Below are 57,357 nucleotides of genomic sequence, written 5' to 3' on the forward strand. Positions count from 1 at the left end.
TGAAGATCCGGCCGATTTATCTCGACCATCTCTGGAGGCAGGTTTTCCAGCCTAACCACTTGACACCCCAGAGTCAAGCCCTGGATCAAGATCGGTTGCGCATGGCGTCAGGCGCTCATCGTCCTACCTCGTTTCCCTGGCCCCTGGGGCCCGGGTCGGAGTCCGTGTCGCTCTGACCTGGAATAAGTTACGTGGTGGATAACGCAACGTCAAATCCCCAAGACAGCGAGCGTTTGCGCAGGTCAGAGCGGCGGCTTTGCGGGCCGTGCCGACCTGAGTCACACGATTGTGACTCAGGTCATGCCGACGGTCAACGGACAGCCCGGCGAACTCCGGCGAAACTCTTCTTGCCGCGACGCAGCACCAACCACTGTCCGTGCAGGTAGTCGGTTGTGGCGGGCGTCCACTCCGGGTCACTGATGCGGGTGTTGTTCACCGAGACGCCGTTGTCGTTGACCGCGCGCCGCGCGGCCCCCCGGCTCTCGGACAGGCCCGAATCCACGAGCAGATCCACGATCGTGGCCCCGTCGGCCACGTCGGCGACAGGGTTCTCCCCCGCGGCCTCGGTCAGGGCCGCGGACAACGTCGAGGAATCCAGTTCGGCCAGGTCACCGCGGCCGAACAGTGCCTGGCTGGCGAGCTGGACCGCGGCGGTATTCGCCGCACCGTGCACCAGGGTGGTCATCTCCGCGGCGAGGCGGCGCTGCGCCTCGCGGGCGTGCGGGCGCTCCTGGGTGGCGAGTTCGAGTTCGGCCAGCTCCTCGCGATCGAGGAAGGTGAACCAGCGCAGGTACCGGATGACGTCGGCGTCGCCGGTGTTCACGAAGTACTGGTACCAGGCGTACGGGCTGGTCATCTCCGGATCGAGCCACAGACTGCCGCCACCGGTGGACTTGCCGAACTTCTTACCGTCCGCAGAGGTCACCAGCGGTGTGGTCATCGCATGCACCTGCGCGCCGTCGACGCGTCGATTCAGCTCGACGCCCGCGATGATGTTGCCCCACTGGTCGGATCCGCCGACCTGGAGCGTGCAGCCGTAGTTGCGGCGCAACTGCAGAAAGTCGTTGGCCTGCAACAACATGTAGCTGAACTCGGTGTAGGACATGCCGTCGCCGTCGAGGCGGCGCTTGACCGTCTCGCGGGCCAGCATGACGTTCACCGAGAAGTGCTTGCCGACGTCGCGCAGGAAGTCCACGGTCGACAGCGGCCCGGTCCACTCCATGTTGTTCGCGACGACCGCGCCCGTCGGCGAGTCGTCCAGGTCCACGAACCGCTCGAGCTGACCGCGAATCCGATCGGCCCATTCCGCGACGGTGTCGGTCGAGTTCATCACTCGCTCGCCGACATCGCGCGGGTCGCCGATCAGGCCGGTCGCGCCGCCGGCCAGCACCACCGGCCGATTCCCGGCCCGTTGGAAACGGGCGAGTGTCAGCAGCGGGACCAGGTGGCCTGCGTGCAGACTGGCCGCGGTCGGGTCGAAACCCGCATAGAGAGTGATGGGGCCCTTCGCGATCTCCGCCCGCAGGGCATCCAGATCGGTGGACTGTGCGATCAGTCCACGCCAGGTCAGTTCATCGATAATGTCGACGCTCACGCCTCCACCTCGCTGGCGCTCGGCTCCGGCGTGCGCGTCGCGCGCTGTGTCAATGGTTCACTCGCAAGCTCGCTCACGCCATCCCATCTTTCCGCACGTCCACGGCTCGCCCGCAGACAGGTCGCCACCGAGTGTGCGCCCGGGGCCGGGCCGCGGTCGAACGAAATACGAGACGACTGCCCCGGACGTCGCCGGGTTGATCGCCGTCGACTGGTCCGCAATTGTCGGAGGATGGACGCACTCGCCGATCTGCTCGACGGTCCGCGCGCACGCGGCGCCTTCGTCATGCGTTCGCTGCTGGATCCGCCGTGGTCGCTGCGGATCGCCGATCGCGCGCCGCTCACGGTGGTCGTGGTGACGCGCGGTTCGGCGTGGCTCGTTCCCGACGATGCCGAGCCCACTCGGCTCGACGCCGGGGCGGTGGCGATTCTGCGTGGCCCCGATGCCTACACCGTGGCCGACGACCCGAACACCACGCCCCAGGCGATCGTGCATCCCGGGCAGACGACCACCACACCCGATGGTGAATTGCTGTGCGAGACATGGGATCTGGGCGTTCGAAGCTGGGGCACCAACCCCGACGGCGCGACCGCGCTGCTCACCGGCACCTACGAGGTCGCCGGGACCGTCAGCGAGCGGCTGTTGCGTGCCCTGCCGCCGCTGGCCGTGCTCGACGGTCACGAGGTCGATCCGCGCCTGCTCGGTCTGCTCGTCGACGAGTCCGGACGTGACGCACCCGGTCAGTCGGCGCTGCTCGACCGGCTGCTGGATCTGCTCACGATCGCCGCACTGCGCGCCTGGTTCGCGCGCGAACGCGCGCCGCGCTGGTATCACGCCTATGCCGACCCCATGGTCGGGCAGGCGCTGCGACTGCTCGAGCACAATCCCGCGACCGACTGGACGGTCGCCGACCTGGCCGCGGCCGTGGGCGTCTCGCGGGCCGCACTCGCCCGCCGGTTCACCGATCTCGTGGGCGAGCCGCCCATCGCCTACCTCACCGAATGGCGGCTCGCCCGCGCCGCGGACCTGCTGCGCGGCACCGACGCGACCGTGGAATCCATTGCTCGCCAAGTCGGTTACGGCACCGCGTTCAGCCTCGGTGCGGCTTTCAAACGCCGCTACGGGATCAGTCCCGGCGCGCACAGACGGGGTGCGAGTCCGATCAACGGCAGTGAACAGCCGATTGCCGAGGCCGACGTGGACACCGCCGGGTGAGGCGAACCCGGCCGACAGAACACAGGTCAGCTCGCCGGAGCAGTACGGACATGATCGGCGGGCAATCCACGAAGTCCGCCGCCGATGCAGGTCATCGGCGGCGGGCTCGGTGATCGGGTCAACGGCGCTGGGTGACGATCCAGCCGAAGATGACGGCCAGGACCAACGGGAAGATCGCGGTGGCGGGCGCGTGCATGAGGAATATCTGGGTGGCGGCGGCGCAGATCATGGTGATGGTCAGGCCCGCTGCGGCGGCGCGGGTCAGGCGCGGGATCATCAGGCCGAGGCCGCCGGAGACCTCCACCGCACCGGTGAGGTAGCGGAACCACTGGCCCCAGCCGATCTGCTGGAACACGTGCACGGCCGTGGCCTCGCCGAGCAGTTTGGGCAGGCCGGAGGCGATGATGAAGAAGAGACCGAGCACGATCTGCAGGGTCCACAGGATGCGGTTGCGAACCTTGCCGGGGGCGGCGGTCGGGGCGGGCTGGGAGATGGCGGTCATGCGATGTCCTTCGGGTTGCCGGGTGTGCTGTCGAGCGCGCTTGCTCGATAGGACGGGGCGTTCCCGGGAAATTCATCGGCCGCCGGAATACCTTATGCGAAGGCATCCTTCAGGGAGGTGAGGTGGACCCGGCTCGCGGTGGCGGCAGCGGCGGTGTCGCGCGAGCGGATGGCCTCGAGCAGGATCTCGTGCGCGTGGTGATCGGCCTGCTCGTCTTCCAGCGGGCGGATACGCAACATATCGATCATGGCGTGCCGCAGTCGCGGGACGAAGGCGTCGAACATTCCGGTGAGCACGTCGTTGTGCGCGGCCAGCACGACGGTGCGGTGGAAGGCCGTATCGGCGTCGACCAGATCCGGAACCGACTCGCCCCGCTCGGCCCGCGCGGCCAGGGCCCGCCACATGGCGCGCAGGTCGGCGGGGGTGCGACGGCGCGCGGCCAGGGCGGCTCCCTCGGCCTCGATGGCGATGCGCGCCTCGATGACGGTGACGATGTCGGTGCGGCGCAGAACGGTGTCCCACTCCTCGGTGACATCCAGCGCCGTGACGAAAACGCCCGCACCCTGCCGACTTTCGAGCACCCCCTTGCCCGCCAGCTCGCGGATCGCCTCGCGCAGGGTCGACCGGCCGACGCCCAACTGGGCGGCCAGGGTCGTCTCCCCCGGAAGTTTGTGGCCCAGGCGCCATTCACCGGCACGGATCCGGTCCAGGAGTAGGTCCGCCGCCTGCGCGGCCAGCGGATGCCGCTGCACGTGCACCAAGATCCGTTCACCTCTCTACTTGTCTGAGGAGTCATTCCCCTCTAGTGTATGCCACATGGGATACCGGAGCCTGCTTCTCCTCCTTCGCCGCGGCGGGGTCTGATCGACCGGCACCCTGCCCGCGGGTTGTTGGGCTGCGCCGGTCGTCCTCCGACGCGAAAGCTTCCGAACTCATGTCTCCCCACTGGAATCGCCAGTGCACCTCCGTCATGCCCTCACATCGCTATCGTGATGTGTACGAACGGGTTTCGGTACCACTCACCGATCGGTGGTGGCCGTCAGCGCGGATCACCGAGGCCCCGCTGTGGGTGCCGGTCGACCTGCGCGACGGCAATCAGGCCCTCGCCGAGCCGATGGATCCCGAACGCAAACGCGCATTCTTCGAACTCATGGTCAGCATGGGGTACAAGGAGATCGAGGTCGGCTATCCGAGCGCCTCGCAGACCGATTTCGATTTCGTGCGCTTGATCCGTGATGCGGATCTCGCGCCCGAGGACGTCACCCTCGTCGTATTCACCCCCGCTCGCCGCGATCTCATCGAACGCACCGTCGAGTCGGTCGAGGGCATCGCCAACGACGTGGTGATCCACATGTACACCGCGACCGCGCCGGTCTGGCGGGAACAGGTGCTGGGCCGAACTCGCGCCGAATTGGCGGAGCTGATCACCGCGGGCGGACGGGACATTCTCGAGCTGGCCGGGGACCGGGAGAACATCCGATTCGAGTTCTCCCCCGAGGTCTTCATCCTCACCGAGCCGGATTTCGTTCTGCAGGTGTGCGATTCGATGACGACGCTGTGGGATGCCACGCCGCAGCGGCCGGTGATCCTGAATCTGCCCGCCACCGTGGAGGTCGCCACGCCGAACGTGTACGCGGATCAGATCGAGTACATGCACCGCAATCTGGCCCGGCGGGACGGGGTGATCCTGTCGGTGCATCCGCACAACGATCGCGGCACCGGCATCGCCTGCGCGGAACTGGCCGTGCTGGCGGGGGCGCAACGGGTCGAGGGCTGCATATTCGGCAACGGCGAGCGCACCGGCAACGTCGACATCGCCACGCTCGCACTGAATCTGCACGCCCAGGGCATCGATCCGATGATCGACTTCTCCGATATCGACCGGATTCGGCGCACGGTGGAGTACTGCACCCGAATGCCTGTGCCCGAACGGCATCCCTATGTCGGTGATCTGGTGTACACCGCGTTCTCGGGAACCCATCAGGACGCCATCAAGAAGGGGTTCGCCGCGCATCGCGAGCGGGCCGCGAAGGCGGGCCGTTCCGAGCGCGAGATCCCTTGGGAGGTACCGTATCTGCCGATCGATCCGGCGGATGTCGGCCGCTCCTACGATGCGGTGATCCGGGTGAATTCGCAGTCCGGCAAGGGTGGTATCGCCTATCTGCTGGACACCGGATACGGCATCGAGCTGCCTCGTCGACTGCAGATCGACTTCGCCAAGCACGTTCAACGGCTCACCGACGAGACCGGGGACGAGGTGACCGCGGCGATGTTGCGCGAGTTGCTGACCGCCGTGTACGCGCCGGAGCCCGAGCGAATTCGGTTGTCGCAGTTCGTCATCGAGGACAGCGCCGTACGCCTGAAGATCGAGGTGGACGGCCGGGTCGTCGAGCGCACGGCCGAGGACCCGGCCGATCTGCTCGCGACAGTGGCCACGCAGGCGGGCCTGCCGATGGAGGTGCTCTCGCTGACGCATCAGACTGCCGACCGAATCGGGCAGGATGCGCGCATCGCCTATCTCGAATACCGATCCGAGGCAATCACCCAGTGGTCCCTCGGCATCGGCGATTCTCCCGCCGAGGCTTCCTGCCGCGCGGCACTCGCGGCAGCCCAGCGGATCTCTGCTGGTGAAGCCCGTGCGGCCGACCGGATGCCGACCGCATAGGCACGATCTCGACGACTGCCTCAGGCGGAGGTCTCCTCCTGGGGCGCGCGGGGGCTGCGGCGGTAGACGGACACCGCGGGTGAGTCGGTCAGCCAGAACCGCCACGGCCGGTCGGCCTCCAGGCGGACGCCGACCCGGGGGCCGGCACTGATCGCGACCGGTTCGACCGGCGGTGCGATCAGCTCCAGCCGGATGTGCGAGTCCGGCGCGAACAGCGGAGTTCCGTAGTCGTCCAGGGTGATTCCGAGGGCGCTGCCGAAATTGCCCGGCCCCCTGGCCAGACCGACGTCGGTGCGGGCGGCGGGTCGCCGGGCACGCGCGGTCTCGTGCCCGGCGATCACCTCACCCGCGCGCAGCAGCACGGCGCTGGCGGCGCCGTCGGGCCCGCAGGTCACGTTCACGCAGGTGTGCATGCCGTAACTGAAGTAGACGTACAGCACCCCGGGCGGACCGAACATCACCGAACTGCGCGGGGTCCGCCCGCGCCCGGAATGCGCCGCCGGATCCGGCCAGGGTCCCGCCGGATCACCGCCGTACGCCTCCACCTCCACGATCCGCACGCCGACCGTGCCGGACCACAGCGTCGAGCCCAGCAGCCTTCGCGCAGCCGCCACCGGATGGACAGCAAGTTCCTCCGCACACACAACACCCGATTGTCCAGATCACCGTCACCGGCGGGTACGCGCCCCCGACCTGCTCTCGCGGAATCGGGGTAGCGCAGTCGCCCGCATACGCCACCGCCACATGCGCGGCAGTGCCGCTGTCATGTTCTCGACACAGCTGCACCGACCGTCACCGACGTGGACGGCGCAACCTCGGATCCGTGCACGAGATGTACGCGAGACCGGGTCGATTCGGTCGGCGATCGAGTGCTGGCGCTGTGGCCGAACGGATGTTCCCTCGCAGTTCGATCACAGCCAGCGGGCGACGCCGCCGTGGCCGGAGCAGGTGCCTCTGCGGTGCTGGCTGAAGCTGTATTCGCCGTCGCGGCACTGCGCGGTCGCGCCGTCGGGGATACCGGTGGAGTTGGCCTCCGGGCGGGGCACGCAGTTGCCGTCGACGTTCTGATAGTCCTGGACGGGGCAGGAGACGAAGGCCGGGGCTGCGGCGGCAATGGGTGTACCCACCAGGGATCCGCCACCGACGATGACGGTGAATATCCAGGGCGCCAGAAGGATTCGACGGGCGAATGATCGGCGGACTCCGGAACCACGCGTCATACGGCTCGATCCAGTCTTCATTTGTGTGCTCCTACAGCAATGCGATTCCCGACCCGCCCTCCGGACGGAGGAGATCGAAATTAACCCGCACGCACCCCTCACATAAGCTTCGGCCGCCGATCGAGGACTTTCGTCCCCGGATCGGTGACAGTGGTAACACGTCGCGAAATCCGTTGCGGCTGCTACTGTCCCGTCCCGGGGAGCAAGCCGATCAGCTTGTCCGGGTTCACCTGGAAACGCACGTTCAGGATTCGGCCGTCGAGAATGTCGTAGGTGAGCGCGCCCACCGGCATCTCGCCGAACAGGACGAGCAGACCGAGCTCGCCGTTGATCGTCGCCGGCGCCAGATGCGTACCCGCGGCTACCGGTTTGGCCATCACCCCCAGCAGCCAGCGCGCGACATGGTCGGGTCCGTACAGCGGGCGACGCGCCGCGGTGATCTTGCCGCCGCCGTCGTTCCAGAGTGTCACCTCGGGCGCGAGCAGTTCCATCAGCGCGTTGACGTCGCCGCCGTGGGAGGCGGCCAGGAACTTCTCGGTGATCTCCCGCCGCTCCGCGGCATCGCTGTCACAGCGCGGACGACGAGCCTGCACATGCGCGCGGGCGCGATGCGCGAGCTGCCGGACGGTCGCCTCCGGCCGTTCGATGAATCCGGCGATCTCGGCGTGGGAGAAGCCGAATACCTCGCGCAAGACGAAGACCGCACGTTCGACCGGAGTCAGCGTTTCCAGCACGACCAGCATCGCGGTCGAGACGTTGTCGGCCATCTCGGCCTCCTCGGCGGCACTCGGTTCGGTGAGCACGGGCTCGGGAAGCCAAGGGCCCACGTAGGTTTCGCGGGTCGCGCGTGCGGAGGTGAGGCGATTGAGCGCCAGGTTGACCACCGTTCGCACGAGATATGCCCTGGGGTTGCGGACCGACGAGCGGTCCGCGCCGTGCCAGGTGATCCAGGTGTCCTGCAGGACGTCCTCGGCGTCGGTGACGGTGCCGAGCATCCGATAGGCGGTGGCGAACAGCAGCCGTCGATGTTCGACGAACGGGTCGGATTCGGATTCCGGGGGTGTGTGATCCCGCATGGGAGTCATGCCTACCGGATCGCGCGCGGCGAACGACGGATTTCGGGGGCGCGTGGTCATACCTGCTCCCGGGTGCGGCGACCGCCGCGGGAGAACTGCACGGGCACGGTCATCCGCCGGCTCATGCCGAACACCGGCCACGGGCTGGCGCTGACGGATTCCTTGTAGCGCACCGCGATCCGGCCCTTCAGATACCAGCGCTTGGGGGTGTCGTCGGCGTTGGTGAACTGGATGACCGCGTCGCGCCGCCCCAGACTCACCGGCTGATGCACGTACCCGAACCGGAACGGCCGGACCTTGCGACCGCGCAGCCGGCGCGAGATCGTATCGGCGACATAGGCGGCGGTCGGCATGCCGCTCTGGCAGGTGCCGTGCAGCCGTCCGAACGGCTGCCGCACGCTCGCGGCATCGCCGACCGCGTAGACCTCCGGATGCGACACCGAACGCAACGTCGCATCGGTGATCACCGAACCTGTTGCTTCCGTGGCGATTCCGGCCTCGGTGGCCAGTCCCGGCACCCGCACGCCCGCGGTCCACAGGGTCACGTCGGAGCCGATCATCTCGCCGGTGCTCAACCGGATCGCCTCGGGCAACACCTTGTCCACCTGCACTCCGGTCCGCCGGATGATGCCCAGGCGTTCGAAGGCGCGGTCCAGATGGGCGCGGGCGCGCGGACCCATCATCGAGCCGGGTTCGGCGGCGGCGACCAGCGTGACCGTCAGCTCCGGGTGGCTCTCGGCGATCTCGGTCGCGGCCTCGACTCCGGTCAGCCCGCCACCGACCACCGTGACCGCGCCGCGAGCCTGGGCCAGTGCGGTGAGACGGTCCGAGAAGTGGTGTGCCCGCACCGGATCGTTCAAGGTCCAGGCGTGATCCCCGACGCCCGGCACCTGTGTGGTGTCGGTGGCGCTGCCGAGTGCGTAGACCAGGGTGTCGTAGTGCAGGGTCGCCCCGTCGGACAGGGTGACCCGCCGGGCGGCGGGATCGATACCGGTCGCCGCCGCGCGGTGGAGATGCGCACCGGTGCCGTCGAGCAGTTCGGTGATGCGTCGATCGGCCAGCTGCTGACCGGCGGCGACCTGATGCATGCGGAGCCGTTCGACGAATCGGTCCGAGGGGTTGACCAGGGTGATCCGCACCTTCGCGCGGCGGGTCCGGTGGGCGAGCCGGACGGTGGCGAGCAGGCCGGTGTAGCCGGCGCCCAGCACGACGATCTCGTGATTCGCGGTGGCGTTCATGATGTCCTCCGAGGGGTGCGATTCGCTGTCGTTTATGGGACAGATCAGCGCACTCACTCGTGACACCACCGATGGTGACGCCCGTCACAGTCGCCGGAAGTCCGCCGAACGCCCTGCGCGGCACTCGACGGGAGTACCGCGCAGGGCCGAACTCACGGCGTGACGATCGGGAACCAGAACGGGAAGGTATCGAACAGTTCGAACAGACCGGACAGTGCGGCGGTATCGCCGTCCACCCGCACCGAGCCCGAGGCGATGGCCTGATCGAGCGTCGTCGTGCCCAGGATGATGTTCTGGAACGCCTCGCGGTCCCAGTACACGGTGGCGTCCGGATCGGGCAGGGTCTTCTCGGCGGTGTAGATCAGCGTGCCGTTGCTGAGCCGGACCGCGAAATGCTTGTCCACGTCGTCGAAATCGGCGAACGTCCAGTTGAACGCGGCATGGCGCAGCCAGGCGGCCGGGCCGTCGAGGCGGATGCCCAGATAGTCCAGCAGCATGTCCAGAGTCATCGCCGCGAGCACATCGGGCCCCGCCAGCTGAATCGAGCCGAGATCGTGCACGCCCTCGCGCAATTCCTTTGCGCCCATCAGGTATTCGTTGCGCCACGTGCCGTTCTCGGCCTGATAGCCGAGCTGCTCGAGCGCGTCGGCCTGGAGGTCGCGGGCCTTGGTGTTGCGCGGATCGGCGAATACCACGTGCGTGAGAACCTCTGCCACCCAACGATATTCACCCGCCTCGTAGGCGGCGCGTGCCCGCTCCAGGACCGCCTGCGCACCACCCATGTACTCGACGTACTTCGGTGCCGAGGCATCGGGCGGCAGCGGATCCAGATGCGCGGGATGGCTGTCGTACCAACCCAGATACCGCTGGTAGACGGCCTTGGAATTGTGCTTGGCCGAGCCGTAGTAACCGCGGCAGTGCCACTGCCCGGCCAGTCCCGGCGGCAGTTCGATCCGCTCGGCGATCTCGGACATGGTGAAGCCCTGATTGGCCAGTCGCAGCGACTGGTCGTGCAGGTATTTGTAGAGGTCACGCTGCTGTTCGAGGAATTCCAGGACGTCGGCGTTGCCCCAGCGCGGCCACTGGTGCTGCGCGATCACCACATCGGTGTCCGCGCCGAACATCTCGATCGTCTCGTCGAGCACCTTCCACCAGGTCGCCGCATCGCGGACCTGCGCGCCGCGCAGGGTGTAGAGGTTGTGCATCGTGTGGGTGGCGTCCTCGGCCGCGCACATCAGGCGTTTGGCCGGGAAGTGGATGAGGAATTCCGCGGGCGCTTCGGTGCCGGGGGCCATCTGGAAGACCATCTCGACGCCGTCGACGGTGCGGCTGTCGCCGGTGGTGGTAACGGTGTCGGTCGGGGCGATCAGCGAGGCGGTCCCACCGTGCGCGAGTCCGTTGGCGAGTCCGGCGTTGAGCTGCCCCTGCGGACCGCGGGACAGCACCGAGCCGTACATGTAGATGGCCCGGCGGGACATCGCGTTACCGGCATAGACGTTCTCGGCGACCGCTTCGCGCAGAAATCCCGCCGGTGCGATCACCTGCGTCCGGCCGGCTCGCACGTCGGCTTCGTCGACGACGGACTTGACGCCGCCGTAGTGGTCGGCGTGGCTGTGCGTGTAGATCACGGCCTTGACGGGGCGGGCCGGACGATGCCGGAAGTACAGTTCGAGACCGGCCTTCGCGGTCTCCATGTACGTCAACGGGTCGATGACGATGATCCCGGTGTCCCCCTCGATGATGGTCATATTGGATACGTCCAGGCCACGCAGCTGATACACCCCCTCCATCACCTCGAACAGGCCGTGCGGCTTGTTGACCAGCGCGTGCCGCCACAGGCTGGGATTCACGCTGGGCGGCGCGGAGGCGTCGGTGACGAAGTCGTAGCCGGTCAGATCGAACAGCGTGCTGCCGTCGGGTCGCTTGATCAGCGGCGGATCGAGCGTTCCGACGAACCCGTGCGAGGAATCGTCGAGGTCGCGAACGTCGTCGAACGGCAGCCCGGCGATGAAGTCGAGCTGGGCGGCGCGGGTGGCGTCGCTGGGTTCCTTGACGGCGAGTGCGGGATCGGGGTGTACCTGGGTCATGACGGGACTCCCTTTCTGCCACAGAAGGTTTCGACCGAACAGATCACCGCTCGGGTAGTCGAACCGCCATCAGGCAGGAACATCCTCGTGTGCGAGCGTAACCAACCTCCGACGTCCCGGATACGCTTCGGCGGAATCTCCACACACCACTGACACGCGCGTTACCAGCGTGAACGGGGAGACGCCCGGATGATTCCGCTGCGCACCTGCCCGCGCCCGGTCAAGGCCGTCTGCGGGCGACGCGCAGTACCGCACCGGCCGGGGTCAGATATGCACTGGTCGCGCCGCTGCGCAGGCTCAGGAAATCGTCGGTCATCACGAATCCGAACGCCACCACCAGCAGGACCGCCAGTTGACCCCACGCCACCCACACGACCCCGAGTGGCGCGGTCGCGAGTACCACGGGCGCGGCGATCAACCGGCTCCACGGCCACGGCAGGCCGAGCACCAGGCGGAAACAGAACTGGCCGAAGAAATACAGCGCCACCCCACCGGACAACGCCAGCGCCGCCGGCCAGGACACCGCCCGATCGCCGTGCACGATGCACAGCCGGATGCCCGCCGCGGCCACGATGATGCCGATCAACAGCGGGAACAGCGAGTAGCCGTAGGCCAGCAGGGCGTATCGGGCCCGTCGCGGGCCCGGCACCGCACCCAGCGCGGCCTCGCCGCGCTCGTCGTCCAGGCCGAAGTACGCCCACCACAGCACGTAGGCCAGGGCCAGTCCGAGTGCGACCGTCAGGATCAGTCCGACGGTGATGTCCGCACCGGCCAGCGCCGCCCCGATCGCGACGATCGATTCACCGATCGCGACGATGACCACCAGCCCGTGCCGTTCCGCGAAATGCGCCGAACGCACCACGAATCCCCCGGTGTCGCTCAGATACGGCGTCACGATCTGCACGGCCAGCGCCGCGCACCACAGCAGATATCGCGGCCAGCCGTGCACGAAACCGCCGGCCAGGACCAGTCCGGCGGAGGTCAGATTCAGCGGGGCCAGGTGGATGACCGCGCGGGTCACGGTGCTGCCGCCGTTGGCGTAGAACAGCGCGGTGTGCACCGAGTTCACCAGGAAGTATCCGGCGCCGAAGGCGACGCCGGTGCCGCCGAACGCGGACGGAATCGCCAGGGCCACGACGAAGAAGCCGAACATGCCGACCAGCAGCCAGGTGCGTCGCATGGTGCTGCTCGGCGCGACCTCGTTGGTCAGGAAGACGTATCCGCTGTACATCCACCAGATCACGCCGAACATCAACGCCACCCGGCCCAGCGCCGGCCAGCCAGGGTGTTCCCCGAACACATGGGTCAGCTGGGTGATCGTGAAGACGAAGACGAGGTCGAAGAACAGTTCCAGGGTCGAGGCGCGCATCTGACCGCCCTGCACCTCGTCCTGCGCCGTCACATCGGGGGTTTCGCTGGTCACGTGCAGAGGGTATGCGGCGACACGCCGGGACGCGGCGCAGTGGGGGTTGCGTCACACGCGAAACGAGCGCAGAATTCAACACACAATGAATTCAACACTCGGTGAAATAAGAGGATGACCCATGACGGCATCTGATCCATCCCCCGCGATCGAGGTGGAGCACCTGCGAGTGCGTCGCGGAGATCGCGAAGTGCTGCACGATATTTCGCTGGCCGTGCCGCGCGGCTGCATCACCGGCCTGCTAGGACCGTCCGGCTGCGGGAAGACCACGCTCATGCGCAGCGTCGTCGGCACCCAACTGGTCGAGGCGGGGAGCGTGCGCGTGCTCGGCGAACCGGCCGGGACGCCGGGGCTGCGAGCGCGCGTGGGATATGTGACACAGGCTCCGAGCATCTACGACGATCTGACCGTCCTGGACAACGTCGGATACTTCGCCGCGCTGTACGGCCGTTCCCGCAACGACGTCACCGAAGCCATCGCCGCGGTCGGACTCACCGAAAACGCCCGCCAACGCGGCAGTCAGCTCTCCGGCGGCCAGGCCACCCGCGCCTCGCTGGCCTGCGCGCTGGTCGCCGATCCCGAACTGCTGGTGCTGGACGAGCCGACCGTCGGCCTGGATCCGGTACTGCGCGTGGATCTGTGGAAGCAGTTCCACACCCTCGCCGATCAGGGCCGCACGCTACTGGTGTCCAGCCACGTGATGGACGAGGCCGAACACTGCGATCGGCTGCTGCTGATGCGCGAGGGGCATCTGCTGGCCCAGCTCAGCCCCGCCGAGCTGCGCGCGGAAACCGGCGAAACCAGCTTGGAGAGTGCATTTCTCACCCTGATCCGAATGGGAGAGCCGTCATGACAACGCCTTTGATCTGCTACACCGCGACGACCGGGCGGATCCTGCGGCAGTTGCGCGCGGATCGGCGGACGGTGGCCATGCTGGTCCTGGTGCCGACGCTGCTGCTGGCGCTGCTGTATTTCGTGTACCGCGACATGCCCTCGATGCCGGGCATGCCCACGCTGTTCGACCGGGTCGGGATCAGCATGCTCGGCATCCTGCCGTTCATCGTGATGTTCCTGATCACCGCGATCGCCATGCAGCGCGAAAGAACCTCCGGCACACTCGAACGCCTGATGACCACTCCGCTGTCGAAGCTGGATCTGCTGGCGGGCTACGGGTCGGCGTTCTCCCTGGCGGCCACGGTGCAGGCCGCGGTCGCCTGTCTGGTGGCGTTCTGGCTGCTGGGCATGCATGCGGCGGGCAGTGTCTGGCTGGTACTGCTGATCGCGGTGGTCGACGCCGTACTGGGTGTGGCGCTCGGACTGCTGGCGAGTGCGTTCGCGCGCACCGAATTTCAGGCCGTGCAGTTCATGCCGCTCATCGTGGGACCGCAGTTCTTCCTGTGCGGATTGCTGGTGCCGCGTGGTCAGCTGCCGCGCTGGCTCGAGGTGATCAGCGACGTGCTGCCGCTGAGCTACGCGGTCGACGCGCTGCAACAGGTGTCCCGGTATACCGGGGCGACCGCGCTGATGTGGCGCGACCTGGGTATCGTGGCCGTATTCGCCCTTGTCGCACTGACTTTGGGGGCTGCGACGCTACGCAGGCGCACGGCATGAGCGCAGCCACGCGGGGGCCCGCTCGGGCCGGAGAGGATGCTGGGTGAGCGTATCCGCGCACGATCCCGACGACACTGCCGCGTCCGGCCGCAGCGGGCGGCGTCCCGGACAGTCCGGAACTCGCGAGGCCATCCTCGACGCCGCCCGCACGCGGTTCGCGGAGGTCGGATTCGACAAGGCGTCCATCCGGTCCATCGCGAGCACCGCGGGAGTCGATCCCGCACTGGTGCATCACTATTTCGGCACCAAGCAGGAATTGCTCTCGGCCGTGGTGAATCTGCCGGTCGATACGGACGTCATCCGGGCACGCATCGCGGCCGCGCCGGTCGACGGGCTCGGGGAAACGATCGTGCGCACGGTGATCGGCGTGTGGGACTCACCCATCGGGGCCTCCGCGATCGCCGCGTTCCGCGCCATCCTCGGTGGTGGTGACGCCGCGCTGGTTCGCAGCTTCGTCCTCGAGGTCATTCTGCGAGACGTTCGCGACCGGGTGGATTCACCACCCGGTTCCGGGTATGCGCGGGTGGCACTGGCGGTGGCGCAGATGGGCGGGGTGCTCATGGCCCGCAAGATCATCGGCATCGAGCCGATCGTCTCGATGACCGCCGACGAACTCGCGCGCCTGGTCGGGCCTTCGCTGCAGCGCTACCTCACCGGCGATCTGGACCTGCCGCCCACGGACGCCTGACGGTCCGGCAGTGGCGTTCAGCCCTGGGCGATGAACGCCTCGTGCTCGGCCTCGCCCACCTCGCGGGCCTCGTCCACCAACAGCACCGGAATCCCGTCATCGATCGGGTAGGCCCGGCGCAGCCGCGGGTTGTAGAGCACACTCGCGCCGTCCTCGGTGCGGACCAGCGACAGCGGGCCCTTGTCCTGCGGGCAGGCCAGCAGGCTCAGCAGAGTGGGGTCCAAGGTTTCCTCCGGCATGACCGACAACCTACCGGGCGGCCCGCGGGGCGCGATGACGGCCCGGGCGGCACCCGTGCCGGGATCTCCTTGCGGGCCAGCTCAGGAGGTGAGGGTCGCCAGGACGGCGTCGCTGAGCGGTTCGTAGGTCTCGGCGTCGGGGGCGCGGTACCAGACGGTGGGGCCGGACCGCAGTTCGAACGCCGCCTGCACGGCGCGGGTCGAGGGCCGATAGGTCGAACTGCGGGGAATCTCGTCCACCAGATAGACCAGATCGGGGCGACGGGCCGGATCCAGCGCACGCAGCGCCTCGGTGACGTCCTTGGCTTCGAGGCGATGCCCCTCGCGCACGCTCACCCCGGCCACGGCCAGTGTGCGCCCCGGCGCAGCCGGATATCCGAACGCGACCTCCATGTCCACGGCGCTGATGTCGTTGAGCGCATCCACGATCGGCTGGGCGTAGACCGGGCCGCGCGGAGTCTGGATGACGGTGTCGCGGCGATCCATCAGCCAGTAGTCGCCGTCGCTGTCGCGGCGGAACAGATTCTCCGTCGGCATCCACGCATCGCCCGGCGTGAACACTCCACGCAGGCCGCCCTGGGAGATGTCCACGGCCTCGGATGCCTTGCCGATCAGCAGACCCACCTCGTTGTCCGCCGTGCGACGCGCGAACCCCTGTGCGTCGGTGAGTATCCGGCCGGTCGCCGAATCGTAGGAGATCAGCTCGACCCGCGCGGTGCCCGGCACCGGACGACCCTTGCAGCCCAGCTTGGTCCCGGCCACGTTGGCCAGCACCACATCGCCCTCGATCGAGGCGTAGAACTCCAGCACCCGTGCGGGCGCGAACCTCTCGACGGTCCGCCGCCACAGACCCGCGGGCATACCCGATCCGATGAACAGCCGGATCGGATGCGGATGACCGTTGGGGAAGGTGTCCGCGTCGAGCAGATCGCGCAACATCGTCCAGGTGTAGGTGACCACCGTGACCCCGTAGCGGTGCACCTCCTCGGCGAACCGGGCCGGATCCAGCGACCGGGCCAGCGCGATCCGGCTGCCGCCCGCCACCGCACCGCCCAGACTGACCAGCAACCCGGACGAATGGTGCAGCGGCGCAAGGCAGTACACGGTGTCGCGGCGGTCCAGATCCGCCGCCGTCGCGGTGCCGAACGCGGACAGCGCCCAGCGATGGTTGGTGATGTACTTCAGATCCAGCTTCGCGCCGGTGCCGGTCACCAGGACGAAGGCCAGCTCGCGTGCGAGCCCGGGATCCGGGCGATACCAGCCGGGCAGACTCACCTCGGCCGGATCGATCTGCTCGAGGTCGACGACGTCCGCGCCCGGCGGGATCGTCAGCCCGCGGGCGTCACCACCGCCGAGTACGAGGACCCGGCGGGCCGCCGCGGCGGCGTCGCGCAGATTCTCCGGATCGGCGATGATCGTGCTCGCGCCGGTCAGTTCCACCGCACGCGCGATCTCACTACCCGGCGACAGCAGCACCGCGACAGCACCCAGGCGCGAGAGCGCGGCCACCGCGGCCAAGGCGCTGGGCCGGGTCTCCATCAGCACCCCGACCCGGCTCGCCGGTCGCACACCCGCCGAGATCAGGCCGCGCACCACGCTGTCGATTCGGGTACTGACCGCCTCGTTGGTGTGCACGCGATCGTCGAACAGGAACAGATCCCGCAGCGGCGCGCTACGCGCCTGCTCGGTCAGCAAGCGGCCCAAGGAGATCCGGGTGTGCGGCTGGATCATGCCCAGCCGGGTCAGCCGGGGCAGCGCGCGGGCGGCCTCACCGGTCAACTCGACCGAACCGCGCAACGTGCTGTTCGCGATCGAGCCCAGCGCACTGCCCAGCCCGGCGCCCGCCTCGGCCAGCGTGCCCGCGGCGTGCACCACCCGGGTCGCCGCCGACCGCTGCGGATTCACCTCGACGTGTTCGGCCATCGGGGCGATCGCCTCGGGCAGTTCGCCCTGCCCGGCGAGCCAGTGCACCCAGTCCCGCACCAGCGGCCAGGTCCGGGTGGTGGCCGTGCTGCCCGCGACGAGCCCGAAATGTCCCGCGACCACCGATGCCTCGTAGACCTCCGCATTCGGCGCGGCGCGCACGATGCCGCGTACGGCCGCGGGCTGACCGATGTCGTCCACCTCGCCGACGAAGGCCAGGATCGGGCATTCGAGTTCGGCCAGCGACACCGGACGGTCGCGAATCACGAAGCCGCCCACCATCATCCGGTTGTGCGCAACGAACTGTTTGAGCAGGTCGGCAGCGGCGGGCCCGGAATAACCCACCCAGCCGTCGTGTTCGAGGAAGCGGCGCTGACGTTCCTTGGGCAGTAACGCCTCCCGGTCGTGCAGCTGACGCAGGAAATCCAGCCGGGACTTGGCGGTCTTGACCGGATCGAGCATCTGGAAACCCAGCCGAACCATCGAATCGGTGATCGGCAGCCTGGTCAGCACGTGATCGGCGAGGAAATCCGCGACCTCGGACACCAGCCCCTGCGGGAGTCCGAAAGGCAGTCCGGCGACGATGTCGACCGGGCTGCCGAAGGTGACGATGCTGTCCACACCCTTGCCGTAGCGGTAGGCGGCGGTCTGGTAGGCGAACATGCCGCCCTGGGAGTAGCCCATCAGATGGACGCCGCGCCCGGTCAGCTCGTTCACCGTGTCGATGGCGCTGTTCAGTGCGACGACGTGGTCGGCCAGATCGCGCTGCCAGCCGCCCTCCTCGGTGGCCGGGGAACCGAAATCCAGCACCCAGCAGTCGATTCCGGCACGATTCAAAATGCCGACCGCGCCGCCCTCGGCGTTCACGTCGTAGATGTCGGCGCTGACCATCAGGGGCGGGACGAGCAGCGCGACGGGACGGACCGTGTCGTCGGCGGGGAGCTCATCGGGGAAGTAGTGGCGCAGCCGGTACATCCGCTTGCGTTCGGCGACCTCGTACGGCGAAGCCTCCACGTCCTGGGTCAGCCCGCCGAACCGGATCACCTCCAGCCCGTTCTGTGCGGTGGCAACCAGCCGCCGCACCGATCCGATGACCGACCGCCCTGTCAACTTCACCGCTAGCTCCCAGCCCTGACCCTTGTGCACGGCGCGCGGCGCTCCACCACGGCCCCCTTCATCTGTCCATCTCGAGCTTAGCTGTGTCTTTGGCCTCCGCTCCGCTCCGGCGTGTTCGCGGCCCCCGAAGTATCGTCGTTCGGCCCCGTGCCGGGCACTCGTTCCTCGCAACCGTCAGGCGTCCGAACGACGAGACGGGCCGCGAACCTCGGGGCCGGCGTTGTCCGGGGTCGGTGGAACCAGGTGCACGCCGGGTGTGCGGGCTCGATTCGGCGCAGCGTGTCGTGAACGTTGCGGTACGTCGATTCGACCGATTCGGGCTGCTCGGTCTGGTCGCCGCGACGACCAGACCGAGCAGCAGGCCGTGGAAGATGCCGCCGACGGTCGGCGCCGTGGTGGCCTGTTCGTTGCGGCTCGGTTCCGGGCCGAACGCCTCCGGTACGAAGGGCCGCAGCAGTGCGGTGCCGACACAGGTGATCGTCACCAGGGCGCCGGTGACGATCAGGAATCCGATCCGGAGGGCATGCCGTCGAGCCAGGCGGACATGTGAACTCCCAAGGCGGGCACGGTGATACGGATCAGCGGGGAGATGCGGTGAGTGCCGCGACGCACGGCGGCGGCATTGCGGTCCGTACTCCGCGTGTCGGATGGAATCCGGTTCGGATTGGTCCGCTCGGCGCTCCGTTGCCGCATCGTTACGGGCTGTTTGCTGCCGCGTCGTCTTCCGCGATTCCGCCACGATCCCGTTCGTGCCGCGCCTATCATCGAAGTGCTGGATCGCACTGTCGCGCTATTCAATTCGCTCGAGTGTCCGGTTTCGCAGGCATCCGTCGCCTGCCGCATCTCCCGTACCCAAAACGCCCCCAACGTCGTGTGGCAATCTCGAGGTGAGGACCGCAGCATGACCATTGAACTGCCGGTAAGTACCGACAACCACGTCCGTAAAACCCTGTCCACCACCGCCGCTCACCAACTCGCGCACACCACCAAATCCGAACCGCAGATGCAGGGCATCAGCTCGCGCTGGCTGACGCGGGCACTGCCGTGGGTGCAGGTGCACGGTGGCATCTACCGGGTCAACCGACGTCTGACCCACACCCTCGGCAACGGCGAGGTGGAGTTCGCCATCGACGGCGGACAGGCCCGCGTCATCCCGCTGGAGCTGCAGGAACTGCCGCCGCTGCGCGGCTTCGAGGACGAGGAGGTCCTGCGCGCGCTGGCCCAGCGTTTCGAACAGCGAGATCTCGAACCCGGTACTGTCCTGGCCGAATTCGGCAATCCGATGGACCAGGTCCTGCTGGTCGTGCACGGCAAACTCAGCAAGATCGGCACCGGCGACTACGGCGAGACGACCAAGCTCGGCATGCTCGCCGACGGCGACTATTTCGGTGACGCCATGCTCATCGACCCCAATGCGATCTGGCCGGTGACCGTCCGGACCGCGACGCACACCACCCTGCTGTCCCTGCCGCGCACCGCATTGGACCAGATCACCGACGAGATCCCCGCGCTGCGTGAACAGCTCGACCGGATCGCCGCGACACCGGCCAAGGCGCAGAACAAGCACGGCGAGGCCGAGATCGAGGTCTCCTCGGGCCACGCGGGCGAGCCGCTGCTGCAGGGCACGTTCGTGGACTTCGACGCGTCGCCGCGGGAATACGAATTGAGTTTGGCCCAAAGCGTTCTGCGCGTGCACAGCCGCGTCGCGGATCTGTTCAACGAGCCGCACAACCAGATCGAGCAGCAGCTGCGGCTGACCATCGAGGCTCTGTACGAACGGCGCGAGAGCGATCTGGTCAACAACCCGGATTTCGGTCTGCTCAACAACTGTGACCTCAAACAGCGCATCTACACCGAGCACGGCGCACCCACCCCGGACGACATGGACGAGCTGCTGAGCATGCGGCGGAGCACGAAACTCTTTCTGGCACACCCGAAGGCGATCGCCGCGTTCGGCCGCGAATGCAACAAGCGCGGGCTGTACCCGGACCCGGTGGAGATCAACGGACACCGCGTTCCGTCCTGGCGCGGCGTGCCGATCTACCCGTGCGGCAAGATTCCGGTGAGCGAGAACCAGACCACCTCGATCCTGGCCATGCGCACCGGCGAGAAGGAGCAGGGCGTCATCGGCCTGCACCAGACCGGAATTCCCGACGAATACGAGCCGAGCCTGAACGTCCGCTTCAAGGGCATCGATGATCAGTCGATCATCTCCTACCTGATCAGCTGCTATTACTCCACGGCGGTCCTGGTGCCGGACGCGCTGGGCATCCTGGACAACGTCCTGGTCGCCCGGCAGAGCGACTGACGAAAGGTCCTGCCATGTCGGTGCTCTCACGCGCCGCGGCTCCTGCGGCCACCTCCGAGGTGGCCGCGGTGATCGCGACTCTGCTCGGTAATCTGGACAACGCTCCCCCGGCCACACCGACGTGGTCGGGGAAGCCCGAAACCGCACTCCCCCAATCTGATTCGAACCCACTGACCGCGATGACCACGGGGACCACACCGGCGCGCCTGCTCGGTCCGGACGGGCTCGGCGCGGCGGGCCTGCTGCTCACCCCGCCGTCGGCGGATGAATTCATCTCCGGCACCTCGGCCTCCGGTCTCGGTGGCGAATCGACCACTGCCGGAGAGAAATCCGCAGCTCGTCCCGATGGGCGAGCGGTCCCGGAGTACCGGACCCCGGCGAGGCCGCGGCCGCGAATCCCCTTCGGGCCTACCGGAATCGGTACGGCATCGACCCGCATCCCCGCTTTCCGGGTGGGTGCACCGGGATCGCCGGTTCTGCCGATACGCGACGACCCGCTATCCGGATTGCCCGATAGCACAACCGATTCGCGCTCGTCCCGAATCCCGGGCACGGATTCGACCACCGTCTCACCGGAGCGGCACGACGAAACACCCGGCGCCCCGGCCGAATCCGGACCGCAGGCACGAGCGCCGATTCCGGCGCTGTACTGTCCACCCCCGATCCGCGACGATCCGGCCCTCGCCGAGGCCGTCAACGAGGGAATCCTGTTGTGGGCCCAGTCGATCGGGCTCTACGAGGGACGCCTGGACGACCTCCGCAAGGCCGATTTCGGACGGCTCATCATGCTGGCGCATCCGGATTGCGACGATCCGGATCGTCTGCTGGCGGTGGCGAAATGCGCGGTGTCGGAGTGGTCCGTCGACGACTACTACTGTGAGGAGGACGCCGACGACCACGCACCCGACGGCACCCCCTCGAGCGCGGGGGCCGAACTCGGCCCGAGGCTGGAAATGGCTGCCGCGGTGATGGATCCGGTACATCTACCGGCGAAATATCAGGTACAGCTCGAACGGGCCTTGGAGGCCGATCCGATCCTGCGGGCCTTCCGCACCTCGTTCGACCATCTCGCGCAATTCGCCACACCGGCTCAGGTGACGAGGTTGCGCACCGAGATCGGCGGCTGGTTCATCGCACTGACCGCCGAGGCCGGATGGCGTGCCGCACACCGGATGCCACCGGTGTGGGAGTACCTGGCCAACCGGCAGCCGCACAGTTTCCTGCCCTGTATGGCGCCCATCGACGCGGTCGGCGGCTACGAACTCGCAGCCGCCGAATACGCCGATCCCCGGGTGCGGCGGGTGGTGACCACCGCCGCACTGGCCGCTCAGATGGTCAACGATCTGTATTCGATGGCCCGCGAGGATCTGTCCGACGGCCGGGAGTTCAATCTGCCGACCGTGCTGGCCGCCGAACAGCACTGCACACGCCGCGAGGCGATCCTGCAGACCGCGGCGGTGCACGACGAGCTGATGCATCGTTTCGAACGCGAGGCCGGGATCCTCGCGGCGAACGGCTCACCGGCTCTGCACCGCTTCCTGAGCGGACTGTGGGCATGGATGGGCGGTAGCCGGGCCTGGCATGCGGCCAGCCGCCGGTACAGCGACATCTCCTGATCCACCCCGACGCCGCGTATCCGGCGCGATGAGTACTGCCCGCAGCACCAACGATCGAGAGGACTGATTCGTCATGACCACGCTCGACCCCCAGACCGATGGCGTACTGCAGACCAGCTACCAGCGTTCGGTGGCGGCGTACTGGAACGACAATCCCAACGATGATCGCGTGAACACCAAATTGGGCGAGGTCGACGGTCTCTATCACCACCACTACGGCATCGGCGAGCCGGATCTGTCCGTCCTGGAGGACCCGGAGGACACCCGCCAGGACCGGATCGTGCGGGAACTGCATCGGCTCGAGACCGCCCAGGCGGATCTGCTGCTGGACAATCTCGGCGACGTGCGTCCCGGCGACCGGCTGATGGACGGCGGATCGGGCCGCGGCGGCACCAGCATCATGGCCAACCAGCGGTTCGGCTGCCGGGTGGACGGGGTGACGATCTCCGAGTACCAGGTTGGCTTCGCCAATGAGCAGGCCCAGCAGCGCGGGGTGGCGGACCGGGTGCAGTTCCACTTCCGCAACATGCTCGACACCGGTTTCGACGCGCGGTCCATGCGCGGCATCTGGACCAACGAAACCGATATGTACGTCGAGCTGCCGGATCTGTTCAGCGAATTCGCGCGGCTGCTGGAACCGGGCGGGCGCTATGTGTGCATCACCGGCTGCTCCAACGATGTGACCGGCGGCCGGTCGGCGGCGGTGAGCTGGATCGACGCGCACTACGGCTGCATGATCCACCCGCGCAGCGAGTACTTCCGGGCGATGGCGGCGAACAATCTGGTGCCGATCGCCGTGACCGACCTCACCGCGGCCACCATTCCGTACTGGGAGTTGCGCACCCATTCCGAGCTGGCCACCGGCGTGGAGAAGCCGTTCCTGACCTCGTACAAGGAGGGCAGCTTCCAGTACCTGTTGATCGCCGCCGATAAGGTGGGGCGGTGACCGCCGCACCAGAAGACAGCGCCGGAGCACCGCCGATCGACCGTGAGGCCCTGCTCGTCGAGCTCGTGGACGAGCAGGGCCGGGCGACCGGCTCGTGCCCGGTGGGGCAGGCGCATACCGCGCCCGGACGGCTGCACCGGGCGTTCTCGGTACTGCTGTTCGATGCGGCAGGGCGGATGCTGTTGCAGCAGCGGGCCGCGGTCAAGACCCGCTTCCCGCTGTTGTGGTCGAACACCTGCTGCGGACATCCCGCGCCCGGTGAGTCGGTCACCGGGTCCGCGGCGGTACGGCTCGGTGAGGAGCTCGGTATCGCGGCCGAGCTGACCGAGGTCGGGGTGTTCCGGTATCAGGCGGCCGATCCGGCGACCGGCCGGGTCGAACACGAGTGGGACCACGTTCTGGTGGGCCGATTCGACGGTGTTCCGCCGGATCCCGATCCGGCGGAGATCGCCGATCACGCCTGGCTGTATCCGGCCGACCTGCGTACCGCGGTCGAATCCGAACCCGCTCGGTACACCCCGTGGTTGCCGGGTGTCCTGGCGATCACCCATCCGCCCGTGGGCAGCCTGCACGGCTGATATCGGGCGGATCTTCCGAGGGACGAAACAGATCGGAACGCGGGAGGGGCGGCTCCCGCGAAACCGTTCCCCTCATCATCGATGCGCACGCCCGCGGCAGCGCCGTCTGGCAGCATGACCGCCATGGACCGGATCGGGTTGGATCGGATCGAGGCGGCGGCGAAGCTGGTGGGACCCGCGGTGCGGCGGACACCGTTGATCGCCGCGCGGGTGCTGGCCGAACGCACCGGCGTCGAGGTGCGGCTCAAATGTGAGAATCTGCAGCGCACCGGATCGTTCAAACCGCGCGGCGCGTACAACCGGATCGCGAATCTGCCCGAGACCGAACGCGAACGCGGAGTCGTCGCGGCCAGCGCGGGTAATCATGCGCAAGGGGTGGCCTGGGCGGCGTCGACCCTGGGCATCGACTCGACGGTCTTCATGCCGATCGGCGCCTCGCTGCCGAAGCTGGCCGCCACCCGCGCCTACGGCGCGACCGTTCATCAGGCGGGCGAGACCGTCGACCAATCCCTCGTGGCGGCAGAGGAATTCGCCGAGCAAACCGGTGCGACGCTGATCCACCCGTTCGATCATCCCGATATCGTGGCCGGACAGGCGACCGTCGGACTCGAACTGCTCGAGCAGATGCCCGACGTGCAGACGGTCATCGTGCCCACCGGAGGAGGCGGACTGCTCGCGGGCGTGGCCGTCGCACTCGAGCACCTGGCTCCGCACGTGCGGGTGGTGGGCGTGCAGGCGGCGCGGGCCGCGGCCTGGCCCGCCTCACTCGCGGCCGGAGCGCCGGTGGCGTTGGACGGGATGTCGACCATGGCCGACGGCATCGCGGTCGGGCGGCCCGGTGATGTGCCCTTCGCCCATGTGGCCGACCGTGTTTCGCGGATCCTCACGGTGGACGAGGACGCGATCTCCCGGGCGATGCTGCTGTGTATGGAGCGCGCCAAACTGATCGTCGAACCCGCGGGCGCGGCGGCGGTCGCGGCGATGATGACCTATCCCCCGGCCGAACTCGACATCACGGGACCGGTCTGCGCGATCCTGTCCGGCGGCAATGTCGACCCGTTGCTGCTGACCCGATTGATCGGACACGGCCTCGGTGCGGCGGGGCGTTATCTCGTTCTGCGCGTGACGATTTCGGATCGACCGGGCAGCCTTGGACGACTGCTGGCCGCGATCGGCGGGACCGGCGCGAGCGTCTTCGAGATCACCCACTCGCGGGCCGGGGCCTGGCTGGCGGTGGACGAGGCCGAGGTCTCACTCACCCTGGAGACCCGCGGCCCCGCCCATCGCGACGAGGTGATCGATGCGCTGACCGGCACCGGATACGCTGTGCGCGTACAGGATTGAGATCCGCTCGAATCAGCACTTGCTCTTGTAGAAATACTTCGAGTTCGCATCCATATCGGCCTGGGTGATGGACACCATGTCGGTCTGGACGTGCCGGGTCACCGGTTTGCCCTCGAGGGCGGCGGTGGCCTGATCCACGCCGTCGACGCCGATCGTGGCCGGATCCTGGGCGATCAGCGCCTGGATCGTGCCGTTGTGCAGATCCTGCACCTGCTGCGGGCTGGCATCGAAGCCGACGATCTTCACCTGCCCGAGTTTGCCCGCATTGCGCAGGCCGGTCGCGGCGCCCTCGGCCGAACTCAGGTTCGTAGCGAAGATTCCGGCCAGATCCGGATGCGCGGCCAAGGTGGCGGTCACGATCGAGGCGGCCTGGGCGGCGTCGTTGTTGTTGTACTGCACGCCCAGTGCAGTCATCCCGGGATGGTTCTTCAGCTCGTCGGCGAAGCCCTGCGCGCGTTGATCGGTCGTGGAGGTGCCCGCCTTGGTGTTGATCACCAGCATGGATCCCTTGTCCCCCACCAGTTTCGCGAGCGTCTGCGCGGCCAGCTGACCGCCCTTGACGTTGTCCGAGGAGATCGAGGAGACCGCGATCGAGGTGTCGTCCAGGGCGGTGTCCACCTCGACGATCTTGATCCCGGCATTCTTCGCCTGTTCGATCGGGGCGGCCATCGCCGTGGCATGGGTCGGTGCGATCAGGATCGCGCCGGGTTTGGTGGCGATGACACCGGTGACGATCGGCGTCTGCAGCGAGGCGTCGAATTGGGTGGGGGCCTGGGTGTTCAGCGAATATCCCAGTTTCTTCGCCTCGGTCTGCGCGCCGCACTGCATCGAGATGTAGAACGGCTCGTTGGCCACACCCGGAATAAGCACGAGTTTCTTGGCGTCGGCGCCACCGGAATCACCGACCTTGCCGCCACATCCGGCCAGCACCGCCGCCGCCGTCACCATCACGCCAGCCAGTACGGCGGCCCGTCGCACGGTTCTCATCTCCGCCCTCACCTTCATTCATCCTGTGTTACTTGCGATCCCGCGCCTTTCGACGCAACTGGTCGAACCAGACGGCGGCCACCAGGACGATGCTCACGGCGATCGGCTGCCAGAACACCGGAACTCCGGCGATGACGAATCCCTTGCGCAGCACCGACGGAATGAATACGCCGATCACGGTGCCGACTATCGTTCCGGTCCCGCCGAACAGGCTGGTGCCGCCGATGACAACACCGGCGATGGCGTCCAGGTTGTCGGTGCCGTGCCCCGCGATCGTGGTGGTGCCGAAGTAGGCGAGGTTCATGAATCCGGCCAGCCCGGAGAGCAATCCGGTCATCAGGTACACCAGGATCAGATGCCGCGTGACGCCGATGCCCGAACGTCGCGCGGCCTCGGCATTGGAGCCGATCGCGTAGGTGTAGCGGCCGAATCGGGTGGTGTGCAGCAACCACGCGCCGAACAGCGTGACCACGAGCGCGACCAGCACCAGATCCGGCACGCCGCCGAGCAGGGTGCCGAAACCCAGTGAGTCGCGCAGATTCTCGGGCACGGTGCGAGTGTCCACGCCGCCGGTGACGAGCTGGGCGGCGCCGAGGGCCGCGCCGAAGGAACCGAGGGTGACGATGAGTGGCGGAATCTTGGCTCGCGCCACCAGAACCCCGTTGATCAGACCCCAGAGTGCGCCCCCGGCAAGGGAGATCACGAATCCGGCCGCGATGATTCCCCAGCCGGCATGGCTCGCGTCCTGCCTCGGACTGAGCCACTCCATGGTCTTCGAACCCAGGACTCCGGAGAAGATCAGCACCATGCCGACCGACAGGTCGATGCCCGCGGTGATGATCACGAAGGTCATCCCGATCGAGAGCACCAGCAGCACCGAGGTCTCGATCAGCAGGGTCTGCAAGGTGAATCGGGTGGGAAACGCATCGGGCCGGGCGATGCTGAACGCCACGTACAGCACGATCAGCACCAGACCGATCCACACCGTGCTGACACCCGAAATGCGCTGCCACAGTTTGCGTTCGGGAAGCTCCGCGGTTTCACTCGTCATGGCGCGTCCTCGGTGTTCAGTGCCCCGGTCATCGCGCCGACCAGTTGTTCGAGGGTGGCCTCGGAGTCGAACCGCGCCACACGGCGGCCCAGCCGCAGCACCTCGATCCGGTCGGCGACCGACAGCACCTCGGGCATGTTGTGACTGATCAGCACGACCGCGATGCCCTGATCACGCACCCGGCCGATGACCTCGAGCACGCGTTCGCGCTGCACGACGCCCAGTGCGGCGGTCGGCTCGTCCATGAACACCACCTTGCTGGCCCACATCACCGCCCGCGCCACCGCGACGGTCTGCCGCTGGCCCCCCGAGAGCGCCCCGATCGGCACGTCGTCCCGGGGCAGGGTCACCCCGAGACGCCGAAAGTGTTCGGCTGCCTGCGTTTTCATGGTCCTGCGATCGAGCATCCCGATCCGCCCGCGAATCCCGCGACGGAACAGCTCGCGCCCCAGGAACAGATTCGCCGCCGGATCCAGATCGGGAGCGACGGCGAGATCCTGGTAGACGGTCTCCACCCCCAACCGGCGTGCCTCGACCGGCGATCCCATCCGCACCGGCTCACCGTCGAGCAGAATGCGCCCGCCGTCGGGCTGCTCCGCACCCGAAAGGCATTTCACCAGCGTGGATTTCCCCGCCCCGTTGTCCCCGATCAGTGCGACGACCTCCCCCGCCCGCACCTGAAAGTTGGCCCCGCGCAACGCCTCCACGCCCCCATAGCGTTTGACCAGCCCCTCGGCCTCCAGCACCACGGAAGGCATGGCGATCACCTCGTCGACATCGACCGACCGGCCACCCGGCCCGTCCGCCCGATGTTAACGCTCACCACCCCCACCCAACGCCCGAATCACGAAGATTCCGTCGCACGACCGACCGAAACCTACCCGGCCTCCCGCAACGGCCGAAACTCGACACTCAACCGCACCCCAACGCCTCCGCAATCCGTTCCAGCACAGGGCGGGTCAGTTGGCGCGGCCCAGTTCCAGGGCCAGGACGCCGAGGATTACCAGGGCTATTCCGCCCAGTTGGATCAGGCTCAGGGTTTCGCGGAGGAACATTGCGCCGATGGCGGCTACTGCTGCGACGCCTATGGCGGACCAGATGCCGTAGGCGACGGCGATGGACATGCCGCGTTTGAGGGCCTGGGAGAGGAAGAAGAAGGCGGCCAGGTATCCGATGACGACGACGATCGAGGGCACCAGGCGGGTGAAGCCCTCGGAGAGTTTGAGCGATACCGTCGCCGAGACCTCGGACACGATCGCGAGCGCTAGCAGCAGAAACGTCATTGGCGGAGAATATCCGGGATCATCGGCGAGTGAATTTCGACCGCTTCGGATCCGCGCCTCACGTACCGGTTCCGGCGGCCGGGTCGGAACGGGTCGGGCGCACGACCGGGCCGGTGTGCCGCGGGCTCGCGCGGTGGGTGGCCGACGCCGCGCGCAGGGGGGACGAATACTGTTGCGGCGATCGCTGATCGGATACGGTGGCCGAGGCGCGGGGGGCGGCCGTCGGGCGGTCCCGGTCGCGGTCGCGGCTCCGGTCGACCTCGATATCGCGTTCCAGGGTGACCACGAGATTGCGTTCGTCGCGGTCCTCCGGCCAGTCGTGATCCTTGCTGTGAATCACCTGACGCTCGACATTGCCGTCGGTGATCCAATCATCGACGATGAGGCGAATATTCGACCGCCACGAGCCATCGGCCCAATGCTGTAGCAGTAACTCCCAACTCTCCTCGTCGATCCCGCAGGACGCACCCGGCGTACCCGGGAGCACGGCCGCGTAGGTGTGGCTCTGGTCGCCGACCCGGACCGCTACGCGTTGCGGCCACAGGGCCTCGACCGAGGTGACGGTGATCCGGCAGGGACCCCGGTAGTCAGGCATGAAAAACCCTCATTCGCGGGTGAATTCGGGCTGATGCAGATCACGGACGCGGGTGTGCCGACCCAGCAGGGCCACCTCGCGGAACTGGTAGAGGATCGCACCGGTGGGGGCGTGGATCCGCATCCGCTCGCGCAGCGGCATATTCAGCAGCCGCACCCCGGCCGGGGTCGTCGTCCAGCCCGGCAGATCATCGCCGACCAGGCGTTCCAGGGTGACCTCATGAACCGAATCGACCTCGTCGGGGTTGGGATCCAGCAGCGCGGGCGCGGCAGTCACCGCGATGAACGGGGTCATCACGAATCCGGAGTCGGTGACGAAATCATCCAGCACACCGACCACATCGGACTCGGCCAGGTCCAGGCCGATCTCCTCCCGGACCTCCCGCAGCCCGGCTGCCACAGCGCCCTCACCGGGCTCGATCTTGCCGCCGGGAAATGCCCACTGACCACTGTTCATCCCGCGATACGCCCGCCGGATCAGCAGTGCGTGCGGCTCGTCGGGATCGTCCACGACGCAGATCACCACGGCCGCGGCGCGCCCACCCGTGGCGGCGATCCGGGTGAATCCGGCCATGTTGCCGCGAATCCGATCGGCGACAGCAGAATTCGTCATACCCCGGCGCCCCGGCCGACACACAGCTCGACAACCACGGCTGCTCCCTTCGTCACAGCCACAGTACGTCGAGCGCTGCCTGTCGCGCCCCGCGAGCCTCACTGATCGAGCCTGCAGCGGGGAACCTTCCACTCAGCGGAACCGACGACACCCGAGCCTCAGCCCAACCAGGTACGGGCCTCGGTGGCGGACCGGCGAACCTCGTCGAGTTGCTCGGCGACCCGGACTCCGGCGGTTCCGCCGCGGGCGTTGCGGGAGGCGATCGAACCCTCGACGGTGAGCACCTCGCGGACCTGCGGCGTCAGCGACGGGTCCACGGCTGCGAATTCGGCGTCGGTGAGCTCGTCCAGGCCCACACCGCGGGACTCTGCGGCCCGCACGCAGGCGCCGGCCGCCTCGTGCGCGACACGGAACGGAACACCCTGGCGGACAAGCCATTCGGCGATATCGGTGGCGAGGGTGTAGCCGGCGGGAGCCAATTCGGCCATCCGGTCGGTGTGGAAGGTCAACGTGGACACCAGACCGGCGATGGCCGGCAGCAGCAGCTCCAGCTGGGCCACCGAATCGAACAGGGGTTCCTTGTCCTCCTGCAGATCCCGGTTGTACGCCAGCGGTTGCGCCTTGAGCGTGGCCAGCAGACCGGTCAGATTGCCGATCAGCCGCCCCGCCTTACCCCTGGTCAGCTCGGAGACGTCCGGATTCTTCTTCTGCGGCATGATCGATGATCCGGTGGACCAGGCGTCGGCCAGGGTGATGTAGCCGAATTCCGGTGTGCTCCACAGGATGATCTCCTCGGCCATCCGGGACAGATCCACCGCGGTCATGGCCAGGACGAAGGCGGCCTCGGCGGCGAAATCACGCGAGGAGGTGGCATCGATCGAATTGGCCGCGGCCGCATCGAAATCCAGGTCGGCGGCGATCGCCTCGGGATCCAGGCCCAGCGAGGAACCCGCCAGTGCGCCCGAACCGTACGGGGAGATCGCGGCGCGCTTGTCGAAATCGCGCAGCCGATCGATATCGCGTAGCAGCGGATGAGCGTGCGCGAGCAGGTGATGCGCCAGCAGCACCGGCTGCGCGGCCTGCAGGTGGGTCTTGCCGGGCATGACCGCCTCCGGATGCGCGGCGGCCTGCGCGACCAGCGCGTCGACCACGTCCACCACCCCGGCCGCGACGCGACGGACCGCATCGCGCAACCACATCCGGAACAACGTGGCCACCTGATCGTTGCGGGAACGTCCCGCGCGCAGGCGTCCGCCGAGTTCGGCGCCGACTCGTTCGATGAGCCCGCGCTCGAGCGCGCCGTGCACGTCCTCGTCGGCCTCGGCGGGGGCGAACGCGCCCGAATCCACGTCCGCGGCAAGGCGATCCAGCCCCGCCAGCATCGCGGTCAGATCGTCGGCGGACAGCAGACCGGCCTTGTGCAGCACGCGCGCATGCGCTTTCGACGCGCGCACGTCGTAAGGTGCCAGCACCCAGTCGAATTGGGTCGACTTGCTCAGCGCCGCCATGGCCGCGGCGGGGCCGGATGCGAACCGCCCACCCCACAGCGCCCCTTCGTTGGTGCTGCCACCATCGGTCATCGGTCGTGCTCTCCTCACCCGCGCATCGCGGTCGTCGGTGCCGTGGCGCTCAGGGGCGCACGGCCGTCATCAGGATGTGGTTCTGCAAAATCTCGCGCACCTCGTCGGGCACCTTGCGACCACGCTCGGTCAGTACCGCGACCGGATCGGAGGCGCTGACCGTCCAGCCGTGCTCGGCGAACCAGTCGCGAGGGTCGGTGCGGTCTTCCGAGGAATACCAGAGGTTCTCCACGTCGAGCCGAATCCCGACCTGCGCCATCATCTTCTCCCGCGCGGCGCGGATCTCGGGGTCCAGCGTCCGCTGCCCCTGTCCCATGTTCAGGGCGATGGTGCTGCCCGGAGCACTGAGTTCGGCGATGTTGTCGAACAGCCGGTCCTGCGCCTCCCCGGGCAGGTAACGCAGCAACCCCTCGGCCAGCCAGGCAGTGGGGCGCGCAGGATCGAAGCCGCTGTCACGCAACGCTTTCGGCCAGTCCTGACGCAGGTCGATCGCCACCGCGCGACGATCCACGGCGGGCTGCTCCGCCGCGAGCGCGGTTGCCTTGAACTCCAGAACCTTCGGTTGATCCAACTCGAAAAGCACTGTGCCCGAAGCCCATTCAAGTCGATAGGCGCGCGCGTCCAGACCCGCCGCCAGGATGACGATCTGCCGGATACCGGTCGCGCTCGCCGCGCCGAAGTACTCGTCGATGTACACCGTGCGGGCGGTCATCATGGCGTTCAACGGACCGTACAACCGGCTGTGCTCGGGCTCGGTGTCCACCTGCGCGCGGATGATCTTGTCCCACCCGGACCCGACCGCCTCGACCAGCTGGGCGGCATAGGGGTCCCGAAACAGCGCGTCGGCACGCGCGGTCTCCCTGGCACGCATCGCCGCGACGCCGACGGCGGTCGCGCCCACGCTCTCGGTGATGTCCCAGCTGTCGTCGTCGGTACGCATCGGATCCTCCTGTCGGCCAACCCTTTCGCGCGAAAACCGCCTCGCGGGCGCGACACCCGGCGGCGGACACGCGTCCGTGGCCGGTCACCGTCGCGACACACGAATTCCGCCTCGCGCGATGGCCGGGCAAGATCACCCGGCCGATCGCAGGCTACTCCTGCTTCCTGGGGACGCCGCCGGGGCCGAGTCGTTACTTCTTGAACAGATCCCGACGTGCGGCGACCTTGGAGGACAGGCCGTGGATCTGCACGAACCCCTTGGCCAGCGACTGGTCGAAGGAATCGCCCTCGTCGTAGGTGGCCAGGTTGAAGTCGTACAGCGACTCCTCGCTGCGGCGGCCGTTCACCACGACGTTGCCGCCGTGCAGCACCATGCGGATATCGCCGGTGACGTGCTCCTGGGTGTCGCGCACGAACGCGTCCAGGGCCCGCTTGAGCGGCGAGTACCACAGGCCGTCGTAGGCCAACTCGCCCCAGCGCTGCTCGACCTGCCGCTTGTACCGGCCCAGCTCGCGCTCCAGGGTGACGTTCTCCAGCGCCTGATGCGCGGTGATCAGCGCGATCGCGCCCGGCGCCTCGTAGATCTCGCGGCTCTTGATGCCGACCAGCCGGTCCTCGACCATGTCGAGGCGGCCCACGCCCTGGCGGCCCGCGCGCCGGTTCAGCTCCACGATCGCCTCGAGCACGGTGACCTGGCGGCCGTCGATGGCCACTGGCACACCCTTGTCGAAGCTGACGACCAGCTCGTCGGGGGCCTCGAAGTTGATGGTCGGATCGACGGTGTAGTCGTAGACGTCCTTGGTCGGGGCGTTCCACAGATCCTCGAGGAAGCCGGTCTCGACCGCGCGACCCCAGACGTTCTGATCGATGGAGAACGGCGACTTCTTGGTGACGTTGATCGGGAGCTTGTTCTCCTCGGCGAAGGCGATGGCCTTCTCCCGGGTCCAGGCGTAGTCGCGGACCGGGGCGATGACGTTCAGATCGGGGGCCAGGGCGCCGATGCCGACCTCGAAGCGGACCTGGTCGTTGCCCTTACCGGTGCAGCCGTGCGCGACGGTGCTCGCGCCGTGGAACTTCGCGGCCTCGACCAGGTGCTTGACGATCAGCGGGCGGCTGATCGCCGAGACCAGCGGGTATTCCCCCTGGTAGAGGGCGTTGGCCTGCACGGTGGGCAGGCAGTAGTCGTCGGCGAACTCGTCGCGCGCGTCCACCACGACCGCCTCGACGGCGCCGCAGTCCAGCGCGCGCTGGCGCACGACGTTCATATCCTCGCCGCCCTGCCCCAGGTCGATCGCGACCGCGACGACCTCGGCCCCGGTCTCCTTGCCGATCCAGCTGATGGCAACGGAGGTGTCCAGCCCGCCGGAGTAGGCGAGTACGACGCGATCGGCCATGTCTGTAACTCCTCGAGTAATTCGTGCGTATCCAAGTCTGTGCGCCCGCGGCGCTCCCACCCCACTCCCCAGGCGGCCCGCACCACGCACAAATGATTATGCATGACGATGCAAGCCCATTCATATCCGGGGGGAGTGAAACAGGCGACAGGATGCCGACACGGTCGGCGACACTCCGGCCGATCCGGACAATTCGCCGCAAATCCCGATGCGTCCCAACGAGATTGCCGCGGTGACCGGACGCGTGTGCGAGCCTGGAGAGACCAGCGGTCCGGGCGGCAGAAGGGCGGTCCAGATGTTTTCGGGAATCGGGAGTTTCTTCGAGTTGATCGGTGGGGACGTGCTGTCCCTGGGACAGGCCGTCATACAGATCATCGGGGACCTGTTGAATTCGGGCATGAACGGCGGCGGCGGTGGCGGCGGGGTTCCGCCGGGGCAGTACCCGCTCGCCTAGCATTCACCGTCGTCCGGCGGCCGAACCGGCCACCGGGCCACTGCGCGTCCGCGCGGGTCAGCGCTTTCGGCGTCGATACACCGCGGAGACGATCGCCACGACTCCGACCACGATGAGAACCGCACCCAGGTACGTCCACTGGGAGTGGCCGGTCATCGGCGAGCCCTGGACGTTGCCGGTCCCCTGCCCGATCCACAGCGCCCCGAGCAGGCACAGCACCACACCAACAACCACACCGATCACACGCCGCACAGTTTCCTCCTTGGTGCTCGCTACGCGGTACTCATTACCTCGCTCCGACTCCCCGTGCAACGCCAACTCCAGAGTTCGCGGCCCGTCTCGCCGTTCGGACGCGTGGCGGGTGCGAGGAACGAGTACCCGACACGGGGCCGAACGGCGAGACTTCGGGGGCCGCGAACCGCCGGAGCGAAGCGGAGGCCGAAAATCCAGCTCTAATGCTCGCGAACGGATGTCTCCGAGGGCAACTGCGAGGCGTAGATGGTCTGGTGGATCGGCGTGGCGACACCCGCGGCCCGGCCGAACCGGACGACCGCGCCACTCTGGTAGTGCAGTTCCGACGGACGGCCGGCGGCCAGATCACGCTGCATCGATGCGGTGGTCTCGGGACCGAAACCCGCGTAGACCTTCATCATCCGATCGACGTCGTCCTGATCCAGCGCGATCCCCCGGGCACGGGCCACCTCGAGCACCTCGACCATCGCCGCGCGCACCAGCGCGACGGTCTCGGGTTCGGTGGACACGACTCCGACCGGCTGGCGTGCCAGCGCACCGACCCCGCCGTAGGAGGAGATCAGCATCAGCTTGCGCCACAGCGTGGCTTCGATGTCGTTCGTGCGGGTCACCGTGATACCGGCCGGAGTCAGCGCCTCGACCACCGCTTCGACGCGTTCGGCCGAATCCGGTATCAGCGCACCGATTTCCACCGCGGCATGCGCGCCCAGGCAACGCACCGACCAGGGTTCGACACGTTCGGCGATCACCACGCAGGTACAGCCCAGGACGCGCTCGGCGCCCAGCACCGCGGCCAGATCACTCGCGGCCTCGACCCCGTTCTGCAATGGCAGGATCGTGGTCTCCGGGCCGACGACGGGTTCCAGTGCCTCGGCGACGTCGCGAACCTGCCACGCCTTCACCGCGACGATCACCAGGTCCGCCGGATCACCACCGGGCCGCAACTCGGTGACCACCTGGACGTCGGGTATCGAACTCTCTTCTCCCGCACGCGAAACCAGCAGCGGCCCTGCCGCCGCGGCCTCCACGGTCTCCTGCCGCCCGACCACCGTCACCTGATGACCGGCGCGCGCCAGCATCCCGGCGAAGTACAGTCCGATTCCACCCGCCCCGAATACCGTAATGCGCACGAGTCAGGGCCTCCACATCGTCGACAACCGCACGTGATTCATGCGTCCGCATACACTATCGCCGACCGGCCGAGCATTCAATTGGTACCGCAGGTAACGGATTTCACGTTCGAGAGACCGCCGCAGCGGGCACGCGGTGACTCCGGCCGGTATCGCCTCGTCCGGAGTCCTGCGGAATCCGGATGCCTCCGGTTAGTGTGTGAACGATCACATCACCGCGGCGGACCGCGGTGCGGCAGCACCTGGAAACGAGTTACACCGTGACGATCGACGACGATCCCGCACAGGCCGCCTCCCGCAAAGCCCCGGCAACCCCGCTGACCTCGGTACAACGCCGCGCGTTCTGGGGCTCGTTCGGCGGTTGGGCGATGGACGGTTTCAACTGGACCGTATTCGGTTTGGTACTCGCACCCACGATGACCGAACTGCTGCCGCGCGCCGGCATCGCCGCGACCTCCGCGAATATCGGCTGGTACGGCCAGATCAGCGCAGCGCTGTTCCTGCTCGGCTGGGGTTGTTCGGTGATCTGGGGGCCGATCGCCGACCGCTTCGGCCGGATGCCCGCGATGACGGCGTCCATCGCGATGTACGGCGTGTTCACCGCACTGGCGGGCCTGGCCACCGAACTGTGGGAGTGGAACGCCTTCCGATTCCTCGCCGCGGTCGGCGTCGGCGGCGAATGGGCCATGGCGGGAACGCTTCTGGCCGAAGTACTACCCGAACGCGTGCGTGCGCGATTCGGCGGCCTGATGCATTCCGCGGCGTATGTCGGCGTGCTGATCGTCTCGGCGCTGTATCTCGCGGCCGGGCCGCAACTGGGCTGGCGAGGGATGTTCCTGATCGGCGGAATTCCGGCGCTGGCGGTCTTCATCATTCGCCGCACCACACCCGAACCGGAACGCTGGCAACAGAATTCGGCCGAACAGGAGCGAAAATCCTTCTGGCAGCCGGTCATCGACGTGCTGACCCCGCCCTATCGGGCCCGGACCCTGGGCAATCTCGCACTGCTGGTGGTCTGCGTGATCGGGCTGTGGGCCGGATCGACCTACGTGCCCACCGCCATCACCGATCTGGCGCACCACGCGGGATACGGATCCTCCGCGACGGTGCGGCTGGCCGGGATCTCCTCGATGACGGTGGCCGCGTTCACGATCGTGGGCTGCGTGGTGATTCCGCGTCTGGCGGACCGATTCGGGCGACGCGCCACCCTGGCCGGACTGTTCGTACTGATGGCCATCGGCGCGGTCGGGGTCTACGGGATCGCCTATCCGGCGCATTCGATCGTGCTGACCTTCGTCTTCCTGCCGGTGCTCGGGCTCGGCGGGGCCAATTTCGCGATCTTCACCATCTGGCTGCCCGAACAGTATCCGACCCGGATGCGCGCCACCGCATTCGCGTTCACCACCACGCTGTCGCGCTGGTTCGCCGCCGCGGGAACATTCCTCATCGGCTACGGCATCCACGCGAGCGGGTCGCTGGCCATCCCGCTGAGCGCGACCGCGATCGTCTTCCTGATCGGCATCGGCCTGGTCGGGCTTGCCCCCGAGACCCGCGGACAGGTACTGCCGGACTGATGCGAATGTCGCACCGGCGCAACCGGTTCAGGCCCACTGTTCGATCTTGGCCGCCAGTTCCGCACCGGTGAGCGGTTCGCGGGCGATCACGGCGATGGTGTCGTCCCCGGCGATGGTGCCGACGATCTCCGGCAGCGAGGCGCGATCGAGCGCGCTGGCCAGGAAGTGCGCCGCGCCCGGCGGCGTGCGCAGGACCGCGATATTGCCGCTGTGGTCGGTGGACACGAGCAGGTCGCCGAGCAGCTTGGACAACCGGTCGGTGCCGCCGGTGACCCCGCGCACCGGACTGCCGTCCTCGGGGACGACATAGACCCCCGCGCCGCCGTCGGCGGCCCGTAGCTTCACCGCGCCGAGCTCGTCCAGATCCCGCGACAACGTCGCCTGGGTGGTCTCGATACCGGCCTCGGCCAGCAGCGCGGCCAGCTCTGTCTGGCTGCGCACCGCGTGCCCGGACAGGATCTCCACGATGCGCTGCTGGCGACCGGCGCGCGTACGCGCGGTCGCCGGGCCGGATCTACTCGACTCGGCGCTCGCGCGGTCCGTGGTACTCACGAACGTCTTCCGATCACGATCGTCGCTCCTGCCCATCGTTCTTGCCCAACAGCCACACCAGCAGCGCCTTCTGTGCGTGCAGGCGGTTCTCCGCCTCGTCCCAGACGACGCTGTGCGGGCCGTCGATCACCTCGTCGGTGATCTCCTCCCCGCGGTGCGCCGGAAGGCAGTGCAGCACAACCGCATCCGCGGCCGCATGGGCGAGCAGTTCGGCGTTGACCTGGAACGGCCGGAACGGGCCGACCCGGTCCAGACCGTCGTTCTCCTGACCCATGGAGGTCCAGGCGTCGGTGACCAGTGCGTCCGCGCCGGTGGCCGCGGCGACCGGATCGCCGGTGACCGTGACGCTCGCCCCGGTCTCCGCGGCACGCTTGCGAGCGGCGTCGAGCACCCAGTCCGCGGGCTCGAAACCCGAAGGCGCGGCGATGATCACGTTCAGGCCCGCGGTGACGCCGCCCACCAGCAGTGAATGCGCCATGTTGTTCGCGCCGTCGCCGAAGTAGGCCAGGGTGCGGCCGGTCAGATCGCCCTTGCGCTCGGTCAGGGTCAGCAGATCGGCCAGCACCTGACAGGGGTGGAATTCGTTGGACAGCGCGTTCACCACGGGAACCGTTGCCGTGGCGGCCATCTCGTCGAGCCGGTCCTGTTCGAAGGTGCGCCACACGATCGCGTCGACGTAGCGCGAGAGCACCCGGCCGGTGTCCGCGAGGGTCTCCTCGCGGCCCAGCTGGGTGGTGCGGCCGTCGACCACCACCGCGTGTCCGCCGATCTGGGCGATCCCCATCTCGAAGGAGAACCGGGTGCGGGTGGAGTTCTTCTCGAAGATCACTCCGACCCCGCGCGGACCCTCCAGCGGTCGCCGCGAGAACGGCGCCGCCTTCAGTTCCGCTGCCAGCGCGAGGATTTCGGCCTGTTCGGCCGGGCTGACGTCGTCGTCGCGTAGGAAGTGACGGATGCTCACTTGTCCCCCTTCTCCAGGGTGGTGTGCTTCTCCAGGGCGGTGTCCAGGATGCCGGGCAGATCCGACAGCAGGCTCGAGGCTTGAGTCTCGGTCAAGATCAGCGGCGGCGCCAGCCGGATGACGTCGGGCTTGGCCGGATTCACCAGATAACCACGTTCGCGGGCGGCCAGTTCCACCTGCGCGGCCGCCGGTCGATTCAGCTGGATGCCGATCAGCAGGCCCGCGCCACGCACGTGGTCGACCAGCGGATGCCCGAGTTCGGCAATGCCGTCGGTGAGTTTCTTGCCGACCGTCTCCACGTTGTGCAGCAGATCGTCCCGGTCGATGGTGCGCAGCACCGCCAGCGCCGCGGCGGCGCACACCGGGTTGCCGCCGAAGGTGGTCCCGTGCAGGCCGGGGGTGAGCAGGTCCGCCGCACGGCCCTGCGCGAGCACCGCGCCGATCGGCAGTCCGCCGCCCAGGCCCTTGGCCAGGGTGATCACGTCCGGCACCAGACCCGCGGCCTGATGGGCGTAGAAGTGGCCGGTGCGGCCGATGCCGGTCTGCACCTCGTCCAGGATCAGCAGTGCGCCGTGTTCGGCGGTGATCGCGCGGGCGGTGGCCAGATAGTCCGGCGGCGGCACCACGACCCCGCTCTCCCCCATCATCGGTTCCAGGAATACCGCGGCGGTATCCGAATCGACCACGGCGGCAAGGGCTTCGGCGTCACCGTAGGGTACGTGCACGACGCCGGGCGGCATCGGCTCGAACGGCGCGCGCTTGGACGGCTGGCCGGTCAGCGCGAGCGCGCCCATGGTGCGGCCGTGGAACGCCTCCTCGCAGGCGACGATCTTGGTGCGCCCGGTCAGCCGTGCGATCTTGAAAGCCGCCTCGTTCGCCTCGGTGCCCGAATTGCAGAAGAACGCCCGGCCCGCACCGTCACCGAAATGCGCCAGCAGACGTTCGGCGAGTTCGATCACCGGTTCACTGGCATACAGATTCGAGACGTGTCCGAGCATGTTCAGCTGCGCGGTCACCGCCTCGACGATCGCCGGATGGGCGTGCCCGAGGCTGTTCACCGCGATACCGCCGAGGAAATCGAGGTAGCGCTTCCCGTCGGCGTCGTGCAGTTCCGCGCCCGAACCGCGCACCAGCGCGATCGCGGGGGTGCCGTAGTTGTTCATCAGCGAATTGGACCACCGCTGCTGAATGTCCTGAGTACTCATGGGTTTTCCGTGCCCTCCTGCGGCGCAGAGGTCCGCGGTGGGGTCGAGGGGGAGATCATCGTGCCGATTCCCTCCCCGGTGAACAATTCCAACAAGACCGCGTGCGGCACCCGCCCGTCGATGACGTGTGCGGTCGGCACGCCGCCGAGCACCGCGCGCAGACAGGCCTCCATCTTGGGCACCATGCCCGAGTCCAGCGAGGGCAGCAGCTTCGCCAGCGCGTCGGCGTCGATGTGGGTGGTCAGCGAGGACCGGTCGGGCCAATTCGTGTACAGCCCTTCGACATCGGTCAGCACGACCAGTTTCTCCGCACCCACCGCGGCGGCCAGCGCGCCCGCGGCGGTGTCGGCGTTGACGTTGTGCACCACGCCGTCCACATCGGGGGCCAGGGTCGACACGACCGGAATGCGACCCGCCCGCACGATGTCCAGCACCGCGTCCGGATTCACCGACGTGACGTCGCCGACCAGGCCGATATCGGTTGTCTCACCGTCGATCTCGAGGGTGCGGCGGGTCGCGGTGAACAGCCGCGCGTCCTCGCCGGAGATGCCCACGCCGTACGGGCCGTGCGCATTGATCAGGCCGACCAGCTCCCGGCCGACCTGACCGAACAGCACCATCCGCGCGACGTCCAGCACCTCTGGTGTGGTGACCCGCAGCCCGCCGCGGAATTCGCCTTCCAGACCGAGCCGTTTGAGCATCGCGCTGATCTGCGGGCCGCCGCCGTGCACCACGATCGGGTGGACGCCCACCGTGCGCAGGAAGACCATATCGGCGGCGAAGGCGCGCTTGAGGTCCTCGTCGATCATGGCGTTGCCGCCGTATTTCACCACCACGACGGTGTCGCGGAACTTCTGCAGCCAGGGCAGCGCGTCGGCCAGCACGTGCGCCTTGTCCAGTGCGGACAGCCCGGCCACGGTATCGGTGACCGACCGGGGCACAGTGGAATCGGTCTCGCTCATGAGCTGTACGCCGAATTCTCTTCGACATACCCGTGCGAGAGGTCCGTGGTCCGGATGGTGGCCTCGCCCTGGCCCAGATCCAGATCGATCACGATGTGGATGTCCGCGCCGGACAGATCGACATCCCGTGCGCCCGGTGCGCCCATCCCGCCGACGCACACCGGATTCCCGTTGAACGACACCGAGATTCGATCGGGCTCCAGGTCGATCGGTGCGATGCCGATCGCGGCCAGTACCCGGCCCCAGTTCGGATCCGATCCGAAGATCGCGGTCTTGACCAGCGAGTCGCGGGCCACCGCACGAGCTCCGATCAGCGCCTGATCCTCGTCCACCGCACCGCGCACGGTGACCAGCACCCGCTTGGTGACGCCCTCCGCGTCGGCCATCAACTGCCCGGCCAGATCATCACAGACGGCCAGGACCGCCGCGTCCAGATCCTCCTGCGCGGGGGTGACCTCACTGGCACCGCTGGCCAGCAGCAGCACGGTGTCGTTCGTGGAGCACGAGCCGTCGACGTCGAGGCGATCGAAGGTGCGCGAAGTCGCCTTGCGCAGTGCGGAATCCAGCTGTTCGGGAGTGGCCACGGCATCGGTGGTCAGCACCACGAGCATGGTCGCCAGCGACGGGGCCAGCATGCCCGCGCCCTTGGCCATCCCGCCGACGTTCCACTTGTCGTGATGGTGGTACGCCGCTTCCTTCGGGACGGTGTCGGTGGTCATGATGGCGTGCGCGGCATCGGTCCCGCCGGATATCCCGCCGGCCATCTCGTGCACGATCTCGGTGACGCCCGCGATCACCTTGTCCATCGGCAGCCGGTCCCCGATCAGTCCGGTCGAGCAGACCGCGATCTCGCCCGCGCCGGTTTCGGTTCCCCAGTTGCTCAACGCTTTCGCCAATTCCTCGGCGGTGGCATGGGTGTCCTGGAATCCGCCCGGACCGGTGCAGGCGTTCGCACCGCCGGAGTTCAGGATGACCGCGCGCAACCGGCCGCCGGTCAGCACCTGCTGCGACCACAGCACGGGCGCGGCCTTGACCTTGTTGCGGGTGAACACCCCGGCCGCACCGCATTCCGGACCCTCGTTGACCACCAGTGCCAGATCCGGCTTGCCGGTCGCCTTGATCCCGGCGGCGATCCCGGCCGCGCGGAATCCCAGCGGTGCGGTCACACCCTGGGTCCGGACCAATTTGTCGCTGGATGTCACGGTGCCACTCCTACGGTGGGAAGTCCGGCGGTCTCGTCGTAGCCGACCGCCAGATTCATCGATTGCACCGCGGCCCCCGCGGTGCCCTTGGTCAGGTTGTCGATCGCGCCGATCACGACCAGCTGTCCGGCGTCGGCGTCCACGGCGACCTGGAGAGTCACCGCGTTGGAGCCGAGCACCGAACCGGTCTGCGGCAGTTGCCCTTCGGGCAGCAGATGCACGAAGGGTTCGTCGGCGTAGGCCTTCTCGTAGACCGCGCGGGCCTGCGCGAGATCCACTCGCGTGGGCGCGGTGCAGGTGGCCAGAATGCCGCGCGGCATCGGCGCGAGCACCGGGGTGAACGAGACCGTGACATCGGCCCCGGCGCAATCGAATTCGCGGCCCGCCGCGGCACTCGCGGCCGCCGCCTTCAGATTCTGCGCGATCTCCGGGGTGTGCCGGTGCGCACCGGCGATGCCGTAGGCGCGCACGGAACCCATCACCTCCGAACCCAGCAGTCCCACATCGGGTTTGCGGCCCGCGCCGGAGGTCCCACTCACCGCGACGATATGCACGCTCGGCTCGACGATCCCGGCGGCCACCGCCGGCGCCAGCGCCAGGCTGGACACGGTGGGATAGCAGCCCGGCACCGCGATGCGGGTCGCGCCGCGCAACCGCTCGCGCGCACCCGGTAGTTCGGGCAGGCCGTAGGGCCAGCTGCCCGCATGCGGAGTCTTGTAGTACCGCTCCCATGCCTGCGCGTCGGTGAGCCGGAAATCCGCGCCGCAGTCGATGATCACCGTGGACTCGGGCAGTGCGGTGGCGATTGCCGCCGACTGGCCGTGTGGCAGGCCGAGGAAGACGATGTCGTGTCCGGCCAGGATCTCCGGCGTCGTCTCGGTGAGCACCCGATCGGCCAGGGGCAGCAGATGCGGCTGCGACTCCCCCAGCGGCGTACCCGCATTGGACCCGGCGGTCAGCGCCCCGATCTCGAGACGCCCACTTCGGTACGCGGGATGTCCCAGCAGCAATCGCAGGACTTCACCGCCCGCGTATCCGCTCGCACCAGCCACCGCGACCCGCAGCACGGGCCCACTCGAGGTATCCGCCATGTGATGATTATGCACGATCATGCAATCCCATTCATAGCGGGGTTGCCGGAAAAAATACTTGTTTCACAGGATCAAATAATTTACCTTTGTTTCATGCAAGCAAATAAGTCCCAGATCGGCGAGCTGGTTCGCACCGTCTCGCATTTCGCCGAGGCCAACCGGCAGGGGCAGGCGCGGATGTTCGACGCGGTCCGGCTGGGCGTCTTGCAACTGGCCGTCGAACACGGCCCGCTGCGCGCGGGCGAGGTCGCCGAACGGCTCGACGCCCTCCCCTCCTCGATCACCCGGCACATCCGGGCGCTGGCCGAGGCCGAACTGGTGAGCACCGAGCCCGACCCGGCGGATCGTCGCGCGGTCCTGCTGGTGGCCACCGACACCGGACGCACCGAATTGCGGCAGTTCCTCGACGTCGGGGAGCAGGTATTCGGCGCGGTGATCGCCGAGTGGCCCGCCGACGACGTGGTCACCCTGACCCGGCTGCTCACCCGGCTGACCCAGGACTGGGCGCGCTACGGCGCCGAACAGCAGCAGGCCGCCCGCAAGCGCAACCGGCCGTTCGGCTGGAGCCAGGGCTGATCTACCCGAAAACCCTTCTCGCTATTGATAATCGATCAGGATTGGAAGTGGATACCATGTCCGCTGATACATCTGTGCGCGTGATCATCGCCGGTGGCGGGATCGGCGGCCTCGCCCTGGCGCACGGGCTCCGCAAGGCCGGAGTCGAGGTCGCGGTATACGAACGCGATCGGCACCGCACCGATCGGCTGCAGGGCTTTCGCATCCACATCAGCCCGCGCGGCAGCCGGGCCCTGCACGAACTGCTGCCCGAACATCTGTACCGCGCGTTCGTCGACCACTCCAATCCGGTCGAGTCCGGAATCGGATTCGGATTCGCCACCGAGCGGATGACCACCCTGCTAGAACTCGACCGCGAGACCATCGAGGGCAATCCCGCCGACGAGGTCGACCGCAACTTCGGCGTCAGCCGCATCACCCTGCGTCAGATCCTGCTGTCCGAACTGGACGACGTGGTGCACTACGACAAGGCGATCACCGGATACACCCAGCTGCCCGACGGTCGCGTCGAGGCCCGATTCGCCGACGGCACGACGGCGATCGGGGATGTGCTGGTCGGCGCGGACGGCGGTACCTCGCGGGTGCGCGCGCAACTGCTCCCGCACGCCGAGCGCGTCGACACCGGCATCGTCGCCATCGGCGGCAAGTACATGCTGACCGAGCAGAGCCGCCGTCGCCTCGCACCCCGGCTGCAGCTGGCTCCGGTCAGCGTCATTCCGCCCAGGAGCTGCGGCATGTTCGTCGCACCGCACGAATTCTCTGCCGCCGGAGCCGGTTCCGGGACGATCGGCGGCAACGACGGTGCCGCACAGCTGTATCCGGGCGCGCTGTTCGACAACACCCGGCCCTATGTGTTGTGGAGCTACGCCGCCAAACGCGGCGATTATCCGGCGGATCTGGAAACCATGGGGCCCGAGCGGCTTCGGGATCTCGCCGATCGGCTCACCGCCGACTGGTCACCGCAGCTGCGCGAGCTGATCACCGGATGCGACATCGAAACCGTCACCCTGCTGCCGATCCGCACCTCGGTCCCGGTCGAGCCCTGGGAGACGACGAATGTCACGCTGCTGGGCGATGCGATTCACAGCATGACCCCGTTCCGCGGTATCGGCGCCAACACCGCCCTGCGCGACGCGCACCTGCTGACAGCCGCGCTCACCGCCGCGGCGCGCGGTGAGCGGCCGCTGCTCGGCGCCCTGCACGAGTACGAGGCGCAGATGATCGGCTACGGTTTCGCCGCCGTGCGCGCCTCCCTGCAGGCCGCCGAGCAGTCCGTCTCGGACAGCCGGGTGTCCCGCACCATGGCCCGCACGGTCTTCCGGCTGGCCGGTGCGCTGCCCCCGCTGAAGCGGAAGATGTTCGGCGGCTTGGGCAGCGAACCGGAACCGGCGCGGGTCTAGTCCCGGCGCGGTCAGCTCACCAGGGCGAACAGTATCGCCGCCACCGCGAAACTCACCACCGACAGCACCGTCTCGAGCACACTCCAGGTCTGCAGCGTCTGTTTCACCGACAGATTGAAGAATTTCGAGATCATCCAGAAGCCGCCGTCGTTGACGTGGCTCAGAATGATCGAACCGGCCGCGATCGCCATGGCGATCAACGCCAGCGACATCTGTGAGTAGCCGTGTCCGACGACCAGCGGGCCGACGATGCCACCGGTGGTGACGATCGCCACGGTGGCCGAGCCCTGGGCGATGCGCAGACCGCAGCTGATGATGTAGGCGAGCACGATCACCGGCAGTCCGGCCTCGGACATGGTGTGCGCGAGCACCTTTCCGATGCCGGTGGCCGAGATGACCGCGCCGAAGAACGCGCCCGCACCGATGACGAGCAGCAGCATGCCCACGGGCCGCAGCGATTCCGCGGTCAGCACGCCGAGCTGCTGCACCGTCGAGCCGCGCCGCAGACCCAGGATGTAGAAGGCGACCAGGACCGCGATCAGCAGCGCGACGGCCGGGTTGCCGAGGAAGGTCAGCACCTCGAGCGGCGCGGACTTCGTCTTCAGCAACTGGCTGCCGAAGGTCGCGCCCAGGATCAGCACCAGCGGAATCGCGATGATCGCACCGATCAGGGCGACCGAGGGCCGTCGAGTCGGTTCGGCTTCGGCCGGGGTATCCCCTTGTGTCCCAGCGGTATGCGCGATTCGCTCCGGCTCGGCCGCATCGCCCGAGGGCCGCACCAGGAATTCCGCCGGGACGTCCACCGTGATCCGCTTGCCGATGAAACTGCCCCAGACCAGGCCCGCCGCAACGAATCCCGGCAGGCCGCACACCAGGCCCATGATGATCAGCCAGCCCAGGTTCACCCCCATCAGCCCGCCCAATGCCACCGGACCCGGGTGCGGGGGAAGGAATGCGTGCGTCATGGACAGACCCGCCACCATCGGCATCGCGTACAGCACCAGCGATCCGCCGCCCCGCTTGGCGGCCACGTAGATCAGCGGCGCGAGGACGAAGATACCGATGTCGAAGAACACCGGAATGCCGAAGATGAGGCCGACCAGACCCATCGCGACGGGAGCGCCCTTGGGCCCGAACAGATTCTGTAGCTTCTCCGCCAGCACGTCGGCGCCGCCGGAGCGTTCCAGGATCGCGCCGAGCACCGTGCCCAGGCCGATGATCACCGAGATGTGCCCCAGAATCCCGCCGAATCCCGTCTCCAGCAGGGAATCCGAGGATTTCAGCGGTGTGCCCACGATCTTGGACACCGGTAGTCCGGCGGCCAGCGCCAGCACCAGGCCGGTCAGTAGCAGCGCGATGAAGGGCTCGAGTTTGAACCGGATGATCGCCACGAGCAGCACGACGATCGCGAGACCGCACAGAATCAGCAGTCCCGGTGTGGTGGTCCGCAGCCAATCGACGGTGGCGGCCATACTTACCTCACTTCATGGATGAAACGAAAGATCTCGCCCGCGAGGCGATTTCGGACCATCGGCCCGCGGCGACATCGCCCGGTGCGACGACGTCGGTGCCGGCCGTGACCGCCACCGCGCCATGCGCCAGGAATTCGGCGGCGTTACCGGCGTTGACACCGCCGGAGGGAATGAGCGCCGCATCGGGGAAAGGCCCCCGCAGATCCTTCAGATAGCCGGGACCGAGCGCGCGAGCGGGGAAGATCTTCACCGCCACCGCGCCCAGGTCCAGGGCGGCCATCACCTCACTGGGCGTGAACGCGCCCATCACGACCGGAATGTCGTGTCGTGCGGCCATTTCCGCCACGGCCGGACGCAGTCCCGGGGTCACCAGGAACCGTGCGCCGCTGCCGATGGCCCGCTCGGCCTGTTCGCCGGTCAGCACCGTCCCCGCGCCGACGACCGCATCGGACACGGCCGAGGCGGCGGCCAGCGCGTCCAGTACGCCCGGCGTCGTGAAAGTCAGTTCCACCGCGCGGATTCCAGCACCCGAGAGCGCCTCGGCCAGGGCCACCGGATCGGGAATCTCCGGGGCGCGCACGACGGTGAGCACACGGTCGGCACGGATCACCTCAATAGCTGTATTCGATTGCACCGCTTAGCTCCTCCGCTCGGTCCGTAAACGCCCCGGGCCGGGGGCCTTCTGGCTGATGAAATTTCACCGATCGCCCCCTGTATCGGTGCCGCCCGGCGTCATGCGTAGCGCGCGCCCGGCGAGAGCCCCGGTGGGTACGCCGCCGTCGATCGCGAATTCGCCGTTCACCAGGACATGAGCGATCCCCCGCGCCTGTTGTCTCGGCTGTTCGAATGTCGCTGTGTCGGTGATCGTCTCGGGGTCGAACAGCACGAGGTCCGCGGCGTACCCGGGCCGGATCAGTCCGCGGTCGCGCAGACGCAGCCGCTGCGCGGGGCGTCCGGTCAGATGGTGCACGCATTCCTCGAGTCCGAGCACGCCGAGTTCGCGCACGTATCGACCGAGGTAGCGCGGGAAGGCACCCCAGGCCCGTGGATGCGGCCGGTCCCCGACGAGCAGCGCATCACTGCCGCCCATGTGCCGGGCATGGCGCATGATGGCGCGCACGTTCTCCTCGTGCCCGACGTGTTGCAGGATCGTGGTCGCCAGCTCGTCGCGGCGCAGCAGGTCGAAGAAGATCTGCACCGGTGAAATATGCTGTGCCGCACCGATATCGGCGACCGTTCGCCCGACGCACCCGCCCAGCTCGGGATTCGCGACGCCACTGATCTGGATGGTCTCCCAGTCGACCGTGACCCCGTGACAGCCGTCCGAGCCGCGCACGGTCAGGTCTTCGGCGATCCGCGCCCGGTCCTGCGGATCGGTCAGGCGAGCCAGCGTCGCATCGGGCCCACCCGAGGAGGCCCAGCTCGGCAGCAGTGCCGACAGGGTGGTCGACCCGGGCAGGTACGGGTAGGTGTCCAGGCTGATATCGCAGCCGTGGGCCAGCGCGTCGTCGATCATGGCGAGCAATTCCGGTGCGCGCCCGCGATTCACGCCGAAATTCATGGTGGCGTGGGTCAGATGTACCGCGCACCCCGTCTCGCGGGCCAGCCCGATCATCTCGGCATAGGCATCGAGCGCGCCCGCACCGTAGGAGCGGGTGTGCGGGGCGTAGAAGCCGCCCGATGCCGCGACCACCTCGCACAGTGCCGCCAGTTCCGCTGTGTCGGCGTACATTCCGGGCGTGTACGTCAGGCCGCTGGACATCCCCACCGCACCCTGCGCCAGCCCTTCGGCCAGCAACTCGCGCATGCGCTCGATCTCCCGCGCGGTCGCCGGACGTTGCTCTGGACCGACGACGAGCAGCCGCAGCGTGCCCTGCGGCACCAGATACGCCGCATTGGGCGTGATCCCCGCATCGAGCCGGTCCAGGTATTCCCCGACGGTGCGCCAGGAGAAGTCCAGATCGGCGGGATTGCCGTTCCATCCGGCGATCTGGCGGCGCAGCACCGCCAGGGTGGCCGCGTCGATCGGCGCGTAGGACAACCCGTCCTGTCCGATCACCTCGGTGGTGATGCCCTGGCTGATCTTCGGGAGATGCCCCGGCTCGGTGAGCAGATGCAGATCCGAATGCGCGTGCATATCGATGAAACCCGGTGCCAGCACCAGCTTCTCGCCATCGATGACGCGCTCGCCGCCGCCGATCGTGCCCGGTCCGGCCAGTTCGGTGATGCGCCCGCCCGACACGGCGACATCGCCGCGGAAGCGGGGACTCCCCGTCCCGTCGACGATGTCGACTCCGCGAATCAGCAGGCTGCCCATCATCTTTCGCTACCTCAGAAGAAGGTGTGCAGCAGGTCGAGCACGCGCGGCCGGTCAGCGGCGGCGTCATCGATCACCGGAATCAGCCGCCACTTGTCGAAGGCCGTGCACGGATGGGACAGGCCCAGACGCACGACACTGCCGATCGGCGCGGCGCCGTCGGCGGGCAGGCGCAGGAAGGCGTGCTGGTCGTTGAGCGCCGACACGTGCGCTCCGTCCGGCATCTGCTCTTGGCCCTGCCCGCGCGAAAACCGTTGCGGTACCGGCAATCCCTCATCGAACGGCAGATCCCGCTTACCGGCGTCCAGCAGTGCCAGCCCCGGCTCTGGCCGCGACACCGTGCGCGCCCAGCCGTGCATGGCCGAACGCAGTGGGCGCTCGGTGCGCGCGGCGGCCAACGGCGAGATGCCGGAGTAGAAGCCGTCGTCGTGAATGATGTACGCGCCGGACCGCAGCACGACGGTGGTCGCGGGGCCCCGTGCGCCGGGCTCGTCGGCTGATCCGGCGAGGCGGTCCACCACCAGATCCTGATAGGCGCTCCCACCGGCGGTGAGGATCGCCGGACACTCGTAGATCTCGGCGAGTTCACGATGCAGACGGACCAGATCGTCGAGATAGCCGCGCACCACCGCGACAGCTTCGGCCTCGCGATCGTGCGCGAACGCCCCCTCGTATCCGCCGACACCCGCCAACTCGAGCCGCGCGGAGCGTCGTACGGCGGCAGCAACGGCCAACGCCTGCTCGACGCCGCGGGCCCCGGTTCGCCCGCCGGGCCCGCCGAGCTCGACCAGCACCGCCACGCGTACCCCCTCGGGAGCGTCGGCCAGATGCCGGTCCATCGTCTCGACCGTTGCCACACTGTCCACCCAGCTGCGGAACTCGAAACCCGGGTCGCGCGCGAGTTCGGCGGCGAGCCAACGTAATCCGACCGGATCGACCAGCGCGTTGGCCAGCAGTATCCGCGCCACGCCGAACGAGCGCGCCACCTGCACCTGCCAGCCGGTGGCCAGCGTGATCCCCCAGGCTCCGGCCGCGAGCTGCTCGCCCCACAGTTGCGGGGACATCGTCGTCTTGCCGTGCGGGGCCAAGCGCACCCCGGCCGCGGCGGCCCAGTCGGCCATCAGCCGTGTGTTCGCATCCAGCGCGGAGCGGTCCATGGTGAGCACCGGCGTCTGCAGATCGTCGAGATGTGGTGCGGTGGCGAGGAATTCACGCACGCTACGACCCCATGCCGACGGCGGCAGCGATTTGTGCTCCGGGCCCAGGACACGCTCGTGCAAGGCCGCGACCATCGCGGCATCGATGGGCGGTGCGCCGACGTTCGCCACGACACTCCTCTCATCAGGTTCATCACCAACGGCTATTGCGTATTTTGCAACGCTAATTGCACATTGTGTTATCCCTGGTTATTCTGCACAGGATGCCCGACAGCCGCAAGCGTTCGAAGGAGATGAGTGTGATCTGGCCGACGCCGCTGCGAATACGGGCGGTCACCGTGGGCGAGGGGCTCGCCGTACTCGTCGCACGTCCCGGCCCACTCGAGGACTCCCCCGCCTTCGAGCGCACCGCGGGCGGGGCCGAGGTGAACGTCGCGACCGTCCTGACCCAGCTGGGCATCGGCACGGCGTGGATATCCCGGGTCGGCCGAGACGGATTCGGCCGCTATCTGATTCGTCATCTGAACGAACACGGAGTGGACACCTCCGCGGTCCACACCGATCCCGCCCGGCCGACAGGTCTGTACGTCAAGGAGCGCGGCGGCGGTTCGGCGCTGCCCACCGATCTGGCCGCAGGTTCGAGCCGAATGCTCTACTACCGCACCGGATCCGCGGCCAGTGCCCTGTCTCCCGCAGACCTGACCGCCGCCGCCGGAGTGCTCGAGCACTGCGAGCTGATCCATTTCACCGGCGTCACCACCGCGCTGTCCCCGTCGGCGACCGAACTCACCGATGCGATCCTCGCCCTGCCCAGACACGGCCGGTTGATCAGCTTCGACCTGAATTACCGTCCGGCGCTGTGGATCCGGCGCAGTGACGATGCCGCGGACATCCTGGCCCGGCAGGTACGCGCGGCCGATGTGGCATTCCTCGGGGCCGACGAGGCACAGGAGGTGTTCGGCACCGGCAACCCCGCCCGGCTGCGCGAGATGTTCCCGCAGCCGCGGCATCTGGTGATCAAGAACAGCGGGCATTCGGTCACCGGATTCCTCGGCGAGGACCGCTGCGAAACCCCGGCGCTGCGCCTGCGGGTGACCGAGGCGATCGGCGCGGGCGACGCGTTCGCCGGTGGCTATCTGGCCGCCCTGCTCCAGGGCCGGCCGCACGAACAGCTGCTGCGATTCGGCCACCTGTGCGCGGCCGCCGCACTCACCGGCACGGGCGACGTCGCCGAACTCCCGCCCGCGACCACCCTCGAATCCTGGGCCGCCGCAACACCTTCCGCCTGGTCCGCACTGCGTTACACCCCCGAGTCCGCGGAGGTGTCATGAGTCAGAGCCTGCAACGCGCCCTGACCATCCTGGTCGAACTCGGCGAGGATCCCAAGACGCTGGACCAGCTCGCCGCCCGGCTGGAGGTGCACAAATCCACGGTGCTGCGACTGTTGCAGACCATGGAGGCCGACCGCTTCGTCACACACGACACCGGCCATCGCTACACGCTCGGTTCGCGACTGTTCGAGCTGGCCAATCACGCACTCGAACGCCGTGATGTCCGGACGCTGGGCCGCCCCCACCTGGAGGCGCTCAACGCCGCCACCGGGCAGACGGTGCATCTGGCGACCTACGAGTCCGGCGAAGCGATCTACATCGACAAACTCGACGCCACCCGGAGCGTGCGGATGTACTCGCGGGTCGGCCGCCCGGCGCCGTTGCACTGCACCGCCGTCGGCAAGGTGCTGGTCGCCGCGCACCCACGGGCACAGTGGCGAACCATCGCCGAACGACTGGACTACCACCCGTTCACCGAACGCACCGTCCGCACCCCCGAGCAGTATCTGGCGGAACTGGATCGCGTTGCGGCCCAGGGCTTCGCCGAGGACCACGAGGAACACGAGAGTTTCGTCAACTGCGTCGCGGTACCCGTACACGACGGCACCGGCGCGGTCGTCGCGGCGCTCTCGGTATCGGTACCGGACGTACTCCTGGACCACGAACAGGTGCTCGGCCTGCTGCCGCAGGTGCGGGCCACGGCCGAGGCCATCTCCGCCGAACTCGGGTGGAGTCCGCGAACCGAACCCCGTCCAGCCGACCGATCGAAAGGCACACCGTGAGCGAGAAGACAGCCGTTCGCACCACCGAGGCTCCCGCACCGGCGCACACCTTCTCCCAGGGTGTGCGCAAGGGCCCGTTCGTCCAGGTCTCGGGTCAGGGGCCGGTCGACCCGGCCACCGGCGAGTATCTGTACCCGGGTGACGTGGCCGCCCAGACGACCCGCACCCTGCGGAACGTCGCGGCGATCGTGACGGCGTCCGGGGCGAGTTTCGACGACGTGGTGATGCTCCGGGTCTACCTCACCGAGCGGGAGAACTTCGCCGCCATGAACGACGCGTACGGCGCTTTCGTGCAGGAGCACACCACGTCCGGTGTTCTGCCCTGCCGCACAACGGTTTTCACCGGTCTGCCGCGGGCGGAGATGCTGGTGGAGATCGACGCGGTCGCGATCGTCACCGAATAGCGAAGCGCCTCGCCGACGGTCGTCGTGACTCAGGCGGTCACATCACCGAGAATCCGCAGGACCGCGTCGGAGGTGTAGAACGGCTCGAGACGTTCGCGGATCAGCCCGGCCAGTACGCCGTTTCGTTTGGCGGCCTCGACCACCGCCGGGCCGTAGCGCAGGATCTCGGTGCGGATGTCCTGGTCGGACAGACCCAGTTCCGGAAGCAGCCCCGCCAGGGTGTGATCGCCGTACTTGGTGAAGAACACCTCGACGCATTCGTCCAGGAGCAGACCGAAATACTCCTTCTCCCGGGTGGTCAGCGCGATCTGGTGCACGATCTGCGCGAGTTCGCGCACGTCCTGCTGAGTCAGGTAGTCGCGCAGACCGCTCACCGATTCACCCGCGTGCAGATCCCAGAACTCCATGGCCGCACTGTGCACCGGCGCATCGCGCAACATCTCGCGAATCGCGTTGTTGGTGCGCTTGAGCGCGAAAAGCGCTCCCTTACCGGCCATTTCACCGATGAACGTACCGTCCGCGGCCTTCTCGGCGGCCTTGCGCGCCGATTTGGCGGCCGAGGTGCCGAACGAGACCAGCGATCCCACGCCCGGAATCTTCGAGGCCATCTGCCGATTGGACTCCATGAAGTCATCGATCAGCCGGTCCACGAACTTGGAAGCGACAGTGGCGATCAGCGGGCTCTCAGTGAGTCGCTCGAGCAGGCGCTCCTGCGCCTGATGCATGCCGAAGATCTTCTCCAGCAACGCCTCCACCGGTTCGCGATCGACCACGTCGCCGAGGGTGTACTCCTCGTTGCGGGCGATGTTGTCGTAGATCGCGTCGGCGAAGACGCCCACCGAATCCCCGATCGCCGGGCCGCCGCCGATCCGGTCCACGACCACGCGCAGGGTCTGCTTCGCGTCCTCGACGGTGACCACATCACGCAAGACGATGGTGTCGGCAACCTCGAGCACCGCCGCAACGTCGCGGCCGACCACCTCGGTGAACCGGTCGCCGCTCACCTCCGCGAGAATGAAATCGACTTGCGCGTCGAGCAGTCGCTCGGCGATCTCGCGCGGCTGGGCCATCGGCACCCCTAGTTCGTTCGCTGGCCCGCCCGATCAGCCGGGGTCGTTGCGGTGCAACGACTTCCGGATCTCGTCCAGACGCTCTCGCGCGGATTTCGACCGCGCCTGCCACTGTTCCTGCACGCTGCGGCCCGCCGAGGTCTGCCGATCGAGTTCGCCCATGCCCTGCGCGTTGCCGAAGCGTCGCTCGACCTTATCGCGAACTGACTCGAAAGTAGGGACACCGGATTCGGAGTACCCGCCGATATCGGGCACGGCCGTCGGCATCATCGGCACGACGGACCCCGAACCTCGCTGGTCGTAGGAGGTCGGTGTACCGGACACACCAGGCGCCACGGCGGGATCGGTGGGCGAACTCACATCCGGATCCCAGGTCATATGACCGCCCTCCGCGGACAGCTCCGCCGCCACCAGATGCAGCGGTTGCAGGCCGGGGCGCCCGGCGGTCGCGGCGAGCACCACACTCAGCATGTCCTCGTCCGGCAACGCCGCGAGCAGCACCGCCAGATCCTCCACCGGATCGGTCACGACAACCACCTCACACCCGCTCGGTCACGACATAACCCCAGGTTACGTACTTCCGACCGATATGCCACCCGACGGAACGATCAGACCGACGGCGGATCGGCCACGCCCGACTCGGCAAGGGCCGCACGCACCCAATCGGCTACCGTGCGCGCCCAGCCGGGGATCACGATCAGGTCGTTGTGCCCGGCCCCGGGATAGATGTGCAGCCGCTTGGGCTCGGGGGCGGCGGCGTACAGCTCGTGGCCCATCCGCACCGGCAGCAGTTCGTCCTGATCGCCGTGCATGATCAGCACCGGCGCTCGCAACGACCGGATCCGCCGCAGACTCGGAAAAGCATTCGGGACGACGAGTCTCGGGATGTACGGATAGACCGCGGCCGCCGCGTCGCGCAGGCTGGTGAAGGTCGACATCAGTACCAGCGCGGCGGGCGGATAGCGGGTCGCCAGTTCGGTCATCACCCCGCCGCCGAGCGACTTACCCAGATACACAACACGATTGGGATCCACCCCGGGCCGGGCGAGCAACGCGTCCCGCGCGGCTCGGGCGTCCAGATACATCCCGTGCTCACCGGGATGCCCTGCGCTGCGGCCGAATCCGCGATAGTCGAACACCAGCACATCGAATCCCGCGGCCGCCAGCAGCGCCAGCACCGGTGACCGATCGCCGATATTGCCCGCATTTCCGTGCGCGAACAGTATGTGCGCCAACGGATTCGTCGCACGCACGAACCACCCGTTGATGAGTGTGCCGTCCGCGGCGGTGAAGTACAGATCCTCGTATTCGAGCCCGAACCGCTCGGGCGTCACCGTGATCTCCCGCTCGGGCAGGAAGGTCAGGGCGTTGAGGATAGGCGTCGCCGGATGTCGCACTGTAATTTTGGCCTCCGCTTCGCTCCGACTGGCCGGGGCCCTATTAACCCCGGTCCTTCCCTCCCTCCGCTCCCCCGCTTCGCTCCTCCGCTCCACTCAGTCCAGGACCGGGGCGGGCCCCGGCCGGGAGTTGGCGTTTCAGGGAGTTGGCGGAACTCGGGTGCGCTGGATGTTATGTCGCTGCGTTTGGTGCATCAACTGATTCGGTCTGCTAACGGTAGCCGATGGTGATGTCCGGGTGACGGCTCGGATCGAGCCATTTCAGCAGGGCCACCACCGCGTTGCGCGGCGTCTCCACACAGCCCTGCGACGGGATTCCGGCGTCCACGTGCACGAAGAAGGCCGACCCCGCACCCGACCGCACCGGTGCGGTGTTGTACCCGATGACGATCGCGTAGTCGTAGCTCGTACCGACCCGGCCCAGATTCTCCCCGGCCTTCTCGTCGAACGGGCAGGTCCCGGGCGCACAGTGCTGGTAGGTGTTGTATTGCGGACTGTTCGGGTCACTGACCCACCAGTCGCTGGTGCCGATCTGCCGATAGGGCATCCGCGTCCCGGGATCGGCCTGCCGTCCGAATGCCGACGGCAGCCCGAACGTGCCCACCGGCGTGCGGTTCATCCCCTCGTGCGTCTGTCCGACCCCCTGTGTGCCGACCCGAACCGTCACCGGCGCGAGCGCACTGGTCCACCCGGCGCCCGACCGCTGCCACGCCTGCAACGTCCCCGACGTACTTCCCGGCCCGGCCACCAGCACCGTCACCAACTGGTCGGTCCCGGCGGGCGGCGCGGGAACCCCGGCCGGAAGTCCGGCAGTCCCGCCGTCGTAGTTCACCGGCTGCTCGGCGGCCCGGGTCGGCGACACCGCGCTCGACACCGGCACCGCACTCGATACCGACGGAGCCGGAGCCGACGACCGCACCTGCTGCCCGCAACCGGCCGCCACCAGTACAAAGGCGGCGGCCAGCACGCCACGACGCACGAGATTCCGGGACACACTCATCGGCCGAGCTTAACCGCCGAGAACCACCGGCCTCATGTCACGACGGAATTGCCCGTGTCCGGCGCGAACCTCGGAACACCCGAGCCAGGACCGTGTCCGCGGCCCCGATCAGGCGCGCAGCACGGCTCCGACGGACTCCGCGGCCGCCTCGACAGCGGCATCGCGGGCCGCGCTGGCCTCGTCTTCGGTGAGCGTGCGGTCGGGGGCGCGGAAGCGCAGCGCGTAGGTGAGGGATTTGCGGCCCTCACCGGCCTGCGCGCCCTCGTACACGTCGAACAGGGCGATGTCCTCGAGCAGATCGCCCGCACCGGAGCGCAGAGCCGATTCGAGGGCGTCGGCGGGGATCGAACGTTCGACACTCACCGACACGTCCTGCAGCACCGCCGGGAACGGCGAAATCCTCGGCGCCGGACGGGATTCGCGCAACGGCAGGGCATCGAGATCCAACTCCAGCGCACAGGTGCGCGGCGGCAGACCGGCGCGCTCGAGCACCGCGGGATGCAGTTCGCCCGCGTGGCCGACGACAGCGCCGTCCACGACCAGCTCCGCACAGCGCCCCGGATGGAACGGCAGATAGGCCGCCGCCCGGCGCTCGATCCGCACACCGGCGGCATCGGCGACCGCATCGGCGAGAGCGAAGGCGTCGGCGGCCTCGACGGCCCGGCCCGCACCCCACGGACCGCGCGGTTCCCGACGTCCGGTGAGCACCGCGGCGACATGCACCGGCTGCGCGGGCAGCGATTCGATCAGCTCCGTAATCTGCTCGTCGGTCGGCCGCCGATCCACCGGAAGTTCGCCGACCGGACCGGTCTTCGGTCCGGGCAACACCACCTGCTCGATGCCGTAGATCGACAAATCACGCTCGCCGCGGGAGATGTTGCGCGAGGCCACCTCCAGCAGTCCGGGCAGCAGGGTCGTGGTCAGCTCGGCCCGCTCGACGTCGAGCGGATTGAGCACTCGCATGGCCGCGCGACGAACATCCTCGGCGTCCAGACCCCAGACGTCGAACGTCCCAGCCTGCAAGAAGATCGATACGGGCACCTCAACACAGCCGGCGAAGGCCAGGGCACGGCTGACCGCGCGGCGACGACGCTGTGCGGGCGTGAATCCCCGGCCCGCGGGCGCGGTCGGCAGCACCGAGGGAATCTGCTCGAGCCCCTCGAGCCGCAGCACCTCCTCGACCAGATCGGCGGGCTGCACCAGATCCGGACGCCAGCTCGGCGGCGTCACGACGAGCT

55 protein-coding genes (1 of these 55 only partly in view) are annotated in these 57,357 nt (G+C 68.1%); 17 read left to right on the forward strand and 38 right to left on the reverse strand.

Annotated features, from left to right (window positions below):
- Positions 1-310 precede the first annotated feature (310 nt).
- The gene (gene tyrS, locus K7711_RS33830) at positions 311-1,594 is read right to left on the reverse strand and encodes a tyrosine--tRNA ligase (protein ID WP_222974636.1); all 1,284 of its coding nucleotides are present in this window, start codon (positions 1,592-1,594) and stop codon (positions 311-313) included.
- Between the two features lie 231 nt (positions 1,595-1,825).
- On the opposite strand from tyrS, the gene K7711_RS33835 reads away from it, so the two are divergent.
- Entirely contained in the window at positions 1,826-2,809 is a 984-nt protein-coding gene (locus K7711_RS33835) for an AraC family transcriptional regulator (protein WP_222974638.1), read from the forward strand.
- A 118-nt stretch (positions 2,810-2,927) separates the two neighbouring features.
- Here K7711_RS33835 and K7711_RS33840 read toward each other — a convergent pair whose 3' ends face one another.
- Positions 2,928-3,311 carry a DoxX family protein gene (locus K7711_RS33840; protein ID WP_222974640.1) on the reverse strand — a complete coding sequence of 128 codons (384 nt, stop codon included), beginning with the start codon at positions 3,309-3,311 and terminating at the stop codon, positions 2,928-2,930.
- A gap of 92 nt (positions 3,312-3,403) precedes the next feature.
- On the reverse strand, positions 3,404-4,075 hold the full coding sequence (locus K7711_RS33845; RefSeq protein ID WP_222975027.1) for a FadR/GntR family transcriptional regulator: 672 nt from the start codon (positions 4,073-4,075) through the stop codon (positions 3,404-3,406).
- Between the two features lie 206 nt (positions 4,076-4,281).
- Between K7711_RS33845 and K7711_RS33850 the strand changes: the two genes are divergently transcribed.
- Positions 4,282-5,976 (forward strand): 2-isopropylmalate synthase, encoded by a 1,695-nt coding sequence (locus tag K7711_RS33850; RefSeq protein ID WP_222974642.1) that lies wholly within the window; start codon positions 4,282-4,284, stop codon positions 5,974-5,976.
- Between the two features lie 20 nt (positions 5,977-5,996).
- Here the strand turns inward: K7711_RS33850 and K7711_RS33855 are convergent, their stop codons facing one another.
- The 6 genes from K7711_RS33855 to K7711_RS33880 all read right to left on the reverse strand — a co-directional run bounded on the left by K7711_RS33855 (position 5,997) and on the right by K7711_RS33880 (position 13,020).
- Positions 5,997-6,620, reverse strand: coding sequence for a DNA-3-methyladenine glycosylase (locus K7711_RS33855; RefSeq protein ID WP_222974644.1), 624 nt, complete (start codon positions 6,618-6,620; stop codon positions 5,997-5,999).
- A gap of 267 nt (positions 6,621-6,887) precedes the next feature.
- Positions 6,888-7,103 carry a DUF3761 domain-containing protein gene (locus K7711_RS33860; protein WP_308015072.1) on the reverse strand — a complete coding sequence of 72 codons (216 nt, stop codon included), beginning with the start codon at positions 7,101-7,103 and terminating at the stop codon, positions 6,888-6,890.
- A 275-nt stretch (positions 7,104-7,378) separates the two neighbouring features.
- A complete protein-coding gene (locus tag K7711_RS33865) occupies positions 7,379-8,281 on the reverse strand; it encodes an RNA polymerase sigma-70 factor (RefSeq protein WP_222975031.1) in 903 nt (300 codons plus the stop codon).
- A gap of 47 nt (positions 8,282-8,328) precedes the next feature.
- Positions 8,329-9,510, reverse strand: coding sequence for an NAD(P)/FAD-dependent oxidoreductase (locus K7711_RS33870; protein WP_222974646.1), 1,182 nt, complete (start codon positions 9,508-9,510; stop codon positions 8,329-8,331).
- 152 nt (positions 9,511-9,662) lie between these two features.
- Positions 9,663-11,597, reverse strand: coding sequence for an alkyl/aryl-sulfatase (locus tag K7711_RS33875; RefSeq protein ID WP_222974648.1), 1,935 nt, complete (start codon positions 11,595-11,597; stop codon positions 9,663-9,665).
- Between the two features lie 220 nt (positions 11,598-11,817).
- A complete protein-coding gene (locus K7711_RS33880; protein ID WP_308015073.1) occupies positions 11,818-13,020 on the reverse strand; it encodes a low temperature requirement protein A in 1,203 nt (400 codons plus the stop codon).
- Positions 13,021-13,141: 121 nt separating this feature from the next.
- Between K7711_RS33880 and K7711_RS33885 the strand changes: the two genes are divergently transcribed.
- From K7711_RS33885 to K7711_RS33895, 3 genes are read left to right on the forward strand one after another with little or no spacing between them, the layout of a single operon-like run.
- Positions 13,142-13,873 (forward strand): ABC transporter ATP-binding protein, encoded by a 732-nt coding sequence (locus K7711_RS33885; protein WP_222974650.1) that lies wholly within the window; start codon positions 13,142-13,144, stop codon positions 13,871-13,873.
- Positions 13,870-14,631, forward strand: a complete 762-nt coding sequence (locus tag K7711_RS33890; RefSeq protein WP_222974652.1) for an ABC transporter permease — start codon at positions 13,870-13,872, stop codon at positions 14,629-14,631. The genes K7711_RS33885 and K7711_RS33890 overlap by 4 nt, the downstream gene beginning before the upstream one ends.
- Positions 14,632-14,674: 43 nt before the next feature.
- Positions 14,675-15,319: a TetR/AcrR family transcriptional regulator gene (locus tag K7711_RS33895; RefSeq protein ID WP_222974654.1), complete on the forward strand. Its 645-nt coding sequence runs from the start codon at positions 14,675-14,677 to the stop codon at positions 15,317-15,319.
- 17 nt (positions 15,320-15,336) lie between these two features.
- Here K7711_RS33895 and K7711_RS33900 read toward each other — a convergent pair whose 3' ends face one another.
- The 3 genes from K7711_RS33900 to K7711_RS33910 form a co-directional block, all read right to left on the reverse strand.
- Complete coding sequence (locus K7711_RS33900; protein ID WP_040821639.1) at positions 15,337-15,558, reverse strand: Trm112 family protein; 222 nt, start codon at positions 15,556-15,558, stop codon at positions 15,337-15,339.
- An 81-nt stretch (positions 15,559-15,639) separates the two neighbouring features.
- The gene (locus tag K7711_RS33905; RefSeq protein WP_222974656.1) at positions 15,640-18,597 is read right to left on the reverse strand and encodes an AMP-binding protein; all 2,958 of its coding nucleotides are present in this window, start codon (positions 18,595-18,597) and stop codon (positions 15,640-15,642) included.
- 501 nt (positions 18,598-19,098) lie between these two features.
- Complete coding sequence (locus tag K7711_RS33910) at positions 19,099-19,290, reverse strand: hypothetical protein (RefSeq protein ID WP_222974658.1); 192 nt, start codon at positions 19,288-19,290, stop codon at positions 19,099-19,101.
- A 208-nt stretch (positions 19,291-19,498) separates the two neighbouring features.
- Here K7711_RS33910 and K7711_RS33915 point away from each other — a divergent pair, with 208 nt between their 5' ends.
- From K7711_RS33915 to ilvA, 5 genes are all read left to right on the forward strand, one after another.
- Complete coding sequence (locus K7711_RS33915) at positions 19,499-20,905, forward strand: family 2B encapsulin nanocompartment shell protein (RefSeq protein ID WP_222974660.1); 1,407 nt, start codon at positions 19,499-19,501, stop codon at positions 20,903-20,905.
- Positions 20,906-20,919: 14 nt separating this feature from the next.
- The gene (locus tag K7711_RS33920; RefSeq protein WP_222974662.1) at positions 20,920-22,521 is read left to right on the forward strand and encodes a family 2 encapsulin nanocompartment cargo protein terpene cyclase; all 1,602 of its coding nucleotides are present in this window, start codon (positions 20,920-20,922) and stop codon (positions 22,519-22,521) included.
- Positions 22,522-22,594: 73 nt separating this feature from the next.
- Positions 22,595-23,467 (forward strand): geranyl diphosphate 2-C-methyltransferase, encoded by an 873-nt coding sequence (locus K7711_RS33925; protein ID WP_222974663.1) that lies wholly within the window; start codon positions 22,595-22,597, stop codon positions 23,465-23,467.
- Positions 23,464-24,045, forward strand: coding sequence for an isopentenyl-diphosphate Delta-isomerase (gene idi, locus K7711_RS33930; protein ID WP_308015074.1), 582 nt, complete (start codon positions 23,464-23,466; stop codon positions 24,043-24,045). Before K7711_RS33925 ends, idi begins: the two co-directional genes overlap by 4 nt.
- Positions 24,046-24,159: 114 nt before the next feature.
- Complete coding sequence (gene ilvA / locus K7711_RS33935) at positions 24,160-25,389, forward strand: threonine ammonia-lyase (RefSeq protein WP_222974666.1); 1,230 nt, start codon at positions 24,160-24,162, stop codon at positions 25,387-25,389.
- Positions 25,390-25,401: 12 nt separating this feature from the next.
- Here ilvA and K7711_RS33940 read toward each other — a convergent pair whose 3' ends face one another.
- From K7711_RS33940 to K7711_RS33980, 9 genes are all read right to left on the reverse strand, one after another.
- Positions 25,402-26,376 carry an ABC transporter substrate-binding protein gene (locus K7711_RS33940; protein ID WP_222974668.1) on the reverse strand — a complete coding sequence of 325 codons (975 nt, stop codon included), beginning with the start codon at positions 26,374-26,376 and terminating at the stop codon, positions 25,402-25,404.
- A 28-nt stretch (positions 26,377-26,404) separates the two neighbouring features.
- Positions 26,405-27,427 (reverse strand): ABC transporter permease, encoded by a 1,023-nt coding sequence (locus K7711_RS33945; protein WP_222974670.1) that lies wholly within the window; start codon positions 27,425-27,427, stop codon positions 26,405-26,407.
- Positions 27,424-28,185, reverse strand: coding sequence for an ATP-binding cassette domain-containing protein (locus K7711_RS33950; protein WP_222974672.1), 762 nt, complete (start codon positions 28,183-28,185; stop codon positions 27,424-27,426). Before K7711_RS33950 ends, K7711_RS33945 begins: the two co-directional genes overlap by 4 nt.
- 201 nt (positions 28,186-28,386) lie before the next feature.
- Positions 28,387-28,710, reverse strand: coding sequence for a DMT family transporter (locus tag K7711_RS33955; protein WP_067892583.1), 324 nt, complete (start codon positions 28,708-28,710; stop codon positions 28,387-28,389).
- Between the two features lie 58 nt (positions 28,711-28,768).
- Positions 28,769-29,305: a hypothetical protein gene (locus tag K7711_RS33960; protein WP_222974674.1), complete on the reverse strand. Its 537-nt coding sequence runs from the start codon at positions 29,303-29,305 to the stop codon at positions 28,769-28,771.
- Positions 29,306-29,314: 9 nt separating this feature from the next.
- Positions 29,315-29,917: an NUDIX hydrolase gene (locus tag K7711_RS33965; RefSeq protein WP_222974675.1), complete on the reverse strand. Its 603-nt coding sequence runs from the start codon at positions 29,915-29,917 to the stop codon at positions 29,315-29,317.
- A 158-nt stretch (positions 29,918-30,075) separates the two neighbouring features.
- On the reverse strand, positions 30,076-31,497 hold the full coding sequence (gene argH / locus K7711_RS33970) for an argininosuccinate lyase (RefSeq protein WP_222974677.1): 1,422 nt from the start codon (positions 31,495-31,497) through the stop codon (positions 30,076-30,078).
- Between the two features lie 49 nt (positions 31,498-31,546).
- Positions 31,547-32,437 (reverse strand): class I SAM-dependent methyltransferase, encoded by an 891-nt coding sequence (locus K7711_RS33975; RefSeq protein ID WP_222974679.1) that lies wholly within the window; start codon positions 32,435-32,437, stop codon positions 31,547-31,549.
- 190 nt (positions 32,438-32,627) lie between these two features.
- A complete protein-coding gene (locus K7711_RS33980; protein WP_222974681.1) occupies positions 32,628-33,830 on the reverse strand; it encodes an argininosuccinate synthase in 1,203 nt (400 codons plus the stop codon).
- A gap of 295 nt (positions 33,831-34,125) precedes the next feature.
- Between K7711_RS33980 and K7711_RS33985 the strand changes: the two genes are divergently transcribed.
- Positions 34,126-34,284: a hypothetical protein gene (locus K7711_RS33985; RefSeq protein ID WP_222974683.1), complete on the forward strand. Its 159-nt coding sequence runs from the start codon at positions 34,126-34,128 to the stop codon at positions 34,282-34,284.
- 57 nt (positions 34,285-34,341) lie between these two features.
- Here K7711_RS33985 and K7711_RS33990 read toward each other — a convergent pair whose 3' ends face one another.
- Positions 34,342-34,536, reverse strand: a complete 195-nt coding sequence (locus tag K7711_RS33990; protein WP_222974685.1) for a hypothetical protein — start codon at positions 34,534-34,536, stop codon at positions 34,342-34,344.
- 200 nt (positions 34,537-34,736) lie between these two features.
- Positions 34,737-35,660, reverse strand: a complete 924-nt coding sequence (locus K7711_RS33995; protein WP_222975037.1) for a ketopantoate reductase family protein — start codon at positions 35,658-35,660, stop codon at positions 34,737-34,739.
- Positions 35,661-35,926: 266 nt separating this feature from the next.
- Between K7711_RS33995 and K7711_RS34000 the strand changes: the two genes are divergently transcribed.
- Positions 35,927-37,240: an MFS transporter gene (locus K7711_RS34000; RefSeq protein WP_222974687.1), complete on the forward strand. Its 1,314-nt coding sequence runs from the start codon at positions 35,927-35,929 to the stop codon at positions 37,238-37,240.
- Between the two features lie 27 nt (positions 37,241-37,267).
- On the opposite strand, the gene K7711_RS34005 is transcribed toward K7711_RS34000, so the two are convergent.
- Genes K7711_RS34005 through argC form a run of 6 tightly spaced genes read right to left on the reverse strand, consistent with a single transcriptional unit; the run spans position 37,268 to position 43,213 of the window.
- The gene (locus K7711_RS34005) at positions 37,268-37,792 is read right to left on the reverse strand and encodes an arginine repressor (RefSeq protein ID WP_040821608.1); all 525 of its coding nucleotides are present in this window, start codon (positions 37,790-37,792) and stop codon (positions 37,268-37,270) included.
- Positions 37,793-37,805: 13 nt separating this feature from the next.
- Complete coding sequence (gene argF / locus K7711_RS34010) at positions 37,806-38,753, reverse strand: ornithine carbamoyltransferase (protein ID WP_222974689.1); 948 nt, start codon at positions 38,751-38,753, stop codon at positions 37,806-37,808.
- The gene (locus K7711_RS34015) at positions 38,750-39,958 is read right to left on the reverse strand and encodes an acetylornithine transaminase (RefSeq protein ID WP_222974690.1); all 1,209 of its coding nucleotides are present in this window, start codon (positions 39,956-39,958) and stop codon (positions 38,750-38,752) included. Before K7711_RS34015 ends, argF begins: the two co-directional genes overlap by 4 nt.
- Positions 39,955-40,920: an acetylglutamate kinase gene (gene argB, locus K7711_RS34020; protein WP_222974692.1), complete on the reverse strand. Its 966-nt coding sequence runs from the start codon at positions 40,918-40,920 to the stop codon at positions 39,955-39,957. Before argB ends, K7711_RS34015 begins: the two co-directional genes overlap by 4 nt.
- Positions 40,917-42,122, reverse strand: coding sequence for a bifunctional glutamate N-acetyltransferase/amino-acid acetyltransferase ArgJ (gene argJ, locus K7711_RS34025; RefSeq protein WP_222974694.1), 1,206 nt, complete (start codon positions 42,120-42,122; stop codon positions 40,917-40,919). Before argJ ends, argB begins: the two co-directional genes overlap by 4 nt.
- On the reverse strand, positions 42,119-43,213 hold the full coding sequence (argC, locus tag K7711_RS34030) for an N-acetyl-gamma-glutamyl-phosphate reductase (RefSeq protein WP_222974696.1): 1,095 nt from the start codon (positions 43,211-43,213) through the stop codon (positions 42,119-42,121). Before argC ends, argJ begins: the two co-directional genes overlap by 4 nt.
- A gap of 93 nt (positions 43,214-43,306) precedes the next feature.
- On the opposite strand from argC, the gene K7711_RS34035 reads away from it, so the two are divergent.
- Both K7711_RS34035 and K7711_RS34040 read left to right on the forward strand, forming a co-directional pair.
- On the forward strand, positions 43,307-43,789 hold the full coding sequence (locus K7711_RS34035; protein WP_222974698.1) for a MarR family winged helix-turn-helix transcriptional regulator: 483 nt from the start codon (positions 43,307-43,309) through the stop codon (positions 43,787-43,789).
- Between the two features lie 56 nt (positions 43,790-43,845).
- Positions 43,846-45,189 (forward strand): FAD-dependent oxidoreductase, encoded by a 1,344-nt coding sequence (locus K7711_RS34040; protein WP_222974700.1) that lies wholly within the window; start codon positions 43,846-43,848, stop codon positions 45,187-45,189.
- An 11-nt stretch (positions 45,190-45,200) separates the two neighbouring features.
- Here the strand turns inward: K7711_RS34040 and K7711_RS34045 are convergent, their stop codons facing one another.
- From K7711_RS34045 to K7711_RS34060, 4 genes are all read right to left on the reverse strand, one after another.
- Positions 45,201-46,661, reverse strand: coding sequence for a GntP family permease (locus K7711_RS34045; protein ID WP_222974702.1), 1,461 nt, complete (start codon positions 46,659-46,661; stop codon positions 45,201-45,203).
- A 7-nt stretch (positions 46,662-46,668) separates the two neighbouring features.
- Positions 46,669-47,295 carry a bifunctional 4-hydroxy-2-oxoglutarate aldolase/2-dehydro-3-deoxy-phosphogluconate aldolase gene (locus K7711_RS34050; protein WP_222974704.1) on the reverse strand — a complete coding sequence of 209 codons (627 nt, stop codon included), beginning with the start codon at positions 47,293-47,295 and terminating at the stop codon, positions 46,669-46,671.
- Between the two features lie 63 nt (positions 47,296-47,358).
- Positions 47,359-48,978 (reverse strand): N-acyl-D-amino-acid deacylase family protein, encoded by a 1,620-nt coding sequence (locus tag K7711_RS34055; protein WP_222975039.1) that lies wholly within the window; start codon positions 48,976-48,978, stop codon positions 47,359-47,361.
- Positions 48,979-48,992: 14 nt separating this feature from the next.
- Positions 48,993-50,270 (reverse strand): type III PLP-dependent enzyme domain-containing protein, encoded by a 1,278-nt coding sequence (locus tag K7711_RS34060; protein ID WP_222975041.1) that lies wholly within the window; start codon positions 50,268-50,270, stop codon positions 48,993-48,995.
- 128 nt (positions 50,271-50,398) lie between these two features.
- Here K7711_RS34060 and K7711_RS34065 point away from each other — a divergent pair, with 128 nt between their 5' ends.
- Genes K7711_RS34065 through K7711_RS34075 form a run of 3 tightly spaced genes read left to right on the forward strand, consistent with a single transcriptional unit; the run spans position 50,399 to position 52,652 of the window.
- Complete coding sequence (locus K7711_RS34065; RefSeq protein WP_235748211.1) at positions 50,399-51,466, forward strand: sugar kinase; 1,068 nt, start codon at positions 50,399-50,401, stop codon at positions 51,464-51,466.
- Entirely contained in the window at positions 51,463-52,248 is a 786-nt protein-coding gene (locus K7711_RS34070) for an IclR family transcriptional regulator (protein ID WP_222974706.1), read from the forward strand. The genes K7711_RS34065 and K7711_RS34070 overlap by 4 nt, the downstream gene beginning before the upstream one ends.
- Entirely contained in the window at positions 52,245-52,652 is a 408-nt protein-coding gene (locus tag K7711_RS34075; protein ID WP_222974708.1) for a RidA family protein, read from the forward strand. Before K7711_RS34070 ends, K7711_RS34075 begins: the two co-directional genes overlap by 4 nt.
- A 29-nt stretch (positions 52,653-52,681) precedes the next feature.
- Here the strand turns inward: K7711_RS34075 and K7711_RS34080 are convergent, their stop codons facing one another.
- The 5 genes from K7711_RS34080 to pheT form a co-directional block, all read right to left on the reverse strand.
- Complete coding sequence (locus K7711_RS34080; protein WP_222974710.1) at positions 52,682-53,722, reverse strand: hypothetical protein; 1,041 nt, start codon at positions 53,720-53,722, stop codon at positions 52,682-52,684.
- 33 nt (positions 53,723-53,755) lie between these two features.
- Complete coding sequence (locus tag K7711_RS34085; protein WP_308015076.1) at positions 53,756-54,250, reverse strand: PspA/IM30 family protein; 495 nt, start codon at positions 54,248-54,250, stop codon at positions 53,756-53,758.
- An 80-nt stretch (positions 54,251-54,330) separates the two neighbouring features.
- The gene (locus K7711_RS34090; protein WP_222974712.1) at positions 54,331-55,119 is read right to left on the reverse strand and encodes an alpha/beta hydrolase; all 789 of its coding nucleotides are present in this window, start codon (positions 55,117-55,119) and stop codon (positions 54,331-54,333) included.
- A 211-nt stretch (positions 55,120-55,330) separates the two neighbouring features.
- Complete coding sequence (locus tag K7711_RS34095) at positions 55,331-56,119, reverse strand: L,D-transpeptidase family protein (protein ID WP_222974714.1); 789 nt, start codon at positions 56,117-56,119, stop codon at positions 55,331-55,333.
- Between the two features lie 108 nt (positions 56,120-56,227).
- Positions 56,228-57,357, reverse strand: the end of a protein-coding gene (gene pheT, locus K7711_RS34100) for a phenylalanine--tRNA ligase subunit beta (protein WP_222974716.1). Its footprint extends 1,372 nt past the window's final position; the window shows 1,130 of its 2,502 coding nt (coding positions 1,373-2,502); its start codon lies beyond the right edge, outside the window; its stop codon occupies positions 56,228-56,230.

Origin of the sequence: Nocardia coffeae (assembly GCF_019890715.1) — a bacterium.
GTDB lineage: Bacteria > Actinomycetota > Actinomycetes > Mycobacteriales > Mycobacteriaceae > Nocardia > Nocardia jiangxiensis.

Excerpts from the sequence above, each read along its gene's own strand:
- K7711_RS33835 (WP_222974638.1), top strand. The coding sequence starts at position 1,826 with ATGGACGCACTCGCCGATCTGCTCGACGGTCCGCGCGCACGCGGCGCC.
- K7711_RS33840 (WP_222974640.1), bottom strand. The coding sequence starts at position 3,311 with ATGACCGCCATCTCCCAGCCCGCCCCGACCGCCGCCCCCGGCAAGGTT.
- K7711_RS33850 (WP_222974642.1), top strand. The coding sequence starts at position 4,282 with ATGCCCTCACATCGCTATCGTGATGTGTACGAACGGGTTTCGGTACCA.
- K7711_RS33865 (WP_222975031.1), bottom strand. The coding sequence starts at position 8,281 with ATGACTCCCATGCGGGATCACACACCCCCGGAATCCGAATCCGACCCG.
- K7711_RS33870 (WP_222974646.1), bottom strand. The coding sequence starts at position 9,510 with ATGAACGCCACCGCGAATCACGAGATCGTCGTGCTGGGCGCCGGCTAC.
- K7711_RS33875 (WP_222974648.1), bottom strand. The coding sequence starts at position 11,597 with ATGACCCAGGTACACCCCGATCCCGCACTCGCCGTCAAGGAACCCAGC.
- K7711_RS33885 (WP_222974650.1), top strand. The coding sequence starts at position 13,142 with ATGACGGCATCTGATCCATCCCCCGCGATCGAGGTGGAGCACCTGCGA.
- K7711_RS33890 (WP_222974652.1), top strand. The coding sequence starts at position 13,870 with ATGACAACGCCTTTGATCTGCTACACCGCGACGACCGGGCGGATCCTG.
- K7711_RS33900 (WP_040821639.1), bottom strand. The coding sequence starts at position 15,558 with ATGCCGGAGGAAACCTTGGACCCCACTCTGCTGAGCCTGCTGGCCTGC.
- K7711_RS33910 (WP_222974658.1), bottom strand. The coding sequence starts at position 19,290 with ATGCGGCAACGGAGCGCCGAGCGGACCAATCCGAACCGGATTCCATCC.
- K7711_RS33915 (WP_222974660.1), top strand. The coding sequence starts at position 19,499 with ATGACCATTGAACTGCCGGTAAGTACCGACAACCACGTCCGTAAAACC.
- K7711_RS33920 (WP_222974662.1), top strand. The coding sequence starts at position 20,920 with ATGTCGGTGCTCTCACGCGCCGCGGCTCCTGCGGCCACCTCCGAGGTG.
- K7711_RS33925 (WP_222974663.1), top strand. The coding sequence starts at position 22,595 with ATGACCACGCTCGACCCCCAGACCGATGGCGTACTGCAGACCAGCTAC.
- ilvA (WP_222974666.1), top strand. The coding sequence starts at position 24,160 with ATGACCGCCATGGACCGGATCGGGTTGGATCGGATCGAGGCGGCGGCG.
- K7711_RS33940 (WP_222974668.1), bottom strand. The coding sequence starts at position 26,376 with ATGAGAACCGTGCGACGGGCCGCCGTACTGGCTGGCGTGATGGTGACG.
- K7711_RS33945 (WP_222974670.1), bottom strand. The coding sequence starts at position 27,427 with ATGACGAGTGAAACCGCGGAGCTTCCCGAACGCAAACTGTGGCAGCGC.
- K7711_RS33950 (WP_222974672.1), bottom strand. The coding sequence starts at position 28,185 with ATGCCTTCCGTGGTGCTGGAGGCCGAGGGGCTGGTCAAACGCTATGGG.
- K7711_RS33955 (WP_067892583.1), bottom strand. The coding sequence starts at position 28,710 with ATGACGTTTCTGCTGCTAGCGCTCGCGATCGTGTCCGAGGTCTCGGCG.
- K7711_RS33960 (WP_222974674.1), bottom strand. The coding sequence starts at position 29,305 with ATGCCTGACTACCGGGGTCCCTGCCGGATCACCGTCACCTCGGTCGAG.
- K7711_RS33965 (WP_222974675.1), bottom strand. The coding sequence starts at position 29,917 with ATGACGAATTCTGCTGTCGCCGATCGGATTCGCGGCAACATGGCCGGA.
- argH (WP_222974677.1), bottom strand. The coding sequence starts at position 31,497 with ATGACCGATGGTGGCAGCACCAACGAAGGGGCGCTGTGGGGTGGGCGG.
- K7711_RS33975 (WP_222974679.1), bottom strand. The coding sequence starts at position 32,437 with ATGCGTACCGACGACGACAGCTGGGACATCACCGAGAGCGTGGGCGCG.
- K7711_RS33980 (WP_222974681.1), bottom strand. The coding sequence starts at position 33,830 with ATGGCCGATCGCGTCGTACTCGCCTACTCCGGCGGGCTGGACACCTCC.
- K7711_RS33985 (WP_222974683.1), top strand. The coding sequence starts at position 34,126 with ATGTTTTCGGGAATCGGGAGTTTCTTCGAGTTGATCGGTGGGGACGTG.
- K7711_RS34015 (WP_222974690.1), bottom strand. The coding sequence starts at position 39,958 with ATGAGTACTCAGGACATTCAGCAGCGGTGGTCCAATTCGCTGATGAAC.
- argB (WP_222974692.1), bottom strand. The coding sequence starts at position 40,920 with ATGAGCGAGACCGATTCCACTGTGCCCCGGTCGGTCACCGATACCGTG.
- argC (WP_222974696.1), bottom strand. The coding sequence starts at position 43,213 with ATGGCGGATACCTCGAGTGGGCCCGTGCTGCGGGTCGCGGTGGCTGGT.
- K7711_RS34035 (WP_222974698.1), top strand. The coding sequence starts at position 43,307 with ATGCAAGCAAATAAGTCCCAGATCGGCGAGCTGGTTCGCACCGTCTCG.
- K7711_RS34040 (WP_222974700.1), top strand. The coding sequence starts at position 43,846 with ATGTCCGCTGATACATCTGTGCGCGTGATCATCGCCGGTGGCGGGATC.
- K7711_RS34045 (WP_222974702.1), bottom strand. The coding sequence starts at position 46,661 with ATGGCCGCCACCGTCGATTGGCTGCGGACCACCACACCGGGACTGCTG.
- K7711_RS34055 (WP_222975039.1), bottom strand. The coding sequence starts at position 48,978 with ATGGGCAGCCTGCTGATTCGCGGAGTCGACATCGTCGACGGGACGGGG.
- K7711_RS34060 (WP_222975041.1), bottom strand. The coding sequence starts at position 50,270 with ATGGTCGCGGCCTTGCACGAGCGTGTCCTGGGCCCGGAGCACAAATCG.
- K7711_RS34065 (WP_235748211.1), top strand. The coding sequence starts at position 50,399 with ATGCCCGACAGCCGCAAGCGTTCGAAGGAGATGAGTGTGATCTGGCCG.
- K7711_RS34070 (WP_222974706.1), top strand. The coding sequence starts at position 51,463 with ATGAGTCAGAGCCTGCAACGCGCCCTGACCATCCTGGTCGAACTCGGC.
- K7711_RS34080 (WP_222974710.1), bottom strand. The coding sequence starts at position 53,722 with ATGGCCCAGCCGCGCGAGATCGCCGAGCGACTGCTCGACGCGCAAGTC.
- K7711_RS34095 (WP_222974714.1), bottom strand. The coding sequence starts at position 56,119 with ATGAGTGTGTCCCGGAATCTCGTGCGTCGTGGCGTGCTGGCCGCCGCC.